The organism is Aeromonas sp. S11(2024) (assembly GCF_041402345.1).
GTDB lineage: Bacteria > Pseudomonadota > Gammaproteobacteria > Enterobacterales > Aeromonadaceae > Aeromonas > Aeromonas veronii.
Map to the genome: position 1 here is coordinate 1 of NZ_JBGLRC010000005.1, position 56,767 is coordinate 56,767.

The 56,767-nt window shown below is 60.7% G+C and carries 49 protein-coding genes and 5 tRNA genes (1 of these 54 cut by a window edge); 19 read left to right on the forward strand and 35 right to left on the reverse strand.

Going from position 1 to position 56,767, the window contains the following annotated elements; translation table 11 throughout:
- The 4 genes from ygjK to ACB040_RS06040 all read right to left on the reverse strand — a co-directional run.
- Positions 1-2,241, reverse strand: a 2,241-nt coding sequence (gene ygjK / locus ACB040_RS06025) for an alpha-glucosidase (protein ID WP_371153775.1), incomplete at its 3' end; no start/stop codon positions are given.
- 195 nt (positions 2,242-2,436) lie between these two features.
- Positions 2,437-3,237 carry an AraC family transcriptional regulator gene (locus tag ACB040_RS06030; protein WP_204382088.1) on the reverse strand — a complete coding sequence of 267 codons (801 nt, stop codon included), beginning with the start codon at positions 3,235-3,237 and terminating at the stop codon, positions 2,437-2,439.
- 11 nt (positions 3,238-3,248) lie between these two features.
- On the reverse strand, positions 3,249-3,785 hold the full coding sequence (locus ACB040_RS06035) for a YbhB/YbcL family Raf kinase inhibitor-like protein (RefSeq protein ID WP_204382087.1): 537 nt from the start codon (positions 3,783-3,785) through the stop codon (positions 3,249-3,251).
- Positions 3,786-3,982: 197 nt separating this feature from the next.
- A complete protein-coding gene (locus ACB040_RS06040; RefSeq protein ID WP_005362191.1) occupies positions 3,983-5,239 on the reverse strand; it encodes an adenylosuccinate synthetase in 1,257 nt (418 codons plus the stop codon).
- Between the two features lie 170 nt (positions 5,240-5,409).
- Between ACB040_RS06040 and ACB040_RS06045 the strand changes: the two genes are divergently transcribed.
- Complete coding sequence (locus ACB040_RS06045; RefSeq protein WP_005353868.1) at positions 5,410-6,324, forward strand: LysR family transcriptional regulator; 915 nt, start codon at positions 5,410-5,412, stop codon at positions 6,322-6,324.
- Between the two features lie 124 nt (positions 6,325-6,448).
- Here ACB040_RS06045 and ACB040_RS06050 read toward each other — a convergent pair whose 3' ends face one another.
- Together ACB040_RS06050 and ACB040_RS06055 are read right to left on the reverse strand one after the other, a co-directional pair.
- The gene (locus ACB040_RS06050) at positions 6,449-7,873 is read right to left on the reverse strand and encodes a TAXI family TRAP transporter solute-binding subunit (RefSeq protein WP_338772238.1); all 1,425 of its coding nucleotides are present in this window, start codon (positions 7,871-7,873) and stop codon (positions 6,449-6,451) included.
- Between the two features lie 81 nt (positions 7,874-7,954).
- Positions 7,955-9,097, reverse strand: coding sequence for a MalY/PatB family protein (locus tag ACB040_RS06055; RefSeq protein WP_193860206.1), 1,143 nt, complete (start codon positions 9,095-9,097; stop codon positions 7,955-7,957).
- Between the two features lie 182 nt (positions 9,098-9,279).
- Here ACB040_RS06055 and ACB040_RS06060 point away from each other — a divergent pair, with 182 nt between their 5' ends.
- On the forward strand, positions 9,280-10,452 hold the full coding sequence (locus ACB040_RS06060) for an MFS transporter (RefSeq protein ID WP_005334914.1): 1,173 nt from the start codon (positions 9,280-9,282) through the stop codon (positions 10,450-10,452).
- Between the two features lie 15 nt (positions 10,453-10,467).
- Here ACB040_RS06060 and ACB040_RS06065 read toward each other — a convergent pair whose 3' ends face one another.
- A complete protein-coding gene (locus ACB040_RS06065; protein ID WP_338772235.1) occupies positions 10,468-11,382 on the reverse strand; it encodes a LysR family transcriptional regulator in 915 nt (304 codons plus the stop codon).
- A gap of 132 nt (positions 11,383-11,514) precedes the next feature.
- Positions 11,515-12,270 carry a YciK family oxidoreductase gene (locus ACB040_RS06070; RefSeq protein ID WP_040069067.1) on the reverse strand — a complete coding sequence of 252 codons (756 nt, stop codon included), beginning with the start codon at positions 12,268-12,270 and terminating at the stop codon, positions 11,515-11,517.
- Between the two features lie 222 nt (positions 12,271-12,492).
- Between ACB040_RS06070 and sohB the strand changes: the two genes are divergently transcribed.
- Positions 12,493-13,500: a protease SohB gene (sohB, locus tag ACB040_RS06075; RefSeq protein WP_204382083.1), complete on the forward strand. Its 1,008-nt coding sequence runs from the start codon at positions 12,493-12,495 to the stop codon at positions 13,498-13,500.
- A gap of 200 nt (positions 13,501-13,700) precedes the next feature.
- Positions 13,701-14,924, forward strand: a complete 1,224-nt coding sequence (locus tag ACB040_RS06080) for an MFS transporter (RefSeq protein ID WP_338772232.1) — start codon at positions 13,701-13,703, stop codon at positions 14,922-14,924.
- 34 nt (positions 14,925-14,958) lie between these two features.
- Here ACB040_RS06080 and ACB040_RS06085 read toward each other — a convergent pair whose 3' ends face one another.
- Together ACB040_RS06085 and ACB040_RS06090 are read right to left on the reverse strand one after the other, a co-directional pair.
- On the reverse strand, positions 14,959-16,041 hold the full coding sequence (locus ACB040_RS06085) for a diguanylate cyclase (protein ID WP_123172560.1): 1,083 nt from the start codon (positions 16,039-16,041) through the stop codon (positions 14,959-14,961).
- A 175-nt stretch (positions 16,042-16,216) separates the two neighbouring features.
- Positions 16,217-16,570: a DsrE/DsrF/TusD sulfur relay family protein gene (locus ACB040_RS06090; RefSeq protein ID WP_005334901.1), complete on the reverse strand. Its 354-nt coding sequence runs from the start codon at positions 16,568-16,570 to the stop codon at positions 16,217-16,219.
- A gap of 158 nt (positions 16,571-16,728) precedes the next feature.
- Here ACB040_RS06090 and ACB040_RS06095 point away from each other — a divergent pair, with 158 nt between their 5' ends.
- Positions 16,729-17,121, forward strand: coding sequence for a DUF1090 domain-containing protein (locus tag ACB040_RS06095; RefSeq protein ID WP_005334898.1), 393 nt, complete (start codon positions 16,729-16,731; stop codon positions 17,119-17,121).
- A 75-nt stretch (positions 17,122-17,196) separates the two neighbouring features.
- Here ACB040_RS06095 and ACB040_RS06100 read toward each other — a convergent pair whose 3' ends face one another.
- The 7 genes from ACB040_RS06100 to astB form a co-directional block, all read right to left on the reverse strand.
- Complete coding sequence (locus ACB040_RS06100; RefSeq protein WP_005334896.1) at positions 17,197-17,445, reverse strand: YfhL family 4Fe-4S dicluster ferredoxin; 249 nt, start codon at positions 17,443-17,445, stop codon at positions 17,197-17,199.
- Position 17,446: 1 nt separating this feature from the next.
- On the reverse strand, positions 17,447-18,808 hold the full coding sequence (yegQ, locus tag ACB040_RS06105) for a tRNA 5-hydroxyuridine modification protein YegQ (protein WP_005334895.1): 1,362 nt from the start codon (positions 18,806-18,808) through the stop codon (positions 17,447-17,449).
- A 276-nt stretch (positions 18,809-19,084) separates the two neighbouring features.
- Positions 19,085-19,375 carry a hypothetical protein gene (locus ACB040_RS06110; protein WP_338772230.1) on the reverse strand — a complete coding sequence of 97 codons (291 nt, stop codon included), beginning with the start codon at positions 19,373-19,375 and terminating at the stop codon, positions 19,085-19,087.
- Between the two features lie 142 nt (positions 19,376-19,517).
- Positions 19,518-19,602 (reverse strand) — tRNA-Tyr (locus ACB040_RS06115).
- Between the two features lie 44 nt (positions 19,603-19,646).
- A tRNA-Tyr gene (locus ACB040_RS06120) sits at positions 19,647-19,731 on the reverse strand.
- A 38-nt stretch (positions 19,732-19,769) separates the two neighbouring features.
- Positions 19,770-19,854, reverse strand: a tRNA-Tyr gene (locus tag ACB040_RS06125).
- Between the two features lie 260 nt (positions 19,855-20,114).
- Positions 20,115-21,452, reverse strand: coding sequence for an N-succinylarginine dihydrolase (gene astB / locus ACB040_RS06130; protein WP_279486723.1), 1,338 nt, complete (start codon positions 21,450-21,452; stop codon positions 20,115-20,117).
- A gap of 355 nt (positions 21,453-21,807) precedes the next feature.
- Here astB and topA point away from each other — a divergent pair, with 355 nt between their 5' ends.
- Both topA and ACB040_RS06140 read left to right on the forward strand, forming a co-directional pair.
- The gene (gene topA, locus ACB040_RS06135) at positions 21,808-24,429 is read left to right on the forward strand and encodes a type I DNA topoisomerase (RefSeq protein ID WP_005362158.1); all 2,622 of its coding nucleotides are present in this window, start codon (positions 21,808-21,810) and stop codon (positions 24,427-24,429) included.
- A 108-nt stretch (positions 24,430-24,537) separates the two neighbouring features.
- A complete protein-coding gene (locus ACB040_RS06140) occupies positions 24,538-24,702 on the forward strand; it encodes a hypothetical protein (RefSeq protein WP_005334891.1) in 165 nt (54 codons plus the stop codon).
- A gap of 16 nt (positions 24,703-24,718) precedes the next feature.
- Here ACB040_RS06140 and ACB040_RS06145 read toward each other — a convergent pair whose 3' ends face one another.
- The 11 genes from ACB040_RS06145 to ACB040_RS06195 all read right to left on the reverse strand — a co-directional run bounded on the left by ACB040_RS06145 (position 24,719) and on the right by ACB040_RS06195 (position 41,053).
- Entirely contained in the window at positions 24,719-25,075 is a 357-nt protein-coding gene (locus tag ACB040_RS06145; protein WP_194495967.1) for an MGMT family protein, read from the reverse strand.
- A gap of 66 nt (positions 25,076-25,141) precedes the next feature.
- On the reverse strand, positions 25,142-26,695 hold the full coding sequence (locus ACB040_RS06150) for a PAS domain-containing methyl-accepting chemotaxis protein (protein WP_019446728.1): 1,554 nt from the start codon (positions 26,693-26,695) through the stop codon (positions 25,142-25,144).
- Between the two features lie 212 nt (positions 26,696-26,907).
- A complete protein-coding gene (locus ACB040_RS06155; protein ID WP_019446726.1) occupies positions 26,908-28,773 on the reverse strand; it encodes a beta-N-acetylhexosaminidase in 1,866 nt (621 codons plus the stop codon).
- Positions 28,758-29,630 (reverse strand): BadF/BadG/BcrA/BcrD ATPase family protein, encoded by an 873-nt coding sequence (locus ACB040_RS06160; protein ID WP_019446725.1) that lies wholly within the window; start codon positions 29,628-29,630, stop codon positions 28,758-28,760. Before ACB040_RS06160 ends, ACB040_RS06155 begins: the two co-directional genes overlap by 16 nt.
- Positions 29,623-31,356 carry a glycoside hydrolase family 9 protein gene (locus tag ACB040_RS06165; RefSeq protein ID WP_368210786.1) on the reverse strand — a complete coding sequence of 578 codons (1,734 nt, stop codon included), beginning with the start codon at positions 31,354-31,356 and terminating at the stop codon, positions 29,623-29,625. Before ACB040_RS06165 ends, ACB040_RS06160 begins: the two co-directional genes overlap by 8 nt.
- A gap of 114 nt (positions 31,357-31,470) precedes the next feature.
- Entirely contained in the window at positions 31,471-32,463 is a 993-nt protein-coding gene (locus ACB040_RS06170; protein WP_005353824.1) for an ABC transporter ATP-binding protein, read from the reverse strand.
- Positions 32,464-32,474: 11 nt separating this feature from the next.
- Positions 32,475-33,494 (reverse strand): ABC transporter ATP-binding protein, encoded by a 1,020-nt coding sequence (locus tag ACB040_RS06175; RefSeq protein ID WP_338772222.1) that lies wholly within the window; start codon positions 33,492-33,494, stop codon positions 32,475-32,477.
- Complete coding sequence (locus ACB040_RS06180) at positions 33,491-34,411, reverse strand: ABC transporter permease (RefSeq protein ID WP_005347708.1); 921 nt, start codon at positions 34,409-34,411, stop codon at positions 33,491-33,493. The genes ACB040_RS06175 and ACB040_RS06180 overlap by 4 nt, the downstream gene beginning before the upstream one ends.
- A 1-nt stretch (position 34,412) precedes the next feature.
- Entirely contained in the window at positions 34,413-35,396 is a 984-nt protein-coding gene (locus ACB040_RS06185; RefSeq protein WP_005353818.1) for an ABC transporter permease, read from the reverse strand.
- Positions 35,397-35,514: 118 nt separating this feature from the next.
- The gene (locus ACB040_RS06190; RefSeq protein WP_005353816.1) at positions 35,515-37,200 is read right to left on the reverse strand and encodes an ABC transporter substrate-binding protein; all 1,686 of its coding nucleotides are present in this window, start codon (positions 37,198-37,200) and stop codon (positions 35,515-35,517) included.
- A gap of 415 nt (positions 37,201-37,615) precedes the next feature.
- Positions 37,616-41,053, reverse strand: a complete 3,438-nt coding sequence (locus tag ACB040_RS06195; RefSeq protein WP_338772221.1) for an ATP-binding protein — start codon at positions 41,051-41,053, stop codon at positions 37,616-37,618.
- Positions 41,054-41,302: 249 nt separating this feature from the next.
- Here ACB040_RS06195 and ACB040_RS06200 point away from each other — a divergent pair.
- Positions 41,303-41,378, forward strand: a tRNA-Gly gene (locus ACB040_RS06200).
- A gap of 57 nt (positions 41,379-41,435) precedes the next feature.
- Positions 41,436-41,509: transfer RNA gene (locus ACB040_RS06205), tRNA-Cys, on the forward strand.
- A gap of 48 nt (positions 41,510-41,557) precedes the next feature.
- Here the strand turns inward: ACB040_RS06205 and ACB040_RS06210 are convergent.
- Positions 41,558-41,851 (reverse strand): hypothetical protein, encoded by a 294-nt coding sequence (locus tag ACB040_RS06210; protein ID WP_371153626.1) that lies wholly within the window; start codon positions 41,849-41,851, stop codon positions 41,558-41,560.
- 212 nt (positions 41,852-42,063) lie between these two features.
- On the opposite strand from ACB040_RS06210, the gene ACB040_RS06215 reads away from it, so the two are divergent.
- The 8 genes from ACB040_RS06215 to ACB040_RS06250 all read left to right on the forward strand — a co-directional run bounded on the left by ACB040_RS06215 (position 42,064) and on the right by ACB040_RS06250 (position 47,771).
- Positions 42,064-42,264 (forward strand): YbfA family protein, encoded by a 201-nt coding sequence (locus tag ACB040_RS06215; RefSeq protein ID WP_005334863.1) that lies wholly within the window; start codon positions 42,064-42,066, stop codon positions 42,262-42,264.
- A gap of 434 nt (positions 42,265-42,698) precedes the next feature.
- Positions 42,699-42,962 carry a DUF2282 domain-containing protein gene (locus ACB040_RS06220; RefSeq protein WP_021229844.1) on the forward strand — a complete coding sequence of 88 codons (264 nt, stop codon included), beginning with the start codon at positions 42,699-42,701 and terminating at the stop codon, positions 42,960-42,962.
- Positions 42,963-43,034: 72 nt separating this feature from the next.
- Complete coding sequence (locus ACB040_RS06225; RefSeq protein WP_371153628.1) at positions 43,035-43,883, forward strand: DUF692 domain-containing protein; 849 nt, start codon at positions 43,035-43,037, stop codon at positions 43,881-43,883.
- The gene (locus ACB040_RS06230) at positions 43,876-44,628 is read left to right on the forward strand and encodes a putative DNA-binding domain-containing protein (RefSeq protein ID WP_371153630.1); all 753 of its coding nucleotides are present in this window, start codon (positions 43,876-43,878) and stop codon (positions 44,626-44,628) included. Before ACB040_RS06225 ends, ACB040_RS06230 begins: the two co-directional genes overlap by 8 nt.
- Complete coding sequence (locus ACB040_RS06235; RefSeq protein WP_042054498.1) at positions 44,625-45,068, forward strand: DoxX family protein; 444 nt, start codon at positions 44,625-44,627, stop codon at positions 45,066-45,068. The genes ACB040_RS06230 and ACB040_RS06235 overlap by 4 nt, the downstream gene beginning before the upstream one ends.
- 97 nt (positions 45,069-45,165) lie before the next feature.
- Positions 45,166-45,645 carry a GNAT family N-acetyltransferase gene (locus ACB040_RS06240; RefSeq protein WP_371153632.1) on the forward strand — a complete coding sequence of 160 codons (480 nt, stop codon included), beginning with the start codon at positions 45,166-45,168 and terminating at the stop codon, positions 45,643-45,645.
- An 89-nt stretch (positions 45,646-45,734) separates the two neighbouring features.
- A complete protein-coding gene (locus tag ACB040_RS06245; protein ID WP_371153634.1) occupies positions 45,735-47,036 on the forward strand; it encodes a methyl-accepting chemotaxis protein in 1,302 nt (433 codons plus the stop codon).
- A gap of 180 nt (positions 47,037-47,216) precedes the next feature.
- Entirely contained in the window at positions 47,217-47,771 is a 555-nt protein-coding gene (locus ACB040_RS06250; protein ID WP_088868723.1) for a DUF3332 domain-containing protein, read from the forward strand.
- A 58-nt stretch (positions 47,772-47,829) separates the two neighbouring features.
- On the opposite strand, the gene ACB040_RS06255 is transcribed toward ACB040_RS06250, so the two are convergent.
- From ACB040_RS06255 to ACB040_RS06280, 6 genes are all read right to left on the reverse strand, one after another.
- Positions 47,830-48,888 carry an FUSC family protein gene (locus ACB040_RS06255; RefSeq protein WP_042054492.1) on the reverse strand — a complete coding sequence of 353 codons (1,059 nt, stop codon included), beginning with the start codon at positions 48,886-48,888 and terminating at the stop codon, positions 47,830-47,832.
- 62 nt (positions 48,889-48,950) lie between these two features.
- Positions 48,951-50,714 (reverse strand): bifunctional molybdopterin-guanine dinucleotide biosynthesis adaptor protein MobB/molybdopterin molybdotransferase MoeA, encoded by a 1,764-nt coding sequence (locus ACB040_RS06260; RefSeq protein ID WP_371153637.1) that lies wholly within the window; start codon positions 50,712-50,714, stop codon positions 48,951-48,953.
- The gene (gene mobA, locus ACB040_RS06265) at positions 50,711-51,355 is read right to left on the reverse strand and encodes a molybdenum cofactor guanylyltransferase MobA (RefSeq protein WP_199415407.1); all 645 of its coding nucleotides are present in this window, start codon (positions 51,353-51,355) and stop codon (positions 50,711-50,713) included. Before mobA ends, ACB040_RS06260 begins: the two co-directional genes overlap by 4 nt.
- Positions 51,327-52,022 carry an energy-coupling factor ABC transporter ATP-binding protein gene (locus tag ACB040_RS06270; protein ID WP_199415406.1) on the reverse strand — a complete coding sequence of 232 codons (696 nt, stop codon included), beginning with the start codon at positions 52,020-52,022 and terminating at the stop codon, positions 51,327-51,329. The genes mobA and ACB040_RS06270 overlap by 29 nt, the downstream gene beginning before the upstream one ends.
- 34 nt (positions 52,023-52,056) lie before the next feature.
- On the reverse strand, positions 52,057-52,758 hold the full coding sequence (locus ACB040_RS06275) for an ABC transporter permease (protein WP_019446238.1): 702 nt from the start codon (positions 52,756-52,758) through the stop codon (positions 52,057-52,059).
- A 129-nt stretch (positions 52,759-52,887) separates the two neighbouring features.
- Positions 52,888-53,730 (reverse strand): substrate-binding domain-containing protein, encoded by an 843-nt coding sequence (locus ACB040_RS06280; protein ID WP_371153640.1) that lies wholly within the window; start codon positions 53,728-53,730, stop codon positions 52,888-52,890.
- Positions 53,731-53,984: 254 nt separating this feature from the next.
- Between ACB040_RS06280 and ACB040_RS06285 the strand changes: the two genes are divergently transcribed.
- A complete protein-coding gene (locus ACB040_RS06285) occupies positions 53,985-55,340 on the forward strand; it encodes a sigma-54-dependent transcriptional regulator (RefSeq protein WP_371153642.1) in 1,356 nt (451 codons plus the stop codon).
- Positions 55,341-55,365: 25 nt separating this feature from the next.
- Positions 55,366-56,767, forward strand: partial view of a cache domain-containing protein gene (locus ACB040_RS06290; RefSeq protein ID WP_371153644.1) — the 5' portion only. 701 nt of this gene lie beyond the right edge of the window; only the first 1,402 of its 2,103 coding nucleotides appear in the window; the start codon lies at positions 55,366-55,368; its stop codon lies off the right edge, out of view.

The following is a 56,767-nucleotide window of genomic DNA, read 5'->3' on the forward strand; positions in this document are numbered from 1 at the left end:
GCCGCGCCAGTAGATATTGGGGTCGTAGGCCGGGTTGGTCAGCGCGGCTGTGCCCAGCGGAATCTTTGTGTTGAACTCCTGGGCGTTGAGCATCACCTCGCGCACCCGCGCTGCTTTCTCCTTGTCGGCGACCTCTGCCCAGAGCGGGCTCCACCCTTCCGGGCCACGGCCGCGGGCGGTCAGCAATTTGCCGACGCAGCCGTTGCCGTCAGCAACATCCCCCTGAGCAATCTGACGATCGTAATAGAAGCCTGATGCCTCATCGAACATGCAACTGTTGATGTAACCAGCCAGCTGGGTCGCGCCATCGCGGTAGCGGCTCGCGTCGTTCGGCTTGCCAAGCAGGTCGGCCATGTCTGCCAGAATGCGTTTCTCTTTGGCGAGGAAGGCGTTGAGCTCCACTGACTCCTGATCGATGGAGAAACCGATCAAATCGCCATTGTCCTGATGGTTTTCAAAGAAGGCGACGTTCCAGTCCTGACGTGCCTTGGCCAAATCTCCGTCATAAGTCTTGTCGGCATAGCGTTGCAGCTGGCCCGGCTCGATAAAGCCGAAGCGGGCGGCGTTGTCCATGCCTGACTCCCAACCGGCGCCGTGCTGGGCACCGATATCCATGTCGCTGTAACCGCCCACGTTCAACACCTGTTGATAGAGCGGCATTCCGGCGCAGGCATACCAGCCATCCCCCTCACTGGTACAGCTTGAGAGATCCAGCCCGGCGGGAATACCGTTGGAGTACTGCACCTTGAAGGTAATATTGCCGTACTCGTCGTTGTGCTCCACATGCTTGGTGGCGCCATATTCGATGATGCCGTTGCGGTTGTTGTCCCGCGCGCGGTACCACCAGTCGTGGTAGGCCTGCAGCTTGGGATACATCTCGGCGATAAAGGCCTTGTCCTTGGTGGCGCTGTAGATTTCCCAGATGGCCCAGGCGGAGAGGGGCGGCTTGGTGTCGCGCTCGTTCCAGTTGCCGCCATCGCCACCGCGATCCGCCAGCTTGTTGTAGAAGACGGCGTCGATCACCATGCCCGCATCCTGTGGTCGCACCGGATCATCCGGCTGTACTTGATAGTCATACATGGCGCGCACGTTGCTCTTGGCCACCTCAGGGTTGAAGTGTGCCATGGCATAGGCGTGCTTCCAGCTGTCCCAGGCCCAGACGCCGTCGAACCAGCGGGCGGTATTGGAGGGGGTTACCCCGTCGTGGAGGATGGCGCCAGCCGGGGAGCGCCAGTTGCCATTGAGGGTCTCCATCGCCTTGACGGCGATGCGACGCTCCGACTCGGGGATACCCTGATTGGAGAGACCCTTGGCAAGGTAGTCCTCCCAGCGGCGGATGGAGTCGGCAAAATAGCTGGCCGGGTTGGCCAGCAGGGCCTGACGGCTCTGCTGATGGCGGCTGGCGTCATCTGCGGAGTGGAGATAGCTCTGCAGGGTGTAGATATCCTCGCTCCCCTTGGCGGCCAGGGTAATGCTGGCGTCGCTTTGGTAGCCCAGTATCTTCTGGTCGAGGGTGGTGCGGCTTGGCAGGGTGCGGTCGATGCGATAGCGGGCGCTGCCGCTCTGCATGATGTTCCAGGTGCTGCGCAGTTTGCCGAACTGGAATTCGATTCCTTTGTCGCTCTCGCTGATGGTGCGAGTCCAGCCTGGATATTTGCTGGCAATCGTATCCTTGGCATCCCATTGATTGAGCAACTCGCCCTGCCAGTTGAGGTTGAGGGTGAGCGGTGCATCGGTCTGATTGATGAGTCGGGTGCGGATAAGAGCGGTGCGGGCATCGCCATAACGCAGCTCCAGCTCCAGCGTGAAGGGCTCGAACTCGAAGCGTTGCACCAGCGCACCGGGAATGGCGTACACCTCCTGCTTGCGGGCGCTGGTGAGCGGGAACGGGCGGCCGCTCGCATCGCTCAGGGTGAGCTTGTCCAGCTCGCTGGCAAAGAAGAGGCTGTACTCCTCGGAGATGACCATGGGGCCGGTAAAGCCCCCCCACTCCTTGTCGCTGGCAGGCAGCAGGAAACCGTGCCATGCCCCCAGATCGAGCAGCGGGTTGTATTTGAGGTTGGAGTAGCTGTCAAAGTCGCGGAATTGGGTCGGTGTTCCCCGACGGTCGATCACGTCCTTGTACTGGATGGCCAGCTCCGGTTTGGCGACTGTGCTGCTCTCTGTCTGGTTATCGTTGCAGGCGGTCAGTCCGAACAGGGCGGTGCCGAGGGCTACCGAGAGTAAAGTTTTACGAAAAATTTCTCGCTCCAATTCCGTTTATGTAGGTTAAAAGGAAGATTTTTTACGCTTATTTTTAGTGAAAATGTGTTCGGTAGCCATTGTATGGCAAGGGGAAAGGGAGCGTTGGCGCGAGATCACACTCTGAAGAGGCGGCAATGTGAGCGGGTTCACCGGGTTACATCAGGTTACATAGAATGGTCTTTAAGTAATATTTTACTTGTCATTGCTCGCCAATCTGGCAGGGCAGGTGTGCAGGTATTGGTGGGGTGTCAGGCCGAACTCCTGTTTGAAGCGGGCGGCAAAACGGCTGGGGGAGTCATAACCGCAGGCGAGGGCGACCTCCAGCGGGGTTAGGCCCTGTTGCAACAGGTTGAGGGCGTGGCTCATGCGCACCTGAGCCAGCAACTGGCGAAAGCTGCGACCTTCGGCGGCCAGCTTGCGCACCATGGAGGCGCGGCTCATGGAGAAGTGGGGGGCCACCGCCTCCAGGGTGTGGTCGATTCCGGGTTCCACCGCCAGGTAGCGTGCCAGCCGCTCTGCGAGGGTCATGGTGCTGGCGGGAAAGAGCAATCCGAGGGCGTTGGCGGCCCGCAGTTCGGCATAGAAGCCGCGCAGCAGTTCGGCCTGTGTTGCTTCGCTCAGTCCCCGTTCGGCCATGGTACTGATGAGCTCAAAGCAGAAGGCGAGCCCGGGGGTGACCTTGACAGCGGGTTCCTCCAGATCGGCGTGGGAAGGGGATGACTCGGCCAGCCACTCCGGCGGTGGTGGAGTCAGCAGCGTGATGGCGTGGGAGCGAAACTTGCCCTGCTCCGGCTGATTGACGAAGGTGAGCTGGTGGCCTGCCGGGATCAGCAGCCACCGCTCCCTGTCAAACGACAGACGCCGCTCGCGCCACCACAGTTGCTTGCTCCCCTGGGTGACCCAGATGAGGGTCGGGGCGTAGATGAGCACCCGGTGTAGGGGCTGCTGGCGGATCCCGAGATAGTGGCTCTGTTGCAGCAGGGAAGTGCTCATCCGGTTGGCTCCTAGGGGGTGACGAAGGTGGCGGTCAGGGTGGCCTTGCTGAGCGCCATGCTGTTGAGCATGTAGCCTACCATAGCCGGCGGGGTATCAGCCTTTACCTCGAGATCATGGGGCAGGGCCCAGGCGGTGAACTGATAGCGGTGCATGCCGTGACCAGCAGGCGGGCAGGGGCCGCCATAACCCTGGCTGCCAAAGTCGGTGCGGATCTCCAATCCCTGCTTGAGCTTGCCGGAGGCATTGCTGGCCAGCTCGCTCTGGGTGGCAGGCAGGTTAACCACCAGCCAGTGCCACCAACCGCTGCCGGTGGGGGCATCGGGGTCATAGGCGGTGATGGCAACACTCTTGGTGCCTGCCGGCAGATCCTGCCAGCTAAGTTGGGGCGAGTGGTTGTCGCCGCTGCAGCCAAAGCCGTTGAAGCTGAACTGTTTGTCCATCAGCTGGCCTTCGTGAATATCTGTGCTCTTCAGGGTCATGGCAAAGGCTGGCATGGCCGTCAGGCAGAGCAGTGGCAACAGGGCACTCTGTTTGAGCAATTTCATCGGGTGACTCCTCGTGTGGTAACGGGTTCACTTTAGCGAGAGCAGGGCAGAATAATATTGCAGAACGGCTCAAGGTGAGGTCGATTGTTGAGTTAATTGAGCCTTTGAGTGGTTTTTATGGCGATAAGGTAAATAGCAGCCATAAAAAAACCGGCATCAGGGATGCCGGTTTTTTGTTTGACGATAAGAGGTGCGGCTTAGCGCAGGATCATCTCGTCACGGCCCGGGCCGACGGAAACCATCGGAACCGGTACGCCGAGCAGCTCTTCGATACGTAGCACGTACTGCTGGGCCGCTTTGGGCAGCTCTTCGAAGGTGCGGCAGCCGGTGATGTCTTCGCTCCAGCTTTCCATCTGCTCGTAAACCGGCTTCAGGGCAGCGGTTTGCGGCCAAATTGGGTTCTCGGTGTGGGCACCTTCGTAGGCCACGCAGATCTTCAGATCCGGCAGACCGGTCAGGCAGTCCAGCTTGGTCAGTGCCACTTCGGTGGCGGCTTGCAGCTCGACACCGTTCTTGGTGGCGACGGCGTCGAAGTAACCGACATCACGGGGACGGCCAGTGGTAGCGCCGAACTCATTGGTGATCTTGCGGAACTCGTCCTGGTTCTCCATGGCGGTCAGCAGGGTGCCGGTACCGACAGAGGAGCTGAATGCCTTGGCCACAGCGATGACGCGCTCCGGGCGCAGACCCGGCAGACCGCCACCGATACCGGCGTAGGCGCCGGATACGTGGGAGGAGGTCACCCAGGGGTATTCGCCGTAGATCAGGTCACGGCCAGCGCCCAGCTGGGCTTCGAACAGCAGGGTCTTGCCTTCAGCCTGCAGCGCTTTGAGCGGCATGCTGACGTTGCACACTGCGTCGATCCAGGGTGCAGAGACTTCCAGCAGCCAGTCGGCCATCTCCTGGGCAGTCTGGGTGAATTCGAAGGAGGGGTAGATAGCCTTCATCTGCGGCAGTTTCCAGTCCAGCATGAACTGGATGCGCTCGACCAGCACGTCCGGCTGTTTCAGCCAGCCAACCAGGATCGCTTTCTTCATCACGCGATCGCCGTAGGCAGGGGCGATGCCCTGACGGGTGGAGCCATAGGCGCCGTCACCCAGACGTTGCTCTTCCAGGGTATCTTCCAGTGCGTGCAGCGGCAGGCAGAGAGTTGCGCGGTCAGAGATGGCCAGCTTCGGAGTCACGCCGGAGGCTTTGACTTCCTCGAGCTCGACGGTCAGTTTCTCGGGGCTGATCACCATGCCCGGGCCGAGGACAACCAGGCAATCCGGGTTGAATACGCCACTCGGAACCTGGTGCAGCTTGAAGGTGCCAAGGTCGTTGACCACGGTGTGGCCAGCGTTGTTGCCGCCCTGGAAGCGAATGCTGGCGCCAGCTTGACCTGCCAGATAATCCACGATGCGGCCTTTGCCTTCATCACCCCAGTTAGCACCTACGACTACGATAGACGACATGACTCTTTCTCCTAAGACGTTAGGCGTCCATCCTAGGAGCCTGATGCGGATTAGAAAAATTAATTATCTTTATAATTCCGATAAGAGAACCATATAATTATGGACAATTAAGCGGCAAACCGTCCGATTTTTCCTGGCAAGCCCCGCACCTCGCGGGTTGAGGGACTCTTATGCTGGATATTCACTGGCTGCAAACCTTTGTCACTCTGGCCCGATTGCAACATTTTGGTCAGACCGCCACCGAACTGCACATGACCCAGCCCAATGTCAGCCTGCATATCAAACGGCTGGAGCAGGCGACCCGGGTGCGGCTGATCGAGCGCAGTCCGTTTCGCCTGACGCAGGCGGGGGAGCGGCTGCTGCAAAGCGCCGAGCGCACCATCGCCGAGTTGCAGCTCTGCCAGTCCGATCTCAATGCCCTCAACCAGCTGAGTCAGGGGACGCTGGCTATCGCCGCCAGCGACATCATCTCCCGTCTGCTGCTGATCCAGCCGTTCCAGCGCTTCAAGCGGGAGTTTCCCGGCATCGACCTTACCCTGTTCAACACCACTTCGGATCAGGCGGCCGAGCTGGTCAAGGCGGGCAAGGCGGATCTGGGTTTTGTCATGGCGCAAAAGCGCAGCGAACCGCTCTTCTATACCGAGCTGCAACAGGTGACCTGGTGCGCGCTGGGCCACGGCCTTGCCCGCTGGCAGGCGCGGGCGGTGGCGGGAGAGAGCGACCCCCTCGACGAGCCGACCCTGATCCTGCTCGGTCACGACACCCGCACCCGGGCGCTGATCGACCCGTCCCTGCCGCTGCTGGCCTTGCCCCCCTGTCGCATCATGGAGGTGGGTAGCGTGGACGCCCAGCTCGATTGGGCCGAGGCGGGCTTTGGTGTCGCCATCGTGCCGGACTTCTCCCTGCATCCGCGCCTCAACCTCACCGCGCCGGTCACCAGCCTCGGCGATTTTCCCGGGACCAGTCTGGGTTATGTGGTGCGTCAGAATCAGGTGTTATCGCGGGCCATCAAGCAGTTGCTGCACTGGGTGGAGGAGGAGATCCAGAAGCCCAACCCCTATCTGACTCGGGTGATGGAGCCGTAGCGGGGCGGCCAGGTGAACAGGCCTATCGGGGTGACTAAGCCGCCATCAATTGCGTCACTATCGAGCGCATATCAACAATCAGGGCAGCCGAGGCTGCCCTGATGCATTTGTTGGCGCTGACCATTCAGGGTTGCAGCGGTGTGGCTGCGCTGCTGGCAGGGGCGGGAGGCGTGTCGGTTTTATCCTGCTGCGGGGTTTCGCCAGTCACCGCGCTGCTGGCAGGCGGGGTTGCCTGCTCTTGCGGCGCAGTGGCCGCAGAGGCGCTTTGTGGCCATTGAGTTGAAACGGCAGCCGATGGTGATGGAACCGTTGACGCTGCGGCAGAGGGAGCCACTCTTTCCCCCTCGGAGGTCGGCGTAGCAGTGAGCTCGGGGGTGACCTCAAGTGCCTCTTCGGGCAAGGGATTAACCTCTGTGGCTTCTGTTGCCACTGCGGCACTGCTGGTGGCGGTCGCGTCAGAGGGCGCCTCAATGGGCGTTGTCGTCCCGTCGGCGGCACTCACCTGCTCTGTTGTGGGCACCGCTTCCGAGGTCGATGGCGCTGGTGTTAACGGCTCCGGCGTCAGCTGTTCTGCGGTTAACTGCTCGGGGGTCAGTGGCAAGGGGGCTGGCGGTTGATCCGACATCCCCGCATGGAGGGGCAGCTCGGTTTGCGCCTGCAACTGCTCGGGAGTCACCTTGCTAAGAGCGGGATGCAACCGGCTGAACTGTTTGACCCGGGCCAGCAGGGTATCGCGCACGGTACGGACGATGGGGTCCGGCAGGCTGGCCAGCGCCACCAGTTCGGCACTCATTCCGATATTGTTGATGGCGGTGGTCTGCCCCGGATAGAGGTTGGCAGCGATGCGGCTGCGCTGGTAGTAGGGGTGTTGCTTGAGCAGCCTGTCGATCTGCTCCCCTTCGATGGGGATGAGGCGCACCTTGCAGCGGCTGATCAGGTCGCCGACCGCCAGACTGGGGTGACCGGCAACCACAAATGCGGCATCCAGCGAGCCATCGCACAGCCCTTCCAGCGGTTCGCTGTCCGATTTGAGCTCATAGGCAGCAAACTGCCCGGGTTGCCATCCCATGGCTGCCATCAGGGCCTGACTGGTGATCTGCTCACCGGCGCCCTTGTTGCCCGGATAGACCCGCTTCCCTTCGATATCTGCCAGGGTGGTGATGCCGCTATTGGGGGCGGCCAGCAGGGTTAACGATTCCTGATAGAGGCGAAACAGGCTGCGCAGCTCATTGTTGGTCCCCTGCCCGCTGAAGGGGCCGGTGCCGTGCAGGGCGTGGTGCAACACATCGGATTGCACCAGCGCCAGCTGTACGTCCCCCTTGTCGAGTGCCTTGAGGTTGGCCATCGAGCCACGGGTGCTCTGCACGGTGCAGCTGTCCCCATGCAGGGCATGGCCGGCATTGAGCACCCGGCAGATGGCGCCACCGGTCGGGTAGTAGACCCCGTTGAGCGGGCCCGTTCCGATAGTCAGCGCCTGGCTGCCAAAGGGGAGCAGCGCAGAGAGTGCACAGAGGGGGAGCAGAAGGTGATGCAAGATCCGTAGAGACATAATTGACCGTTGACTGAGTTGACCGCTGGCTGATGACACAGTGAAAAAGGGATGGGGCTTGCCCATCCCGTTGCTGGCTGATCAGGGCTTGTTGTTGAGGATTGCCCGCTCCATCCGCGCCAGCGCGTCGGTCAGCCGTGCCCTGGTGCAGCCGAAGTTGAGCCGCACGAACTGACCGTCGCCAAACTGGGCGCCGGGGGAGAGACCAACGCCGGCCTGCTCGAAGAAGGCGATGGGATCGGCAAGGCCAAGGGCGCTGACATCAATCCAGGCCAGATACGTCGCCTGATGGTTGGCCAGCTTGACGCCGGGCCAGCGGGCAACCGCCTGCTGGAGCAGGGCCAGATTGGCTGCCAGATAGTCGAGCTGCTCGGTCAGCCACTGTTCGCCACCCTCATAGGCCGCTTCGGCGGCGACAAAGCCCAGCAGGTTGACGTCGGCGCTGATGCCGCGCATCGCCTGTTGCAGCCTGAAGCGTAGACGGGCGTTGGGGATAATGGCGAAGGAGCAGCAGAGACCGGCGATATTGAAGGTCTTGCTCGGGGCCATCATCACCGCGCAGCGCTCGGCCGCTTGCGCACTGATGGCGCCGTAGGGAATGTGGCGGGCGTTTTTATCCAGCAGCAGATCGCAGTGGATTTCATCGGAGCAGATCACCAGATTGTGGCGCGCGGCGATAGCATCGATGGCCAGCAGCTCGTCACGGGTGAAGATGGTGCCGCCCGGGTTGTGGGGGTTGCAGAGCAGCAGCAGATCTGCGGCGGGAGCCTGACGCTCAAGCTCTGCCAGATCCAGCACCCAACGACCGGCTTCTTCAATCATCGGCACGGTGAGCAGGGGACGATCATTGAAGCCCGGCGCCTGCAGGAAGGGGTAGTAGACCGGCTTGGGGGTGATGATACCGCGGCCATGCTGGCTCCACGCCTTGCAGGCAAGGTTGAGCCCCGGCACCACGCCCGGCAGGAACACCAGCCATTCGGGCTCGATGGCCCAGCCATAGCGGGTCGCCATCCGTTCGATAATGAGTTCGATCAGGCGCGGCGAGGGGCGTGAATAGCCGAAAATGCCGTGGGCAACCCGTTTGGTCAACGCCTCAATCACGGACGGGGGGGAGACAAAGTCGGTATCGGCAACCCACATGGGCAGCACATCCTGACCCTTGTACTTGTCCCATTTCAGGCTCATGGTGCCACTGCGGTCTACTTCCTGATCAAAATCAAACATGCGAACTCCTTGTGCTGGCAGGATGGGCTTTCACTCTACGGGGTCGCGGCCTCCCTCGCAAGGCGCACACCTGCTTATGCCATCCTTGAGCCCGCTCTTGATAGTGACATAAGATAGGCGCCGAATTTTCATACGGCTGCCGTCCGTTAGCCCGTATCGTCCCTCCAATCAGTGGTAACCCTATGAGCTTGTCGATAGCGGCGGTCAAACGCCCGGACCCCGTCTCTCTTTCATTTCTTGCCGTGACCTTTATGACCGGCGTCGCGGTGGCACTGCAGGTGCCTACCTTAAGTCTGTTTCTGGCCGAGGAGGTGCAGGTGCGCCCCTTTCTGGTCGGGCTCTTCTATACCATCAACGCTGTGGTGGGCATTCTGGTCAGCCAGTGGCTGGGCCATCGCTCCGACAACAAGGGGGATCGCAAGCGACTGATCCTGCGCTGCTGTTTTGCCGGGGTGGCGCTCTCCCTGCTGTTTGCCTGGAACCGCAACTACTGGCTGCTGGCGAGTCTGGGGGTGATGCTGGCGGCGCTGGCGGCCACTGCCAGTCCCCAGCTGTTTGCGCTGGCGCGGGAGTATTCTGACAGCCGCAACCGGCGGGCGGACATGTTCAGCTCGGTGATGCGGGCCCAGTTTTCGCTGGCCTGGGTCATAGGCCCACCCATCGCCTTCGCGCTGGCCATCGGCTACGGCTTCGAGCTGATGTACTTGGCCTCGGCACTGGCCTATCTGCTCTGTGCCCTGGTGGTGTGGCGCTGGCTCCCCTCTCTGCCTTTGCCCAAGATGGCTGAAGAGACAGAGCGGGTCAGCAGCTGGCGGGATCCGGCGGTGCGGGCACTCTTTATCGCCTCAACCCTGATGTGGACCTGCAACAGCATGTACCTCATCAATATGCCGCTTTACATCACTCGCGAGCTCGGGATGGATGAGAAGCTTGCCGGTATCCTGATGGGCACGGCAGCGGCGCTGGAGATCCCCTTCATGCTGCTGGCGGGTTACTACACGGCGCGCTTTGGCAAGCGCCCCATGATGTTGCTGGCGGTGCTCGCTGGCGCGGCCTTTTACACAGGTCTGGTGACCCTCACCGACCAATATGCCCTGATCGCCTTGCAGCTGTTCAACGCCATCTTCATCGGTATCGTGGCGGGGATCGGCATGTCTTACTTTCAGGATCTGATGCCGGGGAGAGCCGGGGTGGCGACTACCCTGTTTGCCAACAGCATCCGCACCGGATCCATCATGGCGGGGGCCATCGCCGGGGTGGTGGCGGAGGTGTGGAGTTTCCACGGGGTCTTTATGGTGGCGCTGGGATTGGCGCTGGTGGCACTGGCCGCCAGCTGGCGGGTGCCCAATGTCTGACGGGGGATCTGGCTGTTATTTATCGTGCTGGGACTGGGCGTGCGGGAGCGGCGATGACTCGCCCTGATATTCGTTGCGCAGGCAGCGCAGCAGCAGCTCGGTCGCAGGGCCGAGAGATTCGGGGGAGAGGGTCAGCAGATAGGTGTAGAGGTGGCGTTCGTTGCCGCTTTCCAGATCCAGCTGTATGAGCGAACCTTCCGCCAGCTCCCGCTCAACCAGATGGCGCGGCAGCCAGGCATAGCCGAGGCCAAGGCGCAGCATGGCGAGCACTTCGTGGTAGTGGGTTGCCTTCCAGCCGGTGTCATCCGCATCGTTCCAGTCCACCGAGCGGTGAATGGGGGGATGAAGGCTGATCTGGTTGTGGCTGGTCAGCACGTCGCTGCGGATGGGCCCCTCCTCCTGTGCCAGCGGATGGTTGGCGGCGCAGAGGGGCAGCAGGCACACCTCGTCCAGCAGCAGACCGGTGCGATCGCCGGGCAGGTGCTCGGAGAGCATCAGATCCCCCGGTTGCAGGGCGTTGAAGTGGCAGTGAATGCGTTCGTGCAGGTTGACCCGGCAACCCCGGCTGCGGGGATAGAAGCTGGCCAGCGCCCGATAGAGGCGATCCCTTGGCTGCAGCGCCGAGACATAGAGGTTGATCTGCGGCTCCCACTGCCGCTCCAGGTTGTTGGCCAGATTCTCCAGCTCTTCCACCTGCTGGCTCAACTGACGGGCCCGCTTGAGGAAGATCTCGCCCGCCGGCGTCAGCACCGCCTTGCGGCCGCGCACCTCCAGCAAGGGCACCCCCAGACTCTGCTGCAACTTCGCAACCGCATGATTGAGGGAGGACTGGCTCTTGTTCAGCGCCTCGGCCGCCTGGGCGTAGCCGCCGCAGTCGACCACCGCCTGAAAGATCCGCCATTGCTCAAACGTGCTCTTGGGACGAAACATAGTTCAACCTGATTGGAGATAGGATGGTCAGTGGTTCGAACAGGGAGCCTGTGCCCCCTATTCAATTTAACCCCTGCCGCACAACACTCTGGGTATTTTATTGATTTATTTGGGCTGGGCCACGCAACTTGTTTATTTTGGCTGAGCCACAAAGGTCTGGCCGGTTTTGCCGCGGCTGTCCGACCCCATCAGGTAGAGGTAGAGCGGCATCAGGTCGGCCGGAGTCTTGAGGTTCATGGGATCTTCCGCCGGGAAGGCGCTGGCGCGCATCTTGGTACGGGTACCGCCCGGATTGAGGGTATTGACCCGCACACCGGTGTTCTCAAGCTCGTCGGCCAACACTTCCATCATCCCCTCGATGGCGAACTTGGAGATGGCATAGGTGCCCCAGTAGGCGCGCCCCTTGCGCCCCACGCTGGAGGAGGTGTAGACGATGGAGGCATCGCCCTGCGTCTTGGCGGTCTGGCGCAGCAGCGGCAGCAGCGCCTGGGTCAGCAGGAATTCCGATTTGACGTTGACCTGCATCACCTCATCCCACTCCTTCTCCTGAATGTGTTCAAACGGAGAGAGGGTGCCAAGCAGACCGGCGTTGAACAGCACGCCGTCGAGGCGGCCAAACTGCTGGGCGAAGGTTTCGGCCATGCCGCGGTAGTGGGCGGCGGTGGCCCCTTTCAGATCCACCGGCACGATGGCGGGCAGCGGATAACCGGCCGCTTCAATCTGGTCATACACGGCTTCGAGTTTGGCGCTGGTGCGGCCGAGCAGGATCACGGTGGCACCGTGAGCGGCGTAGGTGAGGGCGGCTTCGCGGCCGATCCCGTCGCCGGCACCGGTGACCAGAATGACTTTATCCTTGAGCAGATCGCGGGGCGCCTGATAATCGAGCATGACAACTCCTGTTAACAAATTCCGGCCATAAGTGCATGGCAATCGGCGCCAAGTGTACTGATCCGCGCGCCTGTTTGACCAGCCAGCGGCAAGAAAAATGTGAAGAAAATAGAGAGGTTGTGATGCTCGGGTTGGTTTTTCCGGGCACTGGCTGCGATTTTTTGCGCGCCTCCATCAAACTCCCTAGAATGTGACGAAAACCGATCCATTCTGGAGTCCATCGTGACATTTCTGACCGAATATGGCCTGTTTCTGGCCAAGACAGTGACCTTCCTGCTGGCCATCGGCGCCATCATCCTGATGATTGTGAGCACTCGCCAGCCGAAAGCGCGCAAGGGTGAGCTGGTGGTGACCGATCTCTCGAGCGAGCTGGAGCAGGGGCAATTTGCGCTTAAGAGCGCGCTCGCCAGCAAGGCCGAGCGCAAGGTGATGGAAAAGCAGCAGAAAGAGGAGCAGAAAAAACGCGCCAAAGCGGGGGATGAGCGCAGTCGCCTGTTCGTGCTCGATTTCAACGGCAGCATGGATGCCAAAGAGGTGACCTCCCTGCGCGAGGAGGTGAGCGCGGTGATTGGCGTCGCCCAGCCCGGCGACGAGGTGCTGCTGCGACTCGAATCCGGTGGCGGCGTGGTGCATGGCTATGGCTTGGCCGCTTCCCAGTTGCAGCGACTGCGCGATCGTGACATCAAGCTCACCGTGGCTATCGATAAGGTGGCGGCGAGCGGCGGCTACATGATGGCCTGTGTGGCGGACAAGATCCTGGCTGCCCCCTTTGCCATCGTCGGCTCCATCGGGGTGATCGCCCAGCTGCCGAACTTCAACAAGTTGTTGAAAAAGCATGACATCGAATTCGAGATGCACACCGCTGGACAGTACAAGCGCACCATCACCATGTTCGGCGAGAACGATGATCTGGGGCGCGAGAAGTTTCGCGAGGAGCTGGCGGCGATCCACGAGCGCTTCAAGGCCTTTGTGGCCGAACATCGCCCGCAACTCGATATCGATCAGGTCACGACTGGTGAACACTGGCTGGCGAGTCAGGCCAAGGGGCTGGGGTTGGTGGATACCCTCTGCACCAGCGATGACTACCTGCTGGCGCAGGCCAGCCACCACAAGGTGATCGGCATCAGCTATCGCAAGCCAAAAAGCCTGACCCAGAAGCTGGGGCAGCAGGGTGCGCAGGCGCTGGAAGCCGGACTGGGGCGTCTTTGGCAGCAGAGCCCCTGGCGCTAAGCCTGGCCCTCTGGCTATAGCCAGAGGGAAATCCCGCGATAAAAAGGCCAGTCGATGCCCATCGGCTGGCCTTTTTGCATCCGGTTGCACCTTGTCGGTGAGCGAGGGTTGTTTCTATTGAGGCCCTCTGTTACAACTGAATGCTTTCCCCGTTTATGACAGGATCTTGTGGTAAGAGCTGCGGGGCATGGAGCAAAGCGATGTCATGGAGCACCTTCAGGCAATTTACTCCGCTGGTCTGGATCGTCATTCTGGGCACCTTTATGGTGCGTACCAGCTACTACATGGTGTGGCCCTTCCTCTCCATTCTGCTCTATCGGGAGTATGACCTTTCGGCCACCTTCATCGGCCTGTTGCTGGGGGGCTCAATGGCCCTCTCTACCCTGGTCAGCTTTTACGGCGGCTGGCTCTCTGATCGCTTCGGGCGGCGCAGCATACTGCTGGCCGGTTGTCTGGTGGCGATGATCTGTTTCGGCCTGCTAGGTTTTTCGCACGAGGTGTTCTGGCTCGGAGTCGGGGTGATGGGCAGCGGCCTCTCGTCAGGGCTCATCGATGCCCCCGGCAAGGCGCTGATGGCCGACAGTCTGGCCTCGGCCAAGGCGCGGGAGTTGGCACTGCACCTGCGCTATTTTCTGCTCAACCTGGGAGCCGCGTTGGGGCCGCTGCTCGGGGTGACCCTCGGGATCAACGCCCAGCAGGAGACCTTCCTGTTTCTGGTGGTGAGCTATTTGCTGCTAGCGCTGGCCTTTGGCTGGGGATTTCGCCGGGCTGGCAGCACAGGCAAGCCGGGTGCTGCTGGCCCCGGACTGCGGGATGCCATCAAGGTGTTGCTGGCGGATCGCGCCTTCCTGCTGCTGGTGATGGCCAATCTCCTGATGGTGCTGGTCTACTCCCAGTTTCACTCGCCGCTGGTGCAGTACCTGACCCGGGCCGGTATGCCACAGGTGGCCGAGCTGGTGGCCCTGCTGGTGGCGACCAACGCCCTGACCGTGGTGCTGCTGCAATTTCCGTTGCTGCGCTTGTTGTCACGCTGGCCGGTGCGGGTGCGGCTTCATATCGGCATGGCGCTCTTTCTGGCGGCCCAGCTGCTCTTCGCGCTGGGGGACCCGATGGTGCGCAGCCACTGGTTTGGCGCCGTGCTGTTGCTCAGCATCGGCGAGACCATCCTCTTCCCCCTGCTCAACGTGCTGATCGACCAGATGGCTCCTACCCACCTCAAGGGGAGCTACTTTGGTGCCAGCGCACTGGCCGGGTTGGGAGGGGCCGCAGGTGCCTTGCTGGGAGGCTGGATCCTCGAGCAGTGGAGCGGTCAGTGGCTCTATGTGCTGATGGCGCTGCTTTGTGTGGCGATTTTTGCGCTCTATGAGTGGGGGGCCAGAGTACAGCGTCCCGCTGTGGCCTCGTCTGTGGTTGAGCGGAGCTGACCCGGTAAATGCGGGGATCTGTGATGCTGAATGTTCAGTGCGTGCTACCCGGCGTCTTCTCTTTGAGCGCCTTCTTGGCTGCGTACATCCTCTCGTCGGCGAGCCGGATCAGGTTTAGCCCGTCGTCGTAGTGCTCCGGCCCGGTCTGCACTATGCCGATACTGAGGGTGAGATCGCCCAGCTGCTCCTTGACGGTGTTGATCAATCGTTTGAGATAGATATCCCGCGCCTGACTCTCGTTGCAGTTGGGCAGGATCAGGCAGAACTCATCTCCCCCATAACGAAAGCAGCTGTCTTCGGCGCGAAAGACCTGACGGATGCAGTGGCCGACGATGCGCAGGATCTCGTCTCCGCGCTGGTGACCTTCGGTATCGTTGATTTGCTTGAAGTTGTCGATATCGAGATAGGCGATGGCCATGGGTTCGGCACGGCGCTGACAGGTGCGCAGGCTTAGCAGCAACAGCTCGTTGAGGTGGCGAACGTTGAGCAATCCGGTCAGAGCATCGGTGCGGTTCAGCTCCTCCAGTTGTTTGGTACGCTCGCGTACTTTCTGCTCCAGACTCTTGGCATAGTTCTCAGACTTCTCTCTGGATGACTCTATTTCCGATACCAGACTGCGAATGTAGGTTTCGAAGACCAGAGTGATGTCAAACAGAAAGAGTTTGTCCAGTGCGGCCAGCATGACGAGACGCTCCGGTTCATCGTGGATCTGCTCGAACATATCCTCGATCAGCAGAGCTTTGAGGGTGTTGATGGCGGCCAGATAGAGCTTGGGTTCGACCCCGATCCGCTTGTGAACCAGCCCGATCCGCAGCCGGTTGTTGACGTACTCCAGATCGTAATGGCCGCTGAAGAGATCGAGCACATAGCGCCGTTGCGCGGTGCGCAACCTGATGAGGGTGTCGGCATCCCCGATCAGCAGGGCGATTTCGGTGATGGCGGTCTGCTGCTGGTAGAAGCGATCCACCAGGGCATCGATCCGTGGTTCTATTTTGCTGCAATAACTTGCCAGCCGTGCCACATCCTGTTCATTGAGTAGCAATAACTCCTTGCGATGGGCAATCTCGAAGTCGGTGATCCTCATCTGCTCAAGCAGGGTCTGTTCGGTCGGATTCATCGTCGTCCTCGGTTTATTACTGGGCGTTACGCTGTCCGTGAGGTGGGACAAACAAGCAGGTGTAGCAACTGATAGTGTAGTCAGTGAGACTGGCGGCGCGTGCAATGCCCCCGTATGGCGGGGGCCATGGAGGGTCAGATGAGGGCTAAAGGGGCAAGAGATCCGGAGGGGGAGGTCAGAACGTCAGCACCTTGTCGGCCGCCAGGGTCCATTGGGCCAGCATCGGCAGGGTGCCGACCTCAATGCCCTCGATCAGCGGCAGGGCGGTAATGCCACGGGCATCGGTGCAGGTCTTGCACAGGCGAATGGTGACGCCTTGCGCCAGCAGGATCTCCAGCATCTGGCGCAGGTTGTACCCTTCGGCCGGAGCCTGACCGGCCAGCGCTGCACTCACCGCATCGGACATCAGGAACAGCTTCAGGCTGGCACCACCCTGTTCGTTGAGGGCGATAGCGAGACGTAGGGCGTTGAACAGGGATTCGCTGCCGTAGGGGGCACCGTTGGCAATGACCACAATTTGTTGATTCATAACAGACTCCCGATTGGAAAGAGCGCCATTGTAGAACCAACAGGGTGGCAATTGCGTGATGTCGCACAACTTCTGTCGCACCTTTTTCCCACTTGCTTGACCCTGCTGCCGATCGAGGTTTTTATGGTCAGCTCGCAAACAAGACCGGATGAATCGAGATGTGGAAAGTATTGGGAGCTGGCTTGCTGCTATTGGCGGGTCAGGCCTTTGGCAGTGAGGCGGTCGGTTGCAAGGCTCGTCTGCAGGCCGTCAACGACCAGCTGGTGTTTGCCAAAGCACACAACAATGCCGGGCAGATTGCCGGGCTGGAACAGGCAGCGCGCAATATCAAGGCCAACTGTACCGATGAAGGTCTGCTTAAGGAGCAGAAAGAGCGGGTTAACAAACTGCGCGGCGAGGTGGACGAGCGCCTGCTCGAGTTGCAGGAGGCGAGAGTCAGTGGCAAACCGGAGAAGATTGCCAAGCGGCAGGCCAGGCTGGAGGAGTCCCAGACCCGGATGCTGGAGGCCCAGCGGGAGCTGGACAAACTGATCCGGCTGGTCGGCAAGTGATGCCCAGCCGCTGAACGCAGGATCAAAAAAGGCCGATTGCTCGGCCTTTTTTTCGTTTTACGGTCTGTGCATCAGCTACTGCCTGTGCATCCGCACAAACTTCTCCATCAGCTGATCTTCAGTCTCCACATGAGCGGGATCCCAGATGATGCAGTCGATAGGGCAGACACTGATGCAGGTCGGCTTCTCATAGTGACCGACGCACTCGGTGCAGCGACTGGGGTCGATCTCGTAGATCTCCTCACCCAGGCTGATGGCCTGGTTGGGGCACTCGGGATCGCACATGTCACAGTTGATGCACTTGTCGGTGATGAGCAGCGCCATCTCAGGCCGCCGTGTGCGGGTTGCGGGTATCCTGGCTGTCGCCCAGATTGCGCAGCAAAATGCCGTAGTTCACATCCAGATCTTTCGGGACTGGCACATAGACCACGTGACCGTTGCCCGGCGCGGTATCGATCAGCTCGCCCTTGCGGTTCTCCATCTGCTCCAGATTGAAACGGACGTTGCCCTGCGGGGTCATCAGCTCCAGGTTGTTGCCCACCAGGAACTTGTTCTTCACCTCGACCTCGACCATGTCACCTTTGCGACCGGTGATCTCGCCGACAAACTGTTGGGTGTCGGAGACGGAGTAGCCGTAGTCGTAGTTCTGGTATTCGCTGTGGTTGTGACGGCGCAGGAAGCCCTCGGTGTAGCCGCGGTGGGCCAGATTTTCGAGGGTGCCCATCAGGCTGCGGTCGAACGGACGACCCGCTACCGCATCGTCGATGGCCTTGCGGTAAACCTGAGCGGTACGGGCGCAGTAATAGAAAGACTTGGTGCGCCCTTCGATTTTCAGGGAGTGAACGCCCATCTTGGTCAGTCGCTCGACGTGCTCGACCGCGCGCAAGTCCTTGGAGTTCATGATGTAGGTGCCGTGTTCGTCCTCGAACGCGCTCATGTACTCGCCCGGGCGGTTGGACTCTTCCAGCAGCACCAGGGCATCAGTCGGCTTGCCAAGGCCCAGGGTGTTGTCCGGACGCACTGCGATGGGCTCCTGACGGTGGACGATCTGGCCCACGTCATCTTCTTTACCCTCGTGTACCTTGTACTCCCAGCGGCAGGAGTTGGTGCAGGTGCCCTGGTTGGGGTCACGCTTGTTGATATAGCCGGAGAGCAGGCAGCGGCCGGAGTAGGCCATGCACAGCGCGCCGTGAACGAACACTTCCAGCTCCATCTCCGGTACCTGCATGCGGATCTCCTCAATCTCGTCCAGCGACAGCTCGCGGGAGAGGATGGCGCGGGTCAGGCCCATTTGATGCCAGAATTTCACCGTGGCCCAGTTGACCGCGTTGGCCTGCACCGAGAGGTGAATGGGCATATCCGGGAAGGCTTCACGCATCATCATGATAAGACCGGGGTCGGACATGATCAGCGCATCCGGCTTCATCTCCACCACAGGGCGCATGTCGCGGATAAAGGTCTTGAGCTTGGAGTTGTGGGGCTGGATGTTGGCCACCACATAGAACTGCTTGCCCAGCGCATGGGCTTCGTTGATGCCCAGCTGCAGGTTTTCGTGATCGAATTCGTTGTTGCGTACCCGCAGGCTGTAGCGGGGCTGACCGGCATAGACGGCATCGGCGCCATAGGCGTAGGCGTAACGCATGTTCTTGAGGGAACCTGCGGGGGAGAGCAATTCTGGTTTAAACATGGCGGACTCTTTATATCTGATTGCAAATCAGGACGATGCCACCTGATGGCATCGTAGTGGTTGAGTTGCGGTGCAAGATGCCCTCCGAGAGGAGGCTCAATGCAGCGCGACCCGATGACGGCATATCCGGGCCTATCTACAGAAGATGCGCCGGATATTCGGGGTGCGAGATTGTACTCGCCCCCACGTCATCATGCAATTTGGCAGGAATATCATGCGAATGGAAAATCAGTTTTTGGGTAATCTGTGATGGTGGGTTAGCGATATTTGCGATGTTCAATTATCCAGTGCGAGTTGAAAATCGGGAAACTGTTCGCTCATAAAATTGCGGGGGCTGTGGCCATTGCCTGCGGTGGCCAGCCATTCCCAATCCAGTTTTGGCGAGCCCGCTTTGAAGCGTTGATAGGCAACGCCCTGATGAATGGTCAGAAAGAGGGTCGTGGGGAGTCCCAGCTTGTTGCTGTAGCGCACCATCAGATCGCCCTGATAGTCGTTGCTGATTCTGACTTTGAGCGCCTGCAGTGTTAGACCGATGGCGTGACCATGCTCGTCCCAGACTTCAAACATGATATGAACACTCTGATGTCGATGATGCCACGATGAGCAAGATGGGATGCAATTGCAACTGTCAGATCTGACAAGGTCGGAAAAATGTGATGAGAATGGCAGAAAGCGAAAACCCGGCGCTAGGCCGGGTTTTCTTGAATGATGGTGGAGGGAGAAGGATTCGAACCTTCGAAGGCAGAGCCGTCAGATTTACAGTCTGATCCCTTTGGCCGCTCGGGAACCCCTCCACAGGGGCAAAGCAAATTGTATTCAGCCATTGCAATCAGGGAAATGGTGGAGGGAGAAGGATTCGAACCTTCGAAGGCAGAGCCGTCAGATTTACAGTCTGATCCCTTTGGCCGCTCGGGAACCCCTCCACGGGGTATTTCCTGATTGTCACTACTTTGCACTTGAATGGTGGAGGGAGAAGGATTCGAACCTTCGAAGGCAGAGCCGTCAGATTTACAGTCTGATCCCTTTGGCCGCTCGGGAACCCCTCCCCAAGTGCGAGGCGCATACTATCAGATCCAGAGGCTTTGTGAACCCCTTGATGAGGCATCTGGCAGTAAAAAATGACTGTTCGTCGATTTTTTGATACATCCAGCTCAAAATTCAAGCTTATCAGCAAGTTGTGCGCTGCTTTTCTGCACAAAACAGCATCCGTGCAAGTTGGCTATCGCGCTGAAAGTTGGCTATCGCGCTGAAGAGAAGGCCGATAGCAGAAGACCGCCAGCGTTGGCGGTCTTCCCGGGCATCACATCTAGCGCTGGAACGGGTAGACCGAACCCAGTTTCAGGATCTGGGTCAGCTCGTCCAGTGCGCTGCGGGACTCCTGCACCAGTGCCGGATCCCGCAGGTCATCGAGGGTCAGGCGGTCGCGGTAGTGGCGATCGACCCAGCCATCGAGGCGGGCAAACTGGCTGTCGTTGATAAGGCAGGCCGGATTGACCGCAGCGAGTTCCTGATCGTTCATGGCGACCCGCAGTCGCAGGCAGGCCGGGCCGCCACCATTACGCATGCTCTGTTTCACATCCATATAGTGGACCGCCTTGATCGGAGTCTCCTGCGTCAGCAGCTTGCCAAGATAGGCCGACACCGCCGGATTATCGCGGCACTCGGTGGGGGCGATAATGGCCATCTCGCCGCTCGGCAGGGTGAGGATCTGGGTGTTGAACAGGTAGGATTTCACCGCATCCAGCACCGATACCTCGGCGGTCGGCACTTCGATAAAGTGCAAATCCCCCTCGCCAAACTTGCCGCGGATTTCGGTCAGCACCGCTTCGGTGTTGAGGAACGCTTGCTGGTGGAAGAAGAGCACGTGCTGGTTGCCCACCGCGATCACGTCGTTGTGGAATACCCCCTGATCGATCACCTCCGGGTTTTGCTGAATAAACACCACGCTCTCCTCGCCAAGGCCATGCAGGCGAGCGATGGCCTGGCTTGCCTCCAGGGTCTGGCGGGCCGGATAGCGCTTCGGCGCCGGGCGGGAGTAGTCAAAGGCGCTGCGGCCATAGACAAACAGCTCGACCCCCGCCTCGCCATAGGCGCGGCAGAGGCGGGTGTGGTTGGCCGCCCCCTCGTCGCCGAAGTGGTCATTCTCCGGCAAATGGAGGTGGTGGCTGAAGTGGCGATCATTGTTGAACACGGCGCGCAGGATACGGCCCGTGACGTCAGGCTCCAGAGAGCGGTGAAACTTGTTGGTCAGGTTGGCGGGGGTGAAGTGAATGCGGCCATCCTGGGTATCGGCACTGGGGGAGACGGTGGCGGCATTGGCTGTCCACATGCTGGAGGCCGAATAACAGGCAGCCAGTACGGCGGGAGCCTGTTTGGCGGCCTGCTCCAGCACCCGGGCATCGTTGCCGGTGAAGCCTAGGCGGCGCAGGGTGGCGAGATCGGGACGCTCTTGTGGCGCCAGTACCCCCTGGGTCATGCCAAGCTCGGTCAGCGCCTTCATCTTGCGCAGCCCCTGCTTGGCGGCCTCTTTCGGGTTGGAAGCCTCCTGGGCATTGCTCTGGGAGGCAACGTTGCCGTAGGAGAGGCCGGCATAGTTATGAGTCGGGCCGACCAGACCGTCGAAATTGACCTCGAAGTGCTTCATTGAGTACATCCTTTCGATTTTTATGATGGGTAGCGGTTCCTTCCGCGCACAATGCGTCGGGGTTGGGCCATTATAAAGAGATTTTATGTTTTTGTAACAAGCCGGTAACCAGCAGACGTTTTTATGTCGTTTCAGATATAAAAAGAGGGGCGGTATGGCAGAAAATTGAAAAAGCGGTTGCGTCCGGCCTGTTGCCTTCGCATTAATAAATAAAGAAGCAATAAAAGAAGCCGTGTGGTTCGGGCTGGTCAGGCAAATTTGCTCACAAGATTGCTTTTTCGCGCCAAATCTCTTATACAGCCCCACAAAACCGCACACCAACCCCGTCGGGTGCAATGAGGATAATAGTTACAGCATGGGCAAATCACTGGTCATAGTGGAGTCTCCGGCCAAGGCCAAGACGATCAACAAATATCTGGGCAAGGACTACGTGGTGAAATCCAGCGTGGGTCATGTTCGCGATCTGCCCACCAGCGGCAGCGCCAGCACCGAGCCCAAGAAACCTGTCATTCGCGGCATCAAGTTGAGCGAATCCGAGAAGGCTGCCAAGGATCGCAAGGCCCTGTTTGCCCGGATGGGTATCAATCCGACAGCTGGTTGGCAGGCTAACTACCAGATTTTGCCCGGCAAGGAGAAGGTGGTCAGCGAGTTGCAAAGTCTGGCCGAGAAAGCCGACACCATCTATCTCGCAACCGACTTGGATAGAGAAGGAGAAGCGATCGCCTGGCACCTGCGCGAGATCATCGGTGGCGATGACAGCCGCTACAAGCGTGTGGTGTTCAACGAAATCACCAAGAGCGCCATCAAGGAGGCGTTCGCCCAGCCGTCCGAACTCAATATTGACCGCGTCAATGCCCAGCAGGCCCGTCGTTTCCTCGACCGCGTGGTGGGTTACATGGTCTCCCCGCTGCTGTGGAAAAAGCTGGCTCGTGGCCTCTCTGCCGGTCGAGTGCAGTCCGTTGCGGTGCGTCTTATCGTCGATAAAGAGCGCGAAATCAAGGCGTTCGTACCGGTCGAGTTCTGGGATCTCAATGCCGATCTGCTGACCGCCGACAAGAGCGATCTGCGGATGGAAGTGGTCAGCCGCAACGGGGCCGACTTCAAGCCCGTGACCCAGGCCGAGACCTTTGCCGCTGTCGCAGCCCTGGAAGGGGTCGACTACAAGGTGGTGAACCGGGAAGACAAGCCGACCGGCTCCAAGCCGTCCGCGCCGTTTATCACCTCCACCCTGCAGCAGGCGGCCTCTACCCGTCTGAGCTTCGGGGTCAAGAAGACCATGATGATGGCCCAGCGTCTCTATGAAGCGGGTTACATCACCTATATGCGTACCGACTCCACCAACCTCAGCAAAGAGGCGGTTGAGGCGGTGCGTGAATATATCGGCGAGCAGTATGGCGCGGCCTATCTGCCAGCCGAGCCGAATCTGTATGGCGCCAAGGCCAATGCTCAGGAAGCGCACGAGGCGATCCGTCCCTCCAACGTACAGGTGACTGCCGAGATGCTGGAAGGGATGGAGCCGGATGCCATGCGTCTGTACGATCTCATCTGGCGTCAGTTTGTTGCCTGCCAGATGACCCCGGCTCAATACGACTCCTCCACCCTGACCGTCAAGGCGGGTGAGTTCGAGCTCAAGGCCCGTGGCCGTACCCTGCGTTTCGCCGGTTGGACCAAGGCCCTGCCGCCGATGGGTCGCAAGGGCGAAGATAGCCAGCTGCCGGCGGTGACCGTGGGCGAGGTGCTGAAACTGGTCAAGCTGGATCCGCGCCAGCACTTCACCAAGCCGCCTGCCCGTTTCACCGAAGCGGCGCTGGTGCGTGAGCTGGAAAAACGCGGCATCGGCCGTCCGTCTACCTACGCCTCCATCATCTCCACTATCGTCGATCGTGGTTATGTGCGGGTCGAGAGCCGCCGTTTCTTCGCCGAGAAGATGGGCGAGATTGTCACCGATCGTCTGGTGGAGAACTTTGTCGAGCTGATGAACTACGAGTTCACCGCCAAGATGGAAGACAAGCTCGATGGCATCGCCGAAGGGAGCCTGGAGTGGAAGAAGGTGCTGGACGCCTTCTACGCCGAGTTTACCCAGGAGCTGGAGAAGGCCGACAAGGCGCCCGAAGAGGGTGGCATGCGTGCCAACCAGATGGTGATGACCGACATCGATTGCCCGGATTGCGGCCGCAAGATGGGTATTCGTACTGCCACCACCGGCGTGTTCCTTGGTTGCTCCGGCTATGCTTTGCCGCCGAAAGAGCGCTGCAAGAAGACCATCAACCTGGTCTCTGCCGACGAATTTGTCTCCGCCACTGACGGCGAAGAGGCGGAAACCGAAGCGCTGCGCGCCAAGCACCGCTGCGGCGTCTGTGGTACAGCGATGGATGCCTACATCATCGATGACAGCCGCAAGCTGCACGTCTGTGGTCGCAACCCGGACTGCGATGGCTACGAGATCGAGAAGGGCCAGTTCAAGCTCAAGGGCTACGAAGGGCCGAGCATCGAGTGCGACCGTTGCGGAGCCGAGATGCAGCTCAAGAACGGCCGTTTCGGCAAGTACATGGGCTGCACCAACGAGACCTGCAAGAACACCCGCAAGATCCTGAAAAACGGCGACATCGCGCCGCCGAAGGAGGATCCGGTGCCGCTGCCGGAGCTCAAGTGCACCCAGTCCGATGCTCACTTTGTGCTGCGTGACGGGGCTGCCGGTCTGTTTCTGGCGGCCAGCAACTTCCCCAAATCCCGCGAGACCCGCGCGCCGCTGGTGGAAGAGCTCAAGCGCTTCAAGGATCGCATCTCCGCCAAGCACAAGTATCTGGCCGGTGCCCCGCTCACCGATCCGGACGGCAACCCCGCCATCGTACGCTTCAGTCGCAAGACCAAGGAGCAGTACGTGATGAGCGAGGTCAACGGCAAGGCGACCGGTTGGACCGCTCACTACGACAACGGTACCTGGCAAGAGAGTTTGCCAAAGGCTAAAAAAGCCTGATGAAAAGAGGCCCCGACAAGGGGCCTCTTTGCTTATGGATAGCGGTATACTGAGACAGCTGCAAGGAGTGCAGCTGTCATCAATCGCGAAGTAGACAAGGAGGTTGAGATGGAGATTAACGAGATCCGGCCGGGCATGAGCTGTATGACCCGGGAAGGGGCGGCCTATGTGCTGGAGGTGGACCGGCAGAGCCTGCTGGTGCTGCTGCAGCGTGCGGATGAGACCATACCGGTGCAGGTGCGCAGCGACGAGATCCTGGCGCCGCTTGAGTGATCCGGCTGTGATCCCCTCAAAACGGCAGTAGAAAAAGCAGCTCGGCCAGATCGGGCTGCCATTGCCACTCCTTCATTCTGACCCGTCCACCGATCACCACGACCCCCTCCTGCTGCAGGCGTCCCGTCTGTTCGGCAAAGCCTGGCGATACTTTCGGTAACGAGATGGTGCCCGCGGCGCCCAGTACCCGATGCCACGGCAGTACCTTGTCGGTTTCCCGCAGCACCTTGCCCACCAGTCTTGCCCGTCCGGGCAACCCCGCCAGATCGGCCACCTGACCGTAACTGACCACCCGGCCTGCCGGGATCAGGGCGATGATCGCTTCGATACGGGCTGTTTTGTTCAATGGGGATGGACTTGGTTCAATGCTCATAGACCCGATTCGTCAAAAACAACAGAAGCGCCATTGTGGCGCTTCTGTCATGGGGCTGGCAATGATTCAGCCGAAGGTCTGGCTAAGCCCCTTCAGTTGCTTGGCCCGTTCCAGCAGAGCCTGACTTGAGTGATCGACATCCAGCATCTTCTGACTGTTGGCGTGGGAGTACTCGGAGATCTGGTGGATGCTGCGGCTGATCTCCTCCACGACCGCTTGTTGCTGCTCTGCAGCGGTGGCTATCTGGGTGGAGTGTTCGGTGACCAGCTCTATCTCTGCCAGCACGGTATGGAGGCTGCTGGCGCCCTGGCGGGTCATCTCGGCACATGCGCGGGTCTGTTGCAGGTTCTCCTGCATCATCCCCTTCCAGCGTCCCAGAGTGTGCTGGATCTGCTTGATGCTGACCTGGATCTGCTCGGTCGCCTTGTGGGTGCGGGTCGATAGAGTTCGCACCTCGTCTGCGACCACCGCAAAACCACGGCCCTGCTCCCCGGCGCGAGCCGCTTCGATGGCGGCGTTGAGGGCGAGCAGGTTAGTCTGCTCGGCGATGCCCTGGATCTCGCCCATGACACTGCCAATCCGTTCGGATTCGCTGGCGAGCTCCACTGCCGAGTTGAACGCCAGCTCAGCCTGTTTGGCGAGCTGTTCGATCTGCAGCTCGGTCTGGTTCAACTGCTGGTTGGTTTGTTCACAACGATTGCGAGCTTCGTTGACCTGACCGTTGGAGTCCTGAATGTTGCGGGCGATCTCGTGAGCTGTGTTGGCCATCTGAGTCATAGCCGTAGCCATCTGCTGGGTCTGGGCATCTTGCTCGTTGATATCGAGACAGGCTTGATGAGAGGCCTGCTTCAGATTGATGGCCAGGGTTTGCAGAGGTGCCGTGGCATCGTTGATCCGTCCCAACACGGTTCGGATGCGGGCTTGAAGCATCTTGATATGAAAATCGGCAATGGCGCCGGGGTTGTCACCGGAGTAGACCAGCCGGGTCAGACTGTCATATTCACGGCCCAGTTTCTGCAGATAGTGGGGCAGGGCAAAGAGCTCGCGCCAGTAGGCTCCGCCAATAAGCAACAGGGGCAGCAGCATCAGCAGGACGGTCATGGCCCCTTGACTGGCGAAGGTCCAGCCCATCAGGCCGAGCAGCAGCAGGGTAATGGCCGGGGTGCGTACTTTGGCAAGAGAGGGGAGGTTGCTGCTGTTGCCGCGCTCGGCCTTGAGCAGTGCCTGGTAGGTCTGAGCGGCGATGCGCTTGAATTGGGGCTCGGGCTTGCAGCGTACCGACTGGTAGCCGCTGATCCTGTTGCCTTCATAGATGGGGGTCACATAGGCATCTACCCAGTAGTAACGGCCATCCTTGCAGCGGTTTTTTACCATACCGCGCCAGGGTTTGCCCTCCTTGAGGCGGGCCCAGAGATCGGCGAAGGCGGCCTTGGGCATGTCGGGGTGGCGTACCAGATTGTGGTTGTGTCCCACCAGTTCATCGACCGTGTAGCCTGCGATTTCGCAAAAGGCCGGGTTGGCGTAGGTGATCACCCCGCGCAGGTCAGTGGTGGAGACCAGTTGTACGTCGGCAGGAAACTCCACTTCGCTATCTAGGGTATGGACGTCTCTGCGGGCCATAGGAATACGCTCCGATGTTCTTGTTGATAATGTTGTCGTTGTTATTGTGGCAGATCTGGAGGTGGCCGCAGGCTCGCGCCAGCAGGAGGCAGACCAGCTTCATTGGGGGCTGGATTTTGCCAATAATGGCGGATGAATGGTAGGGAGAAGTTGATGTTTTGTTGGTTAATCGTAAAAAAGGCGGCCAATTGGCCGCCAAAGTAGAGACAACATTACCTCTGTGGCATCCGGTAGCGCACCTGCAACTGATCGAGGATCTGCAGCTGACCCGGCAGGCGGGCGGCGAAGTGCTCCCAGCCCTTGTGGGCGGGATCGCTCCAGGCCACCTCGGCCGTGGCCAGCATACGCGGGAACAACATGTAGTCGAGACGATCACGGCTGGTGATCAATTCTGACCACAAGGGGCTCAGCACCCCGAGGATGTTATCGTTGGCATGGAAATCGGCTGGGGCAGGATCGCAAGCATAAACCTGCTCCAGATTGAGGGTCCCCGCCCAGTAGAGGCCGGGTTCATGAATATCGGCGCTCCAGGCCAGATCCAGATAGAGGAACTGGGCGGGCGCCATCACCACCGGATAACCGGCTGCGGCAGCATCCAGCCCCGCCTGAAAGCTGGTCCAGGCACAGATGGCCGCTTTGCGGCTCACCTTGTCGCCATGCAGGATCTCCTCCCAGCCGATCATCTGTTTGCCTCTGGCGGCCAGATAGCGCTGACAGTGCCGCAGCAGATGGCCCTGCAGCTCACGGCAGTCGGAGTAGCCCTGCTCGGTCATCAGCTGCTGGCAGGCGGGGCTGTCGGTCCAGACCCCGGTCGGCACCTCGTCACCCCCCATGTGGATCTGCGGGCCGGGGAAGAGCTCGCATACCTCGTCCAGCACCGCCTCCAGGAAGCGGTAGGTGCCGGGCAGGGCAGGATTGAGCACGTTGTCATCGAAATGCTGGACCGAGCGGTAGCGGGAGTGATCCGCCGTTTCGATCAGCAGCTCGGGCAGCGCCTTGATGGCGGCGTGGCAGTGGCCCGGGATGTCGATCTCGGGAATGACGGTGATGCCGAGCTCACTGGCATAGCTCACCAGCTCCTTCACCTCGCTCTGGGTGTAGTAGCCGCCATAGGGTTCGGCACCGCCGCTGAGCTGGGGGGCGATCGCCAGATCGTGGCCGCGCCAGGCACCCACGTCGGTCAATGCCGGGAAGGCCTTGATCTCGAGCCGCCACCCCTCGTCATCGGTCAGGTGCCAGTGGAAGCGGTTGAACTTGTAGAGGCTCATCAGCTTGAGCAGGCGCTTGATGGTGGCCGGAGTGTGGAAGTGGCGGGCGCAGTCGAGAAAAATGCCGCGAAAGCCAAAGCGCGGGGCATCCTCCAGCGTGATGCAGGGCAGGCTCTCCCCATGTTGCAGATACCACTGGGCTAGCGTCACCAGCCCATGACGCCAGCCCGTTTCGTCGGCGGCGGCAATTACCACCTCCTGCGGCGTGATGGTCAGTTGGTAGGCTTCGGGGGCCAGTTTGGCCTCGGTCAGCCGGATTTCTGCGTCGTGATCCTGCTCCAGCGCCAGCGATGTGAGTTCGTTGAAGTGGGCCAGCAATTTCGGCACATCGCGGGGGGCGCTGACATGAGCCCGCTCGGCCAGCCGGAAGTTCCCCTCCAGCAGTACCAGATGGGCCGGTTGCGGCACTATACCGGGCAGGGGCTCGACCTCCGGCAGGTCGGGGCGGGTTACCGGCGGGTTCTCCAGTCCGAGATCCTGCGCTGCCAGCGTCACCGGCAGCAGCTGGGCACCCGTGGTGGCCTCCGGCAGGCTGAGGAAAAAGCCCTGCGGCATGTCGGAGAGCTTCTTGATGGGGGTCTGGCGGCAGCAAAAGCGCAGCTCGCAGTTGCCAGTTTTTGGGACAATCACCTTGTAGCTGCCGCTCTGGCGCTCCAGCTCCCCCCCTTGCAAGGAGTCGGGGTCGATATGGCGAGCCAGACAGAAGTGCAGTTTCCACCGGGTATCCGGCATGCGGGATAGGGTGAAAGTGAACCAGACATCCTCTCCGTCACGTCGGGCGACCTGGGTGTGGATCAGGGGTGTAGACATGGAAAATCCTCTGATTGGGCAAACAGGATGGCGCCATCGAGCGCATCTGCCTGGGGGGGGATCAGGTTGAGTTGGCCGAGACGGGGAGCGAGGCGGGTGCCAATCCCCCCCAGCAGGGCGATCTGTCTGGCACCGAGCTGGGTCATTCCCTCCAGCAGGATCCGCAGTTGTTCGCAGGTTTCGTCCAGCAGCTGATTGGCGAGCTCGTCGCCATCGCTGGCGGCATCGAATACCCAGGGGGCAAAGTGGCCATAGTCCGCCGGAATGGCGCGGGCGGCCCAGCGTACCAGCTCGGCCTGATCCCGCTTGAAGCGGTCCATCAGGCGGATTGCGAGGGTGCTGGGGGGCAGAATGCCGTCGTGGCAGAGCAGAGATTGCTGGATGGCGCGCAGCCCGAGCCAGGCGCCGCTGCCTATGTCCGAAATGGGGAAGCCGCGGCCGGAACAGGTGCGGATCTGCCCTTCCTGATAGATCAGCCCCACCGAGCCGGTACCGGCGATCAGGATGGCCCCCTCACGGCCACCAAAGGCGCCGAGGCAGGCACCGAAGGCATCGGAGGTGAGCCTGACGCTGGCGAAGGGGAAGGGCATCTCGAGCAGGGCGTGATAGCAGTCGGCCAGCTCGGCGGAGGCGAGCGCCAGCCCGACCCCCATCTGCTGTTCGCACTCTATTCCGAGCCCGGCCGTAAGGCGGGCGCTGGCGATGGCAGCCAGCACATTGGCGTGGGCATGGGGGATGCCCAGCTCCAGATTGGAGCCGGCCGCGCGCCCCTCTCCGAGCAGCTTGCCCGCCCGATCCCGAATGCGGGCGCGGGTGTGGGTGCCCCCGCCATCGACGCCTACCCAGAACTCAATCATGGCGACCTCCCTGCTCATTTCGAGCACTCAGGGCGCTCTGCCAGCTGATGGCAAGGGCAAACCAGGCTGCGTGGGGGATCCACTGCTCGCCCCAGCGCCAGTTCTGATCCAGCCGATCCTTGTACTCCTCCGGAATAAAAGCCACGTCGTTTTCGTCATCAAACCCTGAGGTGATGCCGTTGCAGATACCACCCTGCGCATTGGGATACCCGGCGGTATAGGCGGGGTTGTTGATGCCGTGGCCCGCCAGCATGCAGGCATTGAAGGGGTTTTGCCCGAGGATCCAGTCGAGTTGGCGTTGGCCATAAGTGAGCAGCGGCTGGCTCTGGCGGGGGAAGTGGCGGGCGCCAGCAAAGGCCATGGTCGCCAGAGACGCGAGGCGGGCATTCTCACCCTGCCACCAGTAACCGGACTCGTTGTTGTGGGGCATAAAGAAGCTGACGCGCGGCGCTTCATCCACCCCTTTCACATATTGGCGGGCGAGGGAGAAGGGGTTGCCCGCCCGTGCGCACAGTGCCAGCTCGGCGGCCAGCGACTGCTCCACTACGGTTTGTACCCGGGCCTGGTGCCCCTGATCCGGCTCTACGCCCAGATATTCCAGCAGCGCCAGCACCGGCAGACCCGCCTCAGCGGCGTGGTAGTAGGGGCGCGAGCCATCCTCGTTGGCCGACCAGTAGTGACCCAGCTCAGGATGAGGGCGCTGGCGGGCACAGAGTTTGCTGGCACGGGCTCTCGCCTCATTCAGCCACTCGTTGCCGAAGGTGCGGGTCAGCTCCACCGCCGCCAGCAGGGCGCAGTAGTCGTCGATGATGTTCTCGACCCCATCGTCGAGGTAGGCAAGGTTGTGTTCGCACAGATGCAGGTAGCCGCGTTTGGCTGCCTCGGCGTAGCGGCTGGCATCGAAGTCGCCACTGACGCTCTCGCGGGCGGCGCGGGCCAGCGCGGCGATGGCCATGCCGCCCCCTTGGCGAAAACCCGCCTGCCAGTTGGCGGATTTGATCCCCTGCTGAGTGGCGTAGGTGCACAGCTCGCGTTGGGCGGGATCCTTGCTCCACTTGTCGAACAGGGTCATGAAGAAGAAGCCTGACTCATCCTGCATCCGGCAGAGGAAATCGGCGCCGTGCAGCGCCTCGTCATTGAGCCGCTTGCAGAGGTTCACCCCGTCGATATCGCGGCGCGGGGCCAGCAGTTCCCGGCACTTGAGCAGAGCCCACACCACCATGGGGGTCTGCTGGGGGTTGAGGTAGTTGGCGTAGGAGAGGTGGCTCAGGTACTTGCTCATGTCGCCGCTGGCATCGAACCAGCCGCCGTGCACATCTTTGTGCTGGTCGGTGCCAAACAGGCGGGCGCTGCGGTCGGCCCGATCGAAGGTGCCGCTGGCGCGCTGGCCCTTGAAGTAGTGGAGGACATCGGAGAGACAGCGGCTGGCCAGCAGATCCTGGCCGATGGCAAAACGGGTGGAGCGGACTATGCCTTGGGCAGTGATCGCCTCCAGCCGATAGTGGCCGGGCTCCTTGAAGGCGGAGAAGTCGGCACGCCAGTAAGCGCGGCCCTGCCAGCCGGGGACGCTGCCAGCCGGTTGCAGCGGGGTTTCAAACAGGATCTGGCCATCGTCGAGGCGTTGCAGCCTGACATAGCCGCCGAGATCAGGGGCGGGGGAGGTTTGCAACAGGGCGACCTTGTGTCCGTCGCACTCGTAGCCCACCTGATTGATCAAGAGTTCCATCAAGGTATTACTCCTGTGGTTCACCGCCGGGCGGTGAGGCACATCACGGGGCTGTGGCCGCCCCGTATCGAGGCATGGCCGGACAGGGTTGTCCGGCCGGTATCGGGTTCACTTTCACTCGTAGAGGTAGCAGCGCACGAAGTGGTTGTCGGCAAGCTTGGTGATGGGGGGCAGTGCCTCCTTGCAGCGGGGCATCGCCTGATTGCAGCGCCCGGCAAAGGGGCAACCGCAGGATTCCGGCGTCCAGAGCGGGATCTCCCCCTTGCGGCCGCCCTCCAGCTCGGCGTGGATGCTCTTCTCCGGATCGGGCACCGCCGAGATGAGCAGCTGGGTGTAGGGGTGCTGCGGGTGGTGCAGGATCTCGTCCACCTCGCCCCACTCCACCATGTGCCCTACATACATCACAGCCAGATCTTCCGCCACATAGCGGGCGGTGGCGATGTCGTGGGTGATGTAGAGCATGGAGACGCCGAGCTCGTTCTTCATCTGCTCCATCAGGTTGAGGATGCCGATGCGAATGGAGACGTCGAGCATGGAGGTGGGCTCGTCCGCCAGCACCACTTCCGCCTCCACCGCCAGATTGCGGGCGATGTTGACCCGCTGGCGCTGGCCGCCGGAGAGCTGGTGCGGATACTTGGCCGCCGTAGCCTTGGCGGGGGTGAGCCCCACCTTCTCCAGCAGGGCGTAGACCATGTCTGGCAGCTCTTTCTTGTCGATCACCTTGCTGTGCAGCAGCAGGGGGCGGGCGATGTGGTGATAGATGGTGTGGGTCGGGTTGAGCGAACCGAACGGATCTTGCCACACCATCTGCACGCTCTGGCGATAGTCCAGCAGGGCGGTGCCCTTGTTGAACTCCTCCAGATCGTGGCCGCGATAGAGGATGCGCCCGGCACTGAGCTTGTACATCTTGGCGATGATCTTGGCGATGGTGCTCTTGCCGGAGCCCGACTCCCCGACCACCGCCAGGGCGCGGCCCCGGTGCAGGTTGAAGGTGATGTCGGAGAGGGCCCGCATCTTGCCACTCTTGATGGCATTGGAGTTGATGGGGAAGTCCTTGTAGAGGTGCTGGACCTCGATGATGGGTGCATCGGTTTTGGCGATTTGCATGACAGACATCCTTAACAGCCAGCGGCCTTGTCCAGATAGATCACGGAATCTTGTTGCAGTCCCTGCTCCTCATAGAGGTGGCAGGCGGTCTGTTGCCCGGGGCGGATCTCGGCCAATTTGGTGTACTCCTGACGGCAGCGATCGTGCACCTTGCCGCAGCGGGCCTGAAAGCGGCAGCCGACCGGCACCTCCAGCAGGTTGAGCGGTGTGCCCGGGATCCCCTCCAGTACCCTCTTCGGCCCGTGCAGGGGCGGGAAGGAGTTGCCCAGCCCTCTGGTATAGGGGTGCAGCGGCGCGGTCAGGATCGCTTTGGAGGGAGCGACCTCCACCAGTTCACCGGCATACATGATGCCGATGCGATCGCAGAACTCCACCATCAGGGAGAGGTCGTGGGTGATGAACAAAATGGAGAAGTTGAACTTCTCTTTCAGGGCATAGACCTTCTGCAGGATCTCCCGCTGTACCACCACATCGAGCGCCGTGGTTGGCTCATCCATGATCAGGAGCTCGGGGTTGAGCGCCATGGCGATGGCAATCACCAAGCGCTGGCGCATGCCGCCGGAGAACTGGTGCGGGTAGTCCTTGAGCCGGCTCGGGTGGATATCGACGATGGTGAGCAGCTCCTGGGCGCGCTTGATCGCCTCGTAACGGGTCATGCCGGGGTTGTGGGCCAGCAGCACGTCGCAGAACTGCTCCTCCATCCGCAGCACAGGGTTCAGGGCGTTCATGGCGGACTGGAACACCACCGACACCTGTTGCCAGCGGTAGGAGCGCAGCCGCTCGTCGTTGTAGTGGAGGATGTTCTCCCCCTTGAACAGGATCTCGCCGCCGCTGATGTAGGCGGGCGGCTTGTGCAGCCGGGCCACCGAGAAGGCGACGGTGGATTTGCCGCAGCCCGACTCACCGGCGAGACCGAAGATCTCGCCCTGTCTGATATCGAAGCTCACCGAGTTGACGGCGCGCACGTCGCCATTTTCGGTGATGTAGTCGACGCAAAGATTGCGTACTGACAGCAGGGGATGCTTGTTCATGCTGTCTTCTCCTGTGCTGTGGCAACCGGAGTGGTGACCGGCGCCGCGAGTTTCTTCCAGCGGCTCAGCCCTTTGTGGGAGCGCAGCTGCGGGTTGGCAATCTCGTCGATGGCGAAGTTGAGCAGGGCCAGACCGGCACCCAGGGTGGCGATGGCAAAGCAGGGGGCCAGGATCTCCCACCAGGCGCCGACCAGTATGGCGCTGGAGGTCTGGGCGTTGTAGAGCATGATTCCCCAGCTCACCACGGTCGGGTCGCCGAGGCCGAGGAACTCCAGGGTCGCTTCGGTGACGATGGCGTAGATGATGGAACCGATAAAGCTCACTCCGATGATGGAGATGAGGTTGGGCAGGATCTCCACCAGAATGATGCGCCAGGCCGGCTCGCCCAGCACTTCGGCGGCGATGACGAACTCTTTCTCGCGCAGGGCCAGGGTCTGGGCACGGATGACCCGCGCGCCATAGGCCCACGAGGTCAACCCTATTATCACGGCAATCACCGCCGGTGACGCCTCCCCGATAAAGCTCGCCAGCACCAGTAGCAAGGGGAGGTTGGGGATCACCAGCACCACGTTCATCAGGAAGGTGAGGCATTCATCCACCAGACCGCCGAAGTAACCGGCGGTGATGCCGATGGCGACGGCCAGGGTGCAGACCAGCAGGCCTGCGCTGAAGCCCACCAGCAGCGAAATACGGGCGCCGTTGGTGAACTGGGCCCAGATGTCGTGGCCCATGCGGGTGGACCCCATCACGAACTCGGCACTGGGCGGCTGGTGCGGGCGAGCCACCCGTTTGGTCGGCTCGTTGCTGGCCAGAATGGGGGCAAAGAGGGCCATCAGTACGAAGGCAACCACGATGGCGAGGCCACAGGCAGCCTTCTTGTTGCCCAGCAGGATTTTGAGAATGGTCGGCATACGCATCTTATTTGCCTCCTGTACGCAGACGGGGATCCAGGAAGACGTAGAGCACGTCGGCCAGGAAGTTGAAGCTGAGCATGGTGATGGTCATGATGAGCAGCTGCCCCTGAATGAGCGGGTAGTCGCGGGCCAGAATGCCCTGATAGAGGGTCAGGCCCAGACCGGGATAGTTGAAGATCACTTCGGTGATGAGAGAGCCACCGATGACGAAACCTAGCGCCATGGAGAGGGCGGTGACGCTGGGCAAAATGGCGTTGCGGGCGCCGTAGTTGAAGATCACCCGGTTGCTGGAGAGCCCCTTGGCCTTGGCCATGGTGATGTAATCCTCGCCCAACAGGTTGATCATGTTGTTGCGCATGGTGATGAGAAAGCCCCCCACCTGCACCACGGCCAGGGTCAGCACCGGCATGATGGCGTGGGTCATGATGCTCTTGATGTGCTCCCAGCCCCAGTCAGCCTTGATCTCCGGGCTGTAGGCGTAGCCGATGGGCAGCCATTCGAGGCTGACCCCGAACAGGAACAGTGCGAGCAGGGAGACCACCACCGGCGGAATGGCCTGCATCACCAGGGTGAGCGGGGAGAGAATGCTGTCCATCCGGCCGCCGCGATACCAGGCGGCAAAGATGCCGACGATGGAACCGATGGAGAAGCTCAGGATGGTGGAGGTGCCGACCAGAAACAGGGTCCAGCCGATGGCACGGCCCAGCACGTCAGAGACCTGCTGCGGGTAGAAGCGCACCGAGGTGCCGAGATCCCAGGTGAAGACACTCTTCACATAGGTGAGAAACTGGGTGCCGATGGGGCCGTCGACAAAGCCGAAGGTGGCTTTGAGGGCTTCCAGGGCGGCGGGTTCCATCATGGCGCCAGCGCGGGCAAACATCACGGAGACAGGATCCCCTGGCATGGCACGGGGTAACAGGAAGTTGATGGTGGCGGCTACCAGAAAGGCAACCAGATAGAAGGAAAAGCGTCTCAGTATGAATCCCATGATAGTACCTTTTACTGCAAGTCTGCCCCGCGTCGGGTATAGCTACCCCAACCCCGGCGGTGCCGGGCAAGAAGGGGGTTAACGGGGAAGATGGCCCCCCGCAGGGGGCCGGGATTGTTTAGCTGTTTGGCTTGAGGGACAACACGTGCAGCAGACGCTCAGGGGTGTCCGGGTGGAGCTGAGGTTTGGCTACCGGGTTATCAGCACTGAACCAGCCGTTGAAGCGCTTGGTGCTGTACTCATACCAGGTCGGGTTGTTGAAGACCGGAATGATGGTCTGGTTGGCACCAACACGATCCTGGATGGCGAACATGATCTCCTTCTGCTTGGCCGCATCGGCGGTCTGGGTGAAGTCATCGATCAGCTTGTCGAGCTCGGGGTCCTTGTAACGGGGCGCGGCGAAGCGGTTGCCACGGTCGCCCATGTTGCGGGAGTGGAACGCAGTCTCGAAGTACTTGTGCGGGTTGGCACCGGCAAAGTAACCCTGCAGGGCGACATCGAAGTCACCGGTGATCAGGTTCTCGGTCCAGACGGTTGCTTCCGGGGTGGCGGTCTTGGCGTTCAGGCCCAGCGCCTGCAGCCCTTCTACACCAATCTGAACTGTGTTGACCCAGTCGGTCCAGCCGTTCGGTACCAGTACCTTGAACTCGATCTTTTTGCAGCTCGGGGTGTCGAGGAACTTGTCGCCGTCACAATCCTTGTAGCCTGCCTCTTTCAGCAGGGCCTTGGCCCCTTCCAAGTCGAACTTGTTGTACTTGCCGTACTTCTTGTCCACTTCCGGGTTGTTCCAGGAGTCAAAGGCTTTGCCCAGACCTGACGGGTACTCGTTGACGGTCGGGTAGCCGTAGCCCGCGATATCCACCATGGACTGGCGGTCCATCGCCATGGAGAAGGCGCGGCGGAAGTTGATGTCGTTGAAGGCTTCGTTATTGCCCGGGTTCTTGGTCTGGAAGTTGACGTTGAACGCCACGGTACCGGAGGCCGGGAACCAGTATTTGTTGTTCTTCGGATCGTTGCCGACGTAGAGGCGCTCGATATCCGGTACGAAGGAGCCGAACCAGTCGATGTCACCCTTCATGACAGCAGCCAGCACCTGATCGTTGGTGGCCATTTGCGGCATGCGGATACAGTCGATAGCCAGGTTGGCGTTATCCCAGTAGTGCGGGTTGCGGCACTGGGTATAGAGCTGGGCGGAGAAGTTGTCCACTTCGGTGAAGGGGCCAGTACCAACCGGCTTGTCGTTAGTGAAGGCAACCGGATCTTTCACCGATTTCCACTGATGCTCCGGCACTATAGGTACCAGCACCAGATCGTTCACCACGTTGGTGTTGACCTCGGTCAGGTCGAATTTGACCTTGTTGGGGGCCAGCTTCTCGACGCTCTTGATCTGGGTCCAGATTGAGCGCTCATCCAGCGCCTTGTTGGCCTTGACCAGATTGAAGGAGAAGATGATGTCATCGGCATCAAAGGCTTCGCCGTCAGACCACTTCACGCCGTCACGCAGATCGAAGGTGACGGATTTCAGGTCATCGCTGAACGCATAGTTGGTGGCCAGACGATAGACGGGTTTGCCCCCTTGCATATCGTTGAAGATCACCAGCGGCTCATAGATGAAGTGACGGGTGGTGTGCAGCAAGCCCGCTTGCAGGAAGGGGTTGAAGTTCTTGACCCAGGCGGTTTCCTGCTGTGCGACCATGGTCAGCACGGTTTTGTTTTCTGCGGCCATGGCGTTACCGGCGGCACCGGCAAGCATCATGGTTCCCAGCATTACAGCGGTAGAGATTTTGGATACTTTGGCAAGCATATGTTTTCCTTTCTTATTTTTTGGCATTCCCGAGGGTTCGCCTTGTTTTGTGTGAGCACCGGTTTCGCATGCTGATGAAATCGGCCCTCTGTGTTGGTCAGGTGTCTAACCTTTGTCGTTCTGTTTTCCAACGCCCTAAGCAAACCAGAATTAACAGGAAAACAACAACTATTGATTTCGTTGTTTTCGTAAAAATTGACGGTGTTACGTCAATCTCGTCAAAATGCTTTTTTATCTGTTTAGAATCATTGGTTTGCGTTATTTGCTCTCGCGTAGAAAGTGGCTGTGAAAATGGTGTATATGACAAATTTGTGAATTGGATCTGCTCTCGGTTTCGGGGTCGGGCGGGGCTTTGTTTTGCATAAAAAGAAACCAGATTGCCAATTGTGGTCCGGCGCCCGTTTAGGGCGCCGTGTCACGGCTTGCGGTTGGCGAGTTGACGCAGGGTCTGGGCGCTGTGCTGCAACTGCTGGCGCTGGTGGTCATTGAGCGGGCAGTGGCCCAGCACATACTCGGTGGTGGCCACCACCGTCTTCCAGCGTGGTGACTTGGGCAGGGTGTCCAGACTCAGGTATTTGTCGAGGGTGCGGGTCTGCGGGCTGGATCTGTCCATATAGACCCGCCACAGCTTGCTCTTCTCTGCCAGCACGATTTTGCCCTTGCCGGTACCCTGCTGCCAGGCATCCAGGGTGAGCTGCATGGTCTCTACCAGCGCCCGGCGCAGCGGCTCGTCATCTTGCTGGCGAATGAGGTCGTCGGCCAGCGAACGGAACTCGCCACCCAGGCGGCTCAGCTCACCCAGCAGCTGTTCATCTTCGATGATAGCTTGCCGCGAGAGGTTCTTGAGGGCGTTCTCCAGCGCCATTACCCGGTTCTCATCCTGACGCAGCTCGGTACTCAGAGTGAGGGCGAAAGCGGCCTGTCCTCCGAGCGCGATGGGCAGGGCACGGGCGTTGAGCACATCTTTTTGCCCGGCCACCAGAAACTCCAGATTGTGTTCCCGCTCGCTGGCAAGGTCGGGCCACTGCTGTTGCAGCGGGGTGGCGAGCCACTCATTGAGGGGCTGCCCCTCCATGGCTTCCGGCTCCTGCCCCAGCAGGCGTGCCATCACCCGGGAGGCAAACAGCACTGTGCCCTGCTCGTCGATAAAGATCATGGGGTCGGCCCCTTCGCCGAGCAGGGCCAGCAGGCGCTGCTGATCCTGATGCAGTCGATCCTGCAGGGTGAGGCGATGTTCGATCTCCTGCTTCAATAGCCGGTTCTCTACCAGCGAGGCGCGTCCGGCCTTGGCCTCCAGCAGTGCCTTGACCCGGGCAAACAGCTCTTCTTTGCAGAAGGGTTTGACCAGATAGTCGTTGGCTCCGGCCCCGAAGCCCTCCTCGATATCCTTGGGCTGGTTGAGGGCGGTGAGCAGCAGCACCGGCAGCATATCTTTCGGGTGCTGCTGGCGCAGGCGACGGCAGACGTCAAAACCGGAGAGGGTGGGCATCATCACATCGAGCAGGATGAGGTCCACCGGCTCCTCGGCCAGCTTGGCCAGCGCATCGTGGCCGTCACTGCTGGGCAGAATGCGGTAGCCGCAGGGCTGCAGCAGATGGCGCAGGATGTGCAGGTTGATGGGCTCGTCATCCACCACCAGAATGAGCGGCGCACCCTCGGGGGGAGGGGGCAGATCGTCGCTCTCCCAGTCCGGCAGGATCAGCGGTTGCTGGCGCACCAGCTGATGCTCGATCTGGCGGCTGTCGAGAGTCAGATTGGCCGCTTTGCCGGTGGCAAGGGGCAGGGTAAAGGCGAAGGTAGAGCCGACGCTCGGCTCGCTCTCGACAAACAGCTCGCCCCCCATCAGGTGCACCAGCTGACGGGTGATGGAGAGACCAAGGCCGGCCCCCTGCTTGCTTACCTCCGGGCTCATCTGTACCAGCGGCTCGAAGATATGTTCGAGATGATCGGGGGCGATGCCGATGCCGGTATCCGTGACCTTGATGCGCAGGAAGTTGTTCTCGACGATGGCACTGAGCACCACCTTGCCCTGCGGCGTGTACTTGATGGCGTTGCCCACCAGGTTGTAGAGCACCTGTTCGAGCCGCTGCTCATCGGCCAGCACCGGCGGCAGTTCGGCCGGGCTGATATCCACCAGAGTGAGGGGTTTGGCCTGCACCAGATGCTGGCAGAGGTCCAGCACCAGCCGGATAACCCCCTTGGATGAGACGGGCTGGGAGTGGATCTCCAGCTGGCCGTAGCGCATCTGATGGTAGTCCAGCAGATCATCCACCAGACGGGCCAGGCCGTCGGCGCTTTTGATGATGAGACCGAGCTGCTTTTGTTGCCCTTCGGTCAAATCCTGCTGGCTGGCGAGCATCGACTCGGCCATCCCCTTGATACCGTGAATGGGGGTGCGCAGCTCGTGGGAGGTGTTGGCCAGCAGTTCATCCTTGAGCTTGTCCGCCTGCTGCAGGCTGAGGTTCTGCTTGTGGGTCAGCTTGACCTGCTGTTGCAGCTCCAGGGTCTGCTGCTCGATGAGCTCGATCTTGTCCTTTACCGAGCGCTGCATATGGCGAAACGCTTCGGCCAGCCGGTCAATATCATCGCCGGTTCGCTCGATGGCGATGGGGTGATCCAGCGCGCCGTCGGCCACCTGCTCGGCCGCTTCGGTCAGGGATCGCAGCGGCGCCGTGATGGAGTGGGAGAGCCAGCGGGAGAAGAGGATCAGCAGCAGCACCGAGCCCGCGCCCAGCACAATTACCAGAGTTTCCAGCTGGCGGATCGGGGCATAGGCTTCCCGGGTGGAGATCTCGGCGATAAAGGCCCACTCGGTATCGAACACCTTCACCTGGGTGTAGGCGGCCAGCACCTCGTCATCCTGATAGGAGTGGAACAGCCCGACCCCCTGCTCGCCGGAGAGCGTCTTGGTGATGAGGGGTGTTTGCAGCGGCCGGAAATTGGGGCTGAAGCTGTTCTCGACGCTGAACTCCGGTGCCAGCCAGGCATCGGCGCGCATCCGCTTGTCAGGGCCGATCAGGATGGTTTCGCCGGTCTCGCCCAGCCCCTCCCGCTCCGCCATGATCTGGTTGAGCTTGTCCGGCAGCAGCTCGAAAATCACCACACCGCGCACATAGTCGTACTGCATCACGGGCGCCGCCATGTAGGCGACCACCTGCCCGGTCAGCTCGTTGCGGCCAAAATCGGTGAATTCGAAGATCTGCTGCGGCTTCTGGCCGCCATCAAGACGGCGTTTGATCTTGGCGAAGGTCTGGCCCAAGCCACTGCCCTGATAAGGTCCTGAGAGCAGATTGGTGGCAAAGTTAGGGTGCTTGGTGACCGAATAGACCACATCACCGTTGAGGTCCACCAGAAAGATGTCGCTGTAGTTGGACTTGCGCACCATGTCGGCATAGCCGCGATGAAAGCGCTGGTGCACCCGGCCATACATCTCGTCGGCAAGGATAAGCGCCGTGATGGAGGGTTCGATCTCCACCTGACTGTCCGGTTTGCGCAGTTGATCCCAGGAGCCGGGCAGATAGCGGGCCTGAGCACGGCTGCGGGCCTCCTGCGGTGTGGTGCCCAACTTCTCGAAGGCGCCGGTAAAGCCATAGAAACGGCCGATACTGTTGCCGGCAAAATCCTGCTGGGAGAAGTTGATGATCTGCTCTTTGAGGTTGTTGAAGTAATCTTCGAGCTGACTCTTCTTGATATTACGAACGGAGACCAGATGGTTGGAGGTCTGGGTGGTGAGATCCTTGCCGTGGCTGTATAGGAAGAAGAGGGTGATGACCAAAAAGGGCACCATGCCCAACATGAAAAAAGCCAGCATTAACTGCGGCCTGAGCCCACGAAGCGTGAAGATCCATTTCATCTTGTGATTTTCAATTGAGAATCCGGTTATTAAGCCGCTCAAGTCTCGAACGAAAGCGTAATCATTTCAACGACTTTATCCCAAATTCGCTTGGTGGGTCACAGCTGGCTGGAGAAAAATGCAGCAAGGCGTTTAAACCCTGAGCAAACAGTTTGCATCAGGGCTTAAATTGCGAAAAAGGGGTTGTGCTGGCGCTCGTGGTACGTATAATGCGCCTCGTTGTCAGGCAACTGGCACGAAAGCAGTAACGCGGGAATAGCTCAGTTGGTAGAGCACGACCTTGCCAAGGTCGGGGTCGCGAGTTCGAGTCTCGTTTCCCGCTCCAATTTTCCATCGAACCAACGATGGAACTCACTTTCAAGACAATCAGTCTTGTCAGCATGGCGCGTTAGCAAAGCGGTTATGCAGCGGATTGCAAATCCGTTTAGTCCGGTTCGACTCCGGAACGTGCCTCCATCTTTCCTCTGTTTATCTCAATCATCACTCTTCGAGTCTGAGCTTTGGTCAGTATCCTTGCTGTACCAGTAACTGTTCGCAGCCAGCCTGTTTCCACTCGCGCTCGAGATAGTGGCTCACATCCGCCATGTTTTGCCCCCGATATTGAAACTGCACCTCGGCACTGTGCTGGTTGAGATCCGCAATCCGTTGCTTCAGTGTGCCGCATTGCCACAGGCTGACGGTGGGCACGCCCCGTTCGGCCAGCACGATGGCATCTTCCCGATTCAGTTGCCACTCCTCCAGTTGTGCCCGTGTCAGGGCAACCATCAGCACCAGCAGTGCCACTTCATGCAGTTTCATGCGTGTCTCCCTACTGCATGTTTTTCCCCTGATAACTGTGGCAAAGCGCACGATTTTCGCAAGTTTGTTAACTGTTGGTTAATGACGTAACCCGTTTTCAGTATTTCCCGTTTTTCACCATTTTTTTATAAAAAAATGCGTTGGTGATGTAGTAATCCTACATGGAGTGGGGTAATCTTTGCTCAGTGGTCTTACCAGTAAGGAGTTACATCATGTTTCATCCCTTTTCCCTGACTCAGATTATTCTTCGTCGCATTTATGTATTGCTGGTGGGCATTCTGGCTTTCCCCGTGATGCTGTTTCGCAGCGATCGTGCCCGCTTCTACAGCTATCTGCACCGGATCTGGAATAAAACCAGCACCAAACCGGTGTGGCTCAAAATGAGCGAGCGTGGCGAGCGGATCTTCTACTAAACCCCATTCGCACCATGTGCAAAAAGAGACAGCCAAAGCTGTCTCTTTTTTTATCTGCTTGCTGCAACTCCTGGCTCCCAACAGCACTCAGATTATTTATTTATTGTTTCTTTAAAGTTGCATCCAGCCCTGCCTGTTGGCGGGGCTTTTTTATGTCTGACGCATCTCTTTTGATGGAAGCAGTGAAGAAGATTAACGGGGTGAAAGCACCATATGGCACTTTTCTCGTTCATTAATGGGTGGTCGGCAATAAATTTTTAATGAAGAAATTGCTGTTTTAAATCAATGTCTTGTTTGTTTCGCTTTGGGTTGTTTAACTCTTTTTTGTGTTTTTTTGAAAGGGAATATCCCATTTGCCGGTTCTATTGCAGGTACCCGGTTGCGACAAATCGGGGATATCAGCAACATCCAACGACATCAAAAGGAACATGAACATGAATGTTAAAAAAAACACTGCTATCGCCTCCGCCATGACCGGTCTGCTGGCGCTGGGCGCCCAATTTATCGCGGCGCCAGCCATGGCTGCCGATGAAAAGGAGAAGTGCTACGGCGTGGTCAAGGCCAGCAAGAATGACTGTGCGACCAAGAGCAGCTCCTGCGCCGGTACCGCCAAGGAAGATGCTCAGGGTGATGCCTTTGTGGTGATGCCCAAAGGGCTGTGCGAGAAGCTGGTCGGCGGTTCGCTGCAACCCAAGTAAGAGACATCGGGCAGGGGATGGCCAACGGGCCGCCCCCTGCATCTTCTCTGGTTGGCGAAAGCGAGTCTTGCGATGAACCCTTTGATTGGTATCGGATTACGCACTCCCCATTACGACGAGATCCGTCAAACCCTGCCGACAGTCGGTTGGCTGGAGGTGCATAGTGAAAATTACTTCGAACGGCACAGCCAGGGTTTTCAGGTGCTCGCCGAACTGGCGCAACACTACCCCGTCAGTCTTCACGGCGTTGGCATGTCCCTCGGTTCTGCCGACCCGCTCGATCCGCACCATCTGCAGCAGTTGTCGACACTGGTCGCGGCGATCAGACCGGCACGGATCTCCGAACATCTCAGCTGGGGCAGCATTGGCGGGCGTTACTTCAACGATCTGCTGCCGGTGCCCTATACCCGCGCCTCCCTGCGCAACATGAGCGACAAGATCCAGCAGGTACAACAGACTCTGGGTTGCCGCATGTTGATTGAAAATCCCTCCTCCTATCTGCAACTGGCCGGGGAGATGAGCGAGTGGGAATTTCTGGCCGAGCTGCAGCAGCGCAGCGAGTGCGGCATCCTGCTCGATCTCAACAATCTCTATGTCAGTGCCTTTAACCACGGTTTCTCTTGCGATGAGTATCTGGCGGCGATCGATCTCGCCACCGTCGGGGAGATCCATCTGGCCGGTTATACCGAGAAACAGCTGCCGGAAGGCTCCCTCTATATCGATACCCACAGCGCCCCTGTGGTGGAGCCGGTCTGGGAACTCTATCGCCAGATCTGCCGCAAGCAGGCCATTCCCACCCTGATTGAGTGGGACCTCGAGATCCCGCCGCTGCCAGTCTTGCTGGCAGAGGCGGCGCAGGCCGGCGCCATTCTGGATGAGGCGCGTGCCATGAGTGCACCACGGGAGGTGGCCCATGGCTGAACTGGCACAGCTGCAACAGCACTTTGCCGATGGTCTGCTGGGGGCGCCTGACGCCATTGCCCCTCACATCAGCTCCCGGCTCTTTCCTGCCGAATCTGTGCTGCAGGTCTATCGCAACCACTTCATCCTGAGCCTTGGCGAGGTGCTGGCGAGCAGTTATCCCGCCGTCAAGGCCATGATCGGGGATGACTTTTTTGCAGCGGCGGCACGTGGCTTCGTATTGGCCGAGCCGCTCAGGGAAGGGAGCGTCATGCACTATGGCGCCGGATTTGGCCAATGGTTGGCCCGCTTGCCGACTACAACCGGACTGCCCTGGCTGGAGGCGCTGGCGCAGTTCGAATGGCAGCTTGAGCGTGCCAGTCTGCTGCCGCTGGAATCACGCTGCTGGCCAGCCGAGCGTCTGGCCGCATTATCGCCGCAACAATGGGAGCGGCTGCGGCTGTTGCCAGCCACGGATCTGCTGCTGGTTGCCAGCGATTATCCGGTGCTGGCCCTGTGGCAGATGGCGCTGCACGGTGGTGAAGCGGTGGAGGTGCTTGATGCCCCCGTCTGGTTGGCATTGAAGAAACAGCCGGATTGCCGGGTTGCGCCCTTGCCCCTGACGGCGGGTGAGTGGGCGCTGCTACAGGGTTGTCTCGCTGGTACGGCGCTGGTCGATCTGCTGGCGGCCGACCCTGCGGCCAGTGAACATCTCACTCGCCTGATAACTCTTGGTCTGCTGGTGGATATGGAGGTAATGCCATGATGGCAAACAAATGGCTGGCGCTGGCCAGCTCGAGTGGTGATTTGCCGCGCTGGAGCAGCGCTGGTGTGCTGTTGCTGGCGCGGCTTTGGGTCGCCTCGGTTTTTTTCACTTCAGGCTGGCTCAAGCTGACGGCGTGGGATTCCACCCTCTATCTGTTTGAATCCGAGTATCAGGTGCCCCTGCTGCCCTGGTTGTGGGCTGCTTATCTGGGTACGGCGACCGAGCTGCTGTTGCCGCTCTTCCTGTTGGCGGGGCTTTTTACTCGCCCGGCCGCCTTGCTGCTGTTTGGCTTCAATATCATGGCGGTGATCTCCTACCCGACCCTCTGGGCGGGTGGCTTTTACGATCACCAGCTGTGGGGCTGGATGCTGCTGACCCTGATCATCTGGGGCGGCGGTGTGCTGAGCCTGGATTATTGGCTGACACGTCGCAGCCATTGATTTATCAGTGATTTACCCAATGACAAAGAGCGCCACAAGGCGCTCTTTGTCATAATGACGGCCGGCGAAATTTCCCATGAGAGAAAAGGAGCAGCCAATGATTATTCGTCAGGCAAGGGCCGCAGATATTCCCGTACTGGTGGCGCTGCGCATGGAGCTGTTTTGTGAGGTCGGTGAGCTGGTGACGCCGCAGGCAGACCCGGCCTTGTGGCAGGCCACCCTTGACTATTTCACCCGAGCGATGAGTGAAGAGAGTGCTTTATCCTGGCTGGCTGAGGACGATACGCAAGAGGGCGGCAAACAGATCGTGTCGGCCGGGACGCTGGCATTGTTTGAACGGCCACCCTATCCCGGCAATCTGGCGGGGATGGAGGGGTATCTGCTCAACATGTATACGCGGTCACAATGGCGCCAGCAGGGGATCGCCACGGCGCTGCTCGATGCCATTACAGCCTTCGCCAGATCGCGTCAGCTGGGCAAGGTGTGGCTCCATGCCAGCGAGCAGGGACGACCTATCTATGAGCGGATCGGCTTTGTCGCCAATCCGGCCTATCTGGAGTGGGACCTGGCACCTTAATCGATGGGCCCCGTTATCTCTATGGTTTCTCGTCTAAAGTTCATGCAGATGTGACGTAGTTGTAACCAGGTAATAGAGGGGCAGGGCAGATGTTCAACTTCAAACTCAAAGCGGAATTACAAGCGTGTCAAATGCAGTTGGCCCAGGCCCAAGCATTTATTGATGCAGTAAAAGTCGGTGTCGCTACCATCAGTTTCACTCCAAGCGGCGAGATCCTCGAGGCGAACCCGCTGTTTCTGAGTGTGGTGGGCTATAGCGAGCAGGAGGTGATTGGTAAACACCACCGGATCTTTTGTGATGCCCACTACGCCCAGTCATCCTCCTATGCCCAGTTTTGGGAGCAGTTGCGTCAGGGGCATTCCCACAGTGGCATCTACCAGCGCATTGACAAACATGGCAGGGAGTTGTGGCTGGAGGCGACCTACTTCCCGGTCAAGGTTGAGGGCAAGGTGGTCAGAGTGGTCAAGATTGCTTCCGATATTACCGAGAGTTATCAGCAGTTGAGTCGTCAGAAAGCGATCATCTCGGCACTCGATCGGGCACTCGCCATTATCGAGTTCACCCCCAAGGGGGAGATTGTGACGGCCAATCAGAATTTCCTCTCCTGCGTCGGTTACTCCCTTTCGCAGCTCAAGGGGCAGCATCACAGGCTGCTTTGCGATGAGAGCTTCTATCGCGAGCAACCCCACTTCTGGGACGATCTGGCCCACGGCCAGCTCAAGTCGGGGCTGTTCAGTCGTCGTGACAGCCACGGAAAGGAGATCTGGCTGGAGGCTACCTACAACCCCATCAAGGATGAGAGCGGCAAGGTGGTCAAGGTGATCAAGTTTGCCAGTGAGGTGACAGAGCGGATCAAGCGCGCCCAGGCAGTGAGCGAGGCGGCCAACATAGCCCAGACCATTTCGCAGGAGACCACCCGCTTTGCCGAAACCGGGTCTGAACTGCTGGCGGCATCGGTTGCCATCTCCAGCGCCATTTCCGAACAGGTGAGCCGCACTTCCGGTCTGATTGGCCAGCTCAATGAGCAGTCGAAAAGCATTGAAGCCATCGTATCGACCATCAGCAGTATTGCCGAGCAGACCAATCTGCTGGCCCTTAACGCCGCCATTGAGGCAGCCCGGGCCGGCGATCAGGGGCGCGGTTTTGCGGTGGTGGCCGACGAAGTACGTCAGCTGGCTGCGCGCACCTCCCTCTCGACCGGCGAGATCGCCAGCGTGGTTCAGAAAAACCGCGAACTGACGGCCCAGATCACCGGCAACATCAATGAGGTGGCCACCAGTGCCCAGCGTGGCAAGGAGCAGATCGGCGAGGTGAGTGGCGTGATGTCACAGATCGAGCAGGGCGCCATCAATGTGACCGAGACAGTCTCCAATCTGGCCATCGGCTCCTGACGGTTATTGGTTGTTGAACGAGGCACCGAATGGATGATTATTCCATCGGTGCTTATTTATTGCGCACTTGATATGCCAATCTGAACCCCTCCTGTATCGTCCCGCCATTGTGAATTGTCCTCTTCTGGCCCCTTGATTAGGCTTGCCGCCTCATTTATTTCAGAGTAGGAACAGAACACGATGGCATTACAACAGAAGGGGCGGGCAATGGCCCTGCTGGTTATGGTCGCGAGCATGGGTCTGGGCGGCTGTATGGGGCAGATGGGGCTTTCCGGCATGGTCACCAAGGGCAACCTGAGCGTGGTGGATAACCGCTACGCTCGTGCCGGGGTCTTTATGCTGCTCTCCCCTGTCTACGGTCTGGCCGCGACCGCTGACCTGTTCGTCTTCAATACCATCGAGTTCTGGTCTGGCAAGAACCCCATCACCGGCAAATCTCCGGCTGTGGTGGACATGAAGGCCAATCCGGTGATCAAGGTGAACCAGCATCTGGATCCGGCCCTCAAGACGGTGCCGCTGGCCATGCTGCCACAAGGGGTGCGCGAGGTGGAGATCAGCTACCCGGACGAGCATACCGCCCAGATGGAGGTGCACTATCTGGATGGTCGCCGCAGCATGATGCGTGGCGAGAAGCGTGGCGAGTTGATGGATATCTACTTCGATGGCCGCTTTGTCTCTACCCTGAGCCGCGCAGAGCTGGAGCAGATGAGCGAGAACGCCCGCACGGCGGCCTGATCATCAGTGCCTATGCCGACAAGAACGCCCCGCAACTGCGGGGCGTTTTGCATTGGGCCTAATCGGGCTGCTTGCGATGGGGTGGGGTGAGGATCAGCCCCAGCAGGCGGCGCAGGTGGGTGAGCTGCTCGGTCAGCTGGACGTTGAGCCAGAGGTAACCATTGATGGCCGCCTCTGCGTTGGGCGGCAGCGATACCTGGGTCGCCACCTCGTGCAGGCGGGCGATGGCGGCATCGGCCCCGCGACCATCGCCGGTTTGCATCATCAGGGCAAGCTGGTTGATCGCCTCCTCGGTGGCCAGATGGCAGGCTTGCAGCGCAGCCGTGCTCTGCATCAGGAAGTGGCTCTCCCGATCGTTCCAGTAGGTGTTGGCCAGCATCTCAAGAGTGCAGAGGGTATTGCGCATGGTGACCTGCACCGCATCAAACAGGGCGACGCTGTGGCGTGTCTCCTTGGCCGCGGGGGCCAGCAGGGCCCGCAGTTTGCCGGTCTGTGCCAACAGCTGGGAGAGATTGTGCTTGAGGCGCGGGCGCTCCAGCACATTGGGGGAGAGGTGGGTGTGATAGAGTCGCCCCGACTGCTGCAGGATCTGGTGCAGTTGCAGCCGCCAGTGGCTGTAGGCCCGCTGGGGATAGATGCTGCAAAAGAGCAGTGCCAACAGGGAGCCCAGTATCACGTCAGCACTGCGCCACAGCGCCGTCTCTATGTCCCCCGGCATGGCCCCCATGGTGACCCCCAGGGTGATGCCGATCAGCAGCCCCACATAGGGGCGCTTGCCGAGGGCCAGATAGCCGCAGAGGAACATGATGCAGCCGCACCAGATCAGGGTAAGCGGTAGCGAGTAGATCTCGAGATAAAGCGCCACCACCCCGCAACTGGCGCCGAAAATGGTGCCCACCACCCGCTGCAGGGCGCGGGAGAGCACATTGCCCCAAAACGAGATGGGGCCCATCACCACCACCAAGGTTATCAGCGGCCAGGTGCTCTCCGGCAGTTTCAGCTCGCGGGTCAGCAGAAAGGTGAGCATAAAGGCGAGCGCAATGCGCAGGCCATGGACGATCCGGTAGCGGCCATAGACCAGCAGATCGAGTCGGGAGAGGGGGGCATCAAGACGCACGGTCTGCCTCCTGTCAGGTGGGGGACGGGGCGCCGTGCATCCGGCCAACGCCCCGTCGGGATTTAGGCTAGTCGTCCCTGCAGGGGGTGGATCCAGACCCGCTCGCCAACGGCGATCCTGGGTTGATCCGGTACGATTTCGATCAGGCAGTTGGCATCGGCCATGGAGCTGAGAATGCCGGAGCCCTGTGGCCCTGTGGTGCGCACCCGCAGCTGGCCGTTACGGTCCTGATGGAAGATGCCGCGCAGAAACTCGGTGCGCCCCGGGCGGCTCTTCATCTTCTCGTCCGCCAGTGCCGACAGGCGCAGCGGCTGCCACCGCTTGCCTTGCAAGCGGGCGATGGCGGGCTCGACAAACTGCAGCACGCAGATCATCGCCGCCACCGGATTGCCCGGCAGGCCGAAGAAGGGGGTCTGCCCCAGCTTGCCAAATGCGAGCGGGCGACCCGGCCGCATCTGGATGCGCCAGAAATCGATCTGGCCGAGCTCCGCCAGCACCAGCTTGATAAAGTCAGCATTGCCCACCGAGACTCCGCCCGAGCTCAACACCAGATCGGCGCTGGCGGCGGCCTGCTCCAGCTGCTGGCGCAGAATGGTCTTGTCATCGGGAATGATGCCAAGGTCCATCACCTCGCATCCGGCGGCGCGGATAAGGGCCATCAGGGTGAAGCGGTTGCTGTCGAAGATATGGCCGGGGGCGAGCTGCTCGCCCGGCGCCTGCACCTCGTCACCGGTACTGAACAGCGCCACTTTCAGCGGGGTGCGCACGCAGAGCGATGCCTGGCCGAGTGATGCCGCCAGCCCCAGTTGGGGGGCACCAAGCCAGGTACCGGCCGGGATGGCGACAGCGCCCTTGGCGAGATCTTCGCCGGCGAGGCGCACATTCTGTCCTGCGCGGATCGGGGCGGTGACCGTGACCCACTCACCTTCAATCTGCGTCTCTTCCCGCATCACCACGGTATCCACACCGGGGGGGAGCGGGGCGCCGGTCATGATCTGCACCGCCTGACCGGCCAGCACAGGCTCGTGGCGCTGCTGGCCCGCCAGCACTTCCCCCACCAGTTGCCAGCGACCGGCGGTGAGATCGTCGCTGCGAAGGCCAATGCCATCCATCGCCGAGTTGGCGTGGGGTGGCACATTGATGGGGCTTATCAGATCGGCGGCCAGCACGGCGCCGTGGCACTGGGCCAGCGGTTTTTCGGAGCAGACCGTGCTCGGGGTGAGGGCCGCCAGAATGGTATTGCGGGCCGCTTCGACCGAGAGAAAGCCCTTGCCCGCCTCAGGCTCCTTGCTCTGGCAGCCGTCAAGCCAGCGGCAGACGAAGTCGGCGATAGCCGCCAGATCGTTGATATCGAGTCGGGGCAGGCTTGTCTGCTGTTGTTCGCCACTCTGTGGGGGCTGATCGCTGGCCAGCGCTATGATGTCGCCGTCTTCGGGGAAGAGCAGCGGCTTGCCAATCTCGGCGCGGTGCAGCTCGATTTTCGGGAAGTGCTCGTGCTTGAACCCCTCGACCAAGAGCAGATCGAGCTCTGTCTGATCGAAGCTGGCCAGCAGCTGGCGAAAGTCGGCTTCGGCCAGTTCCGTCTCAATGATACGAGCATGACGACAACGGGAGGCGACCATCATCTGCTGGGCACCCGCCTTGCGCAGGCGATAGCTGTCTTTGCCCGGTTGGTCGATATCAAAGTCGTGGTGGGCGTGCTTGAGCACCCCGATGCGCAGGCCTCGATCCACCAGTAGGGGGATCAACTGCTCCAGCAAGGTGGTCTTGCCAGTGCCGCTCCAGGCGGCGAAGCCGAGCAGGGGAAGAGTGGGGGCCGGGGTCATGAGGTGACTCCTTGTTGGGGGTCGATAGCCGTGGCGAGCAGACGGGCCTCGTAGGCGGCCAGCTCGGCAGGGCTATTGAGATTGATAAAGGCATCCGGCTGATCGGCAAAGCTCACCACCGCCATATTGTGGCGGGCAAACCAGATATCGATTTTGCGCTCTCCCTCTGCCAGCGCAGCGGTGAGGGAGGGGAGCAGGGATTTGTGCAGCAGGGCGACCACGGGTTGCAGCCAGTCGCCATCGTGGGCAACTACCAGCTCGGTATCCGGGGTCAGGGCGGCGTGAAAGCGGCTCATCAGATCCAGCGGCAGGGCGGGGCCATCGCAGGGGACAAACAGCACCCAGTCGTGACGGGCGGCAGCAAGACCTGCCTGCATGCCCGCCAGCGGGCCGAGATAGTCGTTGTTGTCATCGCTGATGACCGGGGCCAGCGCCTGATAGCGGGCCTGACTGCGGTTGGCGTTGATCAGCACCTCATCCACCTGGGGGCGCAGGCGCGCCAAAACATGGTCGATTAGGGGGCGTCCCGCCAGTGCTACCCATCCCTTGTCTTCGCCCCCCATCCGGGTGGCGCGGCCTCCTGCCAGGATCACTGCTGATACGGCAACGGGATCAGAGTGGCTGTCGCTTTTTGAAGTCATGTCGCTCGATGATTTTTAAAGGGGTCGTCTCTTGCAGCTGGCCACGGGCGAGGGTCCATTGCCGCTCGCACAGGTCGGTCAGGGCGTTGCTCTGGTGGCTGATGACGACCAGGCCGCTGCCATGTTCCCGCAGATCTTGCGCCAATGCGGCCATCAGGGCAACCGAATGTGTGTCGAGATTGGCGGTGGGCTCATCCATCAGCAGAAAGGCCGGTTGCAGCGCCCAGGCGCGGGCCATCGCCAGCCGTTGTCGTTCGCCACCCGAGAGAATGCTGATGTGCTCCCGCGCCAGCCCCTCCAGCTCGACCCGGCGCAGCGCCTCGAACACCCGGATCTCGCTGCCGAGTTGTTTATCGAGCGCCCAGGCCACGTTGTCGTGCACCGTGCGATCGAACAGATAGGGGGTCTGGTGCAGATAGGTGACCCGGCCCGGCCCCAGATCCCGCTTGAGCAGCCGGTTGAGCCGCTGTTGCCAGCGCCCCGGCAGATTGGTGTGGCCGCGGGTGGGGGCCAGCAGCCCCGCCAGGATCTTGAGCAAGGTGGTCTTGCCCACCCCGTTGGCCCCGTGCAGCCAGATGGCATCCCCCGGTGCGATGGCGAGCCGGTCAATCTCGAACAGCTGGCGCTCGCCAAAGCGCATGGTGAGTTGCTGGGCGGTCAGGGCCATGGGGTACTCCTGTTGATACACAGTGGGGGCATGGTCAGTTCTTCAGATAGCTGTGGCCGCGACACGCCGTCAGCAGCAGGTTGAGCAAGAGGGCGAGGGTGAGCAGCACTATGCCGAGTGCCACCCCCTGGGTGAAGGCCCCTTTCTGGGTCTCCAGCGCGATGGCGGTGGGGATATTGCGGGTAAAGTGCAGGATATTGCCCCCCACCATCATGGAGCAGCCCACCTCGGTGACGATGCGGCTGAAGGCGCCGATGATGGCGGCCAGCAGGCCAAAGCGGCACTCGTGCATCAGGCCGATCAGCGCCTTGGGCCAGGAGACCCCCAGGGTCAGGGCGGTCTCCCAGGCGCGCCGGTCGCTCTGGACAAACGCCGCGTGAGCCATGGTGGCGATCACCGGAAAGGCGATCAGCATCTGCCCTACCACCATCGCCTGCTGGGTAAAGAGCAGCTTCCAGTCGCCAAAGGGGCCGGCCCGCGACAGCAGCATGTAGAGCAAGAGGCCAATCACCACAGTCGGCACCGATTGCAGGGTATTGATGCAGGAGAGCCAGAGCCAGCGGCCGGGCAGCGGCAGATAGGCCAGGGCAAAGCCCAGCAGCAAGGCGGGCAGCAGCACCAGCAGCAGGGCGATGCAGGAGACGGAGAAGGAGACCCCCACCACCTGCCACAGTTCGGTGTCACCACTAAACAGCAGGGCGAGGGCCGCTAATGTCGTGTCGATCAATGTCGGCATCAGACCTCTCTCTCATCGTGCAGGGCGAGGGCCGTCAATACGGTCGTGTCGAGCAGGGTCGGCATCAGGCGCCTCCCTCAGCGAACCGGGGGAGGGCCATCAAGGTCATCGCAGGAGTCTGGGTTGCCATTATTTCCCGTTGGCATCCGCTACAAACAGCGCCTGACCGGCTACCTTGAAGTCGCCGATCAGCTTCTGGCCATGCTCGGAGATCAGCCAGTTCTTCAGGGTGCGGGCCCCTTCGGTGTTGAGATCCGGGTAGCGCTTGGGGTTGACCAGGATCACCTGATAGGGGTTGAACAGACGCTTGTCACCCTCCAGCAGTACGGCGAGATCCAGCTTGCTCTGGTAGGCGAGCCAGGTGCCGCGGTCGGTCAGGGTGTAGGCACCGAGCTCGGAGGCCATGGTCAGGGTCGGGCCCATCCCCTGGCCGATGGATTTGTAACCGGCAAACTCGGGTTTGACGTCAGCCGCCTGCCACAGGGTCTTCTCCTTGATGTGGGTACCGGACTCGTCACCGCGGGAGATAAAGGTCTGGCCCTGCTCCTTGATGGCTTGCAGCCCCTTGGCCGCGTCGTGCAGTTTGCCGAGACTCGCCGGATCTTTGGCCGGGCCGACGATAACGAAGTCGTTGTACATCAGGTGTACCGGCTCGATGCCAAAGCCCGCATCGACGAACTTCTTCTCGGCAGAGGGGGCGTGGGTCATCACCAGATCCGCGTCGCCGTTTTCGCCCATCTTCAGGCTCTGGCCGGTACCAGCCGCCATTACCTGCACCGGATAACCGGTCTCCTTGGTGAACTGGGGCAGCAGCCAGCCCAGCAGACCGGACTGCTCGGTGCTGGTGGTGGTGGCGAGGCGGATCGGCGCTTTTGTGGCATTAGTATCCGCTTCGGCGTGGGCAGCACCGGCGATCAGCAGGCTGGTGGCGAGGGAGAGGGCAAAACGTTTGAGGCTGGTTTTTATCGTCATCGTGATGCAACTTTTTCAGGGTGGCTGAGGAGAGGGCAAGAGTAAGCAAGCAGGGTGCCAAACCGTTCCTTTGCCGCTGCATTCACGGTTTGCCGTTTAAAAACAGAAGCTTATTAGAATCAATTAGGTGAGCTTGTTATCGCTTTTAATAATTGGTGTTGGTGCTTTTGATACGGTAAGGACAAAATGTCCCACTAAGGTTCCGGTTATCGGGACATTCACCGACCGTACGTGCATCCGAGGTACTTTTTTCCATGACACTCCCTCCCAGCCGCTGGTCTGCCCTCTCCCTGCTTATCGTTGACGATGAGCCCGGCATGCGCAGCTTTCTGGCCAAGGCGCTGGCCAAGCGTTTTGCCCAGATTGAGACTGCCGCCAGTGTGGAGGAGGCGGAAGCCCTGCGCTGCCGCCTTCACTTTGACCTTATCATCGCCGACATCCGGCTGCCGGGGCGCTCCGGTATCGAGTGGCACGAAGCCATCGACCCGGCCACCCGCCGCAGCGACATCATCTTCATGACAGGTTTTGGCGATATGGAGACCGCCCTCAAGGCGCTGCGCCTCGGCGCCAGCGACTTTATCCTCAAGCCCTTCAACCTCGATCAAATGGTGCAGGCGGTGGACAGAGTCATCGAGTGCCGCCAGATGGAGCGGGAGAACCTGCTGCTGCGCCGGGAGGTGAGCAAGCTGTTCCCGCCCACCCTGATCGGCGACAGTGCCAAGACCCGCGAGCTCAAGACGCTCATCGCCAGAGTGGCCCCCTCCAACGCCGCTGTGCTGGTGGAGGGGGAGTCCGGCACCGGCAAGGAGCTGGTGGCCCGCGCCCTGCATCAACTCTCTGGCCGGATGGGGGCCTTTGTGCCCCTCAACTGCGCCTCCATCGCGCCGGAGCTTTTGGAAAGCGAGCTGTTCGGCCATGTGCAGGGGGCCTTTACCGGCGCCCGCAAGGGGCGCGACGGCCTGTTCCGGGTCGCCCATCAGGGCACCCTGTTTCTCGACGAGATCGGCGAGATGCCGCTTGCCATGCAGGCCTCGTTGCTGCGGGCACTGGAGCAGAAGGCCATCCGCCCGGTGGGGGCCGAGCGCGAATTGGCGGTGGATGTGCGTATCGTCGCCGCCACCAACCGCAACCTCAAGGCCGAGGTGGAGGCAGGCCGCTTTCGCGAAGATCTCTTCTATCGCCTCAACGTGGTGGCGCTGCCGGTCGCCCCGCTGCGGGAGCGGATCGACGATATCCCCGCGCTGGTGCACCACTTCACCCGCCAGCTCACCGCCGAGATGGGGATGGGCTCTTTGAGCTGGACCCATGAGGATGTGGTAGCGATGCAAGCCTACCCCTGGCCCGGCAACGTGCGGGAGCTGCGCAACCTCATCGAGCGCTGCCTGCTGCTGGGCAAGCCCCCGGCGGATTACTGGCTGAGCAGCAAGCCCGCCGAACAGGGCGCGAGCGAGGAGGGTTATCCGCTGGCGTGGCCGCTGGCGGAGGTAGAAAAAGCCCACATCCTGCAAGTGGTGGCGAGCCATGATGGCAACAAGTCGGCTGCCTCCCGGGTGCTCGGGGTGGCGCGCAAGACGCTGGATCGCAAATTCAAGGAGTGGGCCATCGAATGAGGAAGGCTGACTGGATGGGGTGGCGATGAAACTGACCCTGCTCTCCCGCTGCATGCGCGCCCTGTTGCCCCGTTGCGTGCGCACCAAAGTGCGCTGGCGCCTGCTGCTGCTCACCTCGGTACCCATCATGCTCACCCTGGTGGGCATGATCGCGCTCACCCTCTACTGGACCCTCACCTACAGCTGGCAAAACCTGCTCACCACGGTGCGCAGCGATCTCGGGGTGGCCCATCACGCCATCACGGTGCAGCAGCAGCGCCAGACCGAGCATCTGGAGCATCTGCGCGATGCCTGGGCCTTTCAGCTTCGGCTGCGGGAATCGCCGGATCAGCTGCATGACTGGGTGATGCCGCTGGCGGCCAACTATGGTCTCGATTTTCTGCGCTTGCGCCGTGGCCCCGAGCTGGATCAGCTGACGGCGCAGGAGCGCGCCGCCCTCACGGCCGGACGCAGCGTCAGCCACTTCGTGGTCTGGTCGCAGCAGGAGATGCTCGCTCTCTCCCCGCAACTGGCCAAGCGGGCTGTGTTGTGGCAGCGGGATGGCACCAAGGTGGTGGAGAACAGGGGGCTGATCAGTCTGTCACTGACCCCTGTGATGGGCCGCGACGGCTCCCTTTGGGCCATGCTGGAGGGGGGCGAGCTTGTCAACGGCAGCACCCGGCTGGTGGATGAGCTCAAGGGTCAGGTGTTTGCCAAAAATACCCTGCCGGATGGCAGCGTCGGCACCGTCACCCTGTTTCTCGACGATCTGCGGGTGAGCACCAACGTACCGGTCAGCAGTAGCCGTCAGGTGGGGCGGGCGGTGGGCACCCGGGTCTCGCCGCCAGTGCGCGATCAGGTGCTGGGACGGGGGGAGATGTGGGTTGACCGCGCCTTCGTCCACGACGCCTGGTATGTCTCGGGCTACGAGCCGCTGCTGGGAGCCAGGGGCGAGCGGATCGGTATGCTCTATGTCGGTTTTCTCGAGTGGCCCATTATCCGTACCTACCTCACCAATCTGGTGGAGCTGGGGTCCGGCGTAGTGCTGCTGTTGCTGCTCTCCGGCCTGCTGGTCTATCGCGGCGCGCGGGATCTCTTCTCCCCCATCGAGCGGATGCACAAGGTGGTGCGGCAGGTGCAGGCCGGGGAGTCGGCTCGCATCGGCCCGCTGGCCCTCGATCCCGATCACGAGCTGGCCCAGCTAGGTCGCCAGTTTGACGCCATGCTGGACAGGCAAGAAGCGCACCAGCAGCAGATGGCCCGCAGCGCTGACGAGCTGGAGCAGAAGGTGGCCGAGCGCACCCAAAGTCTCGAGCTCAAGACTGCGGAGCTGGAAGATCATATCCATATGCTGACCGAGGCGCGCCAGCAGTTGCTGATCAGCGAGAAGCTGGCAGCCCTTGGCGAGCTCTCGGCCGGGGTGGCCCACGAGATTAATAACCCGCTAG

Bases quoted from the DNA above. Each gene is read 5' to 3' on its own strand.
- ACB040_RS06110 (WP_338772230.1), bottom strand. From the start codon at position 19,375: ATGTTTGAAGTCTGGGACGAGCATGGTCACGCCATCGGTCTAACACTG.
- ACB040_RS06195 (WP_338772221.1), bottom strand. From the start codon at position 41,053: ATGAAATGGATCTTCACGCTTCGTGGGCTCAGGCCGCAGTTAATGCTG.
- ACB040_RS06030 (WP_204382088.1), bottom strand. From the start codon at position 3,237: ATGAGCACTTCCCTGCTGCAACAGAGCCACTATCTCGGGATCCGCCAG.
- ACB040_RS06225 (WP_371153628.1), top strand. From the start codon at position 43,035: ATGAACCCTTTGATTGGTATCGGATTACGCACTCCCCATTACGACGAG.
- ACB040_RS06145 (WP_194495967.1), bottom strand. From the start codon at position 25,075: ATGAGCATTGAACCAAGTCCATCCCCATTGAACAAAACAGCCCGTATC.
- ACB040_RS06175 (WP_338772222.1), bottom strand. From the start codon at position 33,494: ATGAACAAGCATCCCCTGCTGTCAGTACGCAATCTTTGCGTCGACTAC.
- ACB040_RS06050 (WP_338772238.1), bottom strand. From the start codon at position 7,873: ATGTCTCTACGGATCTTGCATCACCTTCTGCTCCCCCTCTGTGCACTC.
- ACB040_RS06080 (WP_338772232.1), top strand. From the start codon at position 13,701: ATGTCATGGAGCACCTTCAGGCAATTTACTCCGCTGGTCTGGATCGTC.
- ACB040_RS06090 (WP_005334901.1), bottom strand. From the start codon at position 16,570: ATGAATCAACAAATTGTGGTCATTGCCAACGGTGCCCCCTACGGCAGC.
- ACB040_RS06155 (WP_019446726.1), bottom strand. From the start codon at position 28,773: ATGTCTACACCCCTGATCCACACCCAGGTCGCCCGACGTGACGGAGAG.
- ACB040_RS06060 (WP_005334914.1), top strand. From the start codon at position 9,280: ATGAGCTTGTCGATAGCGGCGGTCAAACGCCCGGACCCCGTCTCTCTT.
- mobA (WP_199415407.1), bottom strand. From the start codon at position 51,355: ATGACTTCAAAAAGCGACAGCCACTCTGATCCCGTTGCCGTATCAGCA.
- ACB040_RS06260 (WP_371153637.1), bottom strand. From the start codon at position 50,714: ATGACCCCGGCCCCCACTCTTCCCCTGCTCGGCTTCGCCGCCTGGAGC.
- ACB040_RS06035 (WP_204382087.1), bottom strand. From the start codon at position 3,785: ATGAAATTGCTCAAACAGAGTGCCCTGTTGCCACTGCTCTGCCTGACG.
- astB (WP_279486723.1), bottom strand. From the start codon at position 21,452: ATGAAGCACTTCGAGGTCAATTTCGACGGTCTGGTCGGCCCGACTCAT.
- ACB040_RS06160 (WP_019446725.1), bottom strand. From the start codon at position 29,630: ATGATTGAGTTCTGGGTAGGCGTCGATGGCGGGGGCACCCACACCCGC.
- ACB040_RS06070 (WP_040069067.1), bottom strand. From the start codon at position 12,270: ATGCTCGATTATCAGGCGCCCCGCGATCTGCTCAAGGATAAAGTCATT.
- ACB040_RS06185 (WP_005353818.1), bottom strand. From the start codon at position 35,396: ATGGGATTCATACTGAGACGCTTTTCCTTCTATCTGGTTGCCTTTCTG.
- ACB040_RS06055 (WP_193860206.1), bottom strand. From the start codon at position 9,097: ATGTTTGATTTTGATCAGGAAGTAGACCGCAGTGGCACCATGAGCCTG.
- ACB040_RS06280 (WP_371153640.1), bottom strand. From the start codon at position 53,730: ATGACGATAAAAACCAGCCTCAAACGTTTTGCCCTCTCCCTCGCCACC.
- ACB040_RS06040 (WP_005362191.1), bottom strand. From the start codon at position 5,239: ATGTCGTCTATCGTAGTCGTAGGTGCTAACTGGGGTGATGAAGGCAAA.
- ACB040_RS06095 (WP_005334898.1), top strand. From the start codon at position 16,729: ATGTGGAAAGTATTGGGAGCTGGCTTGCTGCTATTGGCGGGTCAGGCC.
- ACB040_RS06240 (WP_371153632.1), top strand. From the start codon at position 45,166: ATGATTATTCGTCAGGCAAGGGCCGCAGATATTCCCGTACTGGTGGCG.
- ACB040_RS06170 (WP_005353824.1), bottom strand. From the start codon at position 32,463: ATGCAAATCGCCAAAACCGATGCACCCATCATCGAGGTCCAGCACCTC.
- topA (WP_005362158.1), top strand. From the start codon at position 21,808: ATGGGCAAATCACTGGTCATAGTGGAGTCTCCGGCCAAGGCCAAGACG.
- ACB040_RS06100 (WP_005334896.1), bottom strand. From the start codon at position 17,445: ATGGCGCTGCTCATCACCGACAAGTGCATCAACTGTGACATGTGCGAT.
- ACB040_RS06250 (WP_088868723.1), top strand. From the start codon at position 47,217: ATGGCATTACAACAGAAGGGGCGGGCAATGGCCCTGCTGGTTATGGTC.
- ACB040_RS06140 (WP_005334891.1), top strand. From the start codon at position 24,538: ATGGAGATTAACGAGATCCGGCCGGGCATGAGCTGTATGACCCGGGAA.
- ACB040_RS06190 (WP_005353816.1), bottom strand. From the start codon at position 37,200: ATGCTTGCCAAAGTATCCAAAATCTCTACCGCTGTAATGCTGGGAACC.
- ACB040_RS06230 (WP_371153630.1), top strand. From the start codon at position 43,876: ATGGCTGAACTGGCACAGCTGCAACAGCACTTTGCCGATGGTCTGCTG.
- ACB040_RS06065 (WP_338772235.1), bottom strand. From the start codon at position 11,382: ATGTTTCGTCCCAAGAGCACGTTTGAGCAATGGCGGATCTTTCAGGCG.
- ACB040_RS06235 (WP_042054498.1), top strand. From the start codon at position 44,625: ATGATGGCAAACAAATGGCTGGCGCTGGCCAGCTCGAGTGGTGATTTG.
- ACB040_RS06220 (WP_021229844.1), top strand. From the start codon at position 42,699: ATGAATGTTAAAAAAAACACTGCTATCGCCTCCGCCATGACCGGTCTG.
- ACB040_RS06150 (WP_019446728.1), bottom strand. From the start codon at position 26,695: ATGGCCCGCAGAGACGTCCATACCCTAGATAGCGAAGTGGAGTTTCCT.
- ACB040_RS06045 (WP_005353868.1), top strand. From the start codon at position 5,410: ATGCTGGATATTCACTGGCTGCAAACCTTTGTCACTCTGGCCCGATTG.
- ACB040_RS06285 (WP_371153642.1), top strand. From the start codon at position 53,985: ATGACACTCCCTCCCAGCCGCTGGTCTGCCCTCTCCCTGCTTATCGTT.
- ACB040_RS06270 (WP_199415406.1), bottom strand. From the start codon at position 52,022: ATGGCCCTGACCGCCCAGCAACTCACCATGCGCTTTGGCGAGCGCCAG.
- ACB040_RS06275 (WP_019446238.1), bottom strand. From the start codon at position 52,758: ATGCCGACATTGATCGACACGACATTAGCGGCCCTCGCCCTGCTGTTT.
- ACB040_RS06245 (WP_371153634.1), top strand. From the start codon at position 45,735: ATGTTCAACTTCAAACTCAAAGCGGAATTACAAGCGTGTCAAATGCAG.
- yegQ (WP_005334895.1), bottom strand. From the start codon at position 18,808: ATGTTTAAACCAGAATTGCTCTCCCCCGCAGGTTCCCTCAAGAACATG.
- ACB040_RS06180 (WP_005347708.1), bottom strand. From the start codon at position 34,411: ATGCGTATGCCGACCATTCTCAAAATCCTGCTGGGCAACAAGAAGGCT.
- ACB040_RS06165 (WP_368210786.1), bottom strand. From the start codon at position 31,356: ATGGAACTCTTGATCAATCAGGTGGGCTACGAGTGCGACGGACACAAG.
- ACB040_RS06085 (WP_123172560.1), bottom strand. From the start codon at position 16,041: ATGAATCCGACCGAACAGACCCTGCTTGAGCAGATGAGGATCACCGAC.
- ACB040_RS06215 (WP_005334863.1), top strand. From the start codon at position 42,064: ATGTTTCATCCCTTTTCCCTGACTCAGATTATTCTTCGTCGCATTTAT.
- ACB040_RS06210 (WP_371153626.1), bottom strand. From the start codon at position 41,851: ATGAAACTGCATGAAGTGGCACTGCTGGTGCTGATGGTTGCCCTGACA.